Consider the following 57,671-nt stretch of genomic DNA (forward strand, 5'->3'; position numbering starts at 1 on the left):
TTCAAGCTCATGGAGCAAAGTCGTCATCACACGAGCACCGCTTGCTCCAAGCGGGTGGCCAAGAGCTATCGCTCCACCGTTAGGGTTTAGTTTATTTAAGTCCGCCCCTACTTCCTTCGCCCAAATAAGCGGCACGGGAGCGAAGGCTTCATTTACTTCATAAAGGTCCATGTCCTCAATCGTTAAGCCCGCTTTCTTTAATACTTTTTGCGTAGCTGGGATTGGTCCGGTCAGCATAAGTGTTGGATCAGAGCCGACTACGCTCCGTGCTGTAATTTTACAGCGTGGTTTAAGACCTAAAGCCTCTGCTTTTTCACGTGACATGAGTAGAATTGCTGCCGCCCCGTCGCTCATTTGACTTGCATTTCCCGCTGTAATGGTGCCGCCCTCTTCTTTGAACACTGTTTTTAAAGATTGCAATGCTTCAAGTGTTGTATCTGCTCTTGGGCCTTCATCTTTTGTCAGCTCAATAACTGATCCGTCTTCTGCCGTATACTGAATCGGCATCACTTCACGGTCGAAATGGCCAGCTTCCCAAGCACTTACTGCTTTTTTATGACTGTTTAACGAGAACTGATCCAATTCTTCTTTTGTTAATTCCCATTTTTCGACCATCCGTTCACATGATACTCCCTGATGAAGGAGTTCATATTTGTCGCTTAGCTTTTTACTGTAAGAGCTTCCTTGAACATTTGAAAACATTGGAACCCGCGTCATATGCTCAACTCCGGCTGCAACGACGACATCCATATCACCGCTAGCAATCGCTTGCGCAGCAAAATGAACGGCTTGCTGGCTTGAGCCGCATTGACGGTCGATCGTCACACCAGGTACTTCAATCGGATAGCCTGCAATAAGCGCTGCCAGCCGTGCAATATCTGGTGCCTGCTCTCCTACTTGCGACACACAGCCGGCAATTACATCTTCAATTTCTGCCGGATCAATGTTCGTCCGCTCAACAAGCTCTTTTAAAGGCAGCGCCAATAGTTCATCTGCACGGAGGTTTGATAAGGCACCTTTTCTTTTTCCTAGGGGAGTTCTTACTGCTTCTACAATAACTACTTCTCTCATATTGATCGTTCCTTTCTTTTGTTAGGTTGGTTAGCTGGTGATGTGCGAATTCTTGCTCTCTCTTCTGTAAGCATCTCAATCAGCCCTCGTTCATGAATAAGCGGCGAAGACACCGCCTCGTTTATGGTCAGGACTGGGGACAAGCAGCAATCGACTTTCTTAGCAAATTGCGTCCATTCATCTAACGTCCTGCTTTTAAACAGAGCAGTGACTTCACTTGCAATTGAATGCACCTCATCCCGCCGGTCTTGTCCTCTATGTCTCCAGTTCGGCTGGTGAACAGCTGTACAAAAGTTACTCCAAAATTTCTGCTCAAGCGCCCCTATTGCCATATAGCGCCCGTCCTTCGTCTCATAAATGGAATAACATACATACTGACCGTTCAGTTCATCTACTCCGTCAGTACGTCCAGTTTCCCGGTAAATTAACTCATGGGCACCAAGCATTGAAAATAAGGCATCGACAAGACTGATATCTACATATTGCCCGTATCCATTCACACCGCGGCTGACTAGGGCCGCAAGAATTTGCTCAGAAGCATACATTCCGCCCATATAATCGGCAAATTGAATATGGGGATGAACAGGCTTCTCATTTTCATCAGATAACAAAGATAATATCCCGCTCTCTGCCATGTAATTAATATCATGGCTGCCAAACCCGCTTTGATGATCTGTATGCTGCCCGTAGCCAGAGATTGAACAATATATTAAGCCAGGATTCATTTCTTTCAGCCGTTCGAAATGAAGGCCGAATTTCTCCATCACACCAGGCCTGAATGACTCAATTACAACATCCGCATTCTTAATGAGCTGCAGGGCTCTTTCTTGATTTGCGGGGTCCTTTAAATTAAGGTGAATCGATTGTTTATTCCAGTTCGTTGCGGCATAAATAACTCCCACGCTTTCATGCATCGTAGACAGGTGCCGGGCAGGATCACCATGCGGAGGTTCTACTTTAATTACTTGTGCCCCCATGTTTCCAAGCCGTAAAGAGGCAAAAGGACCAGGGAGATAATTTGTGAAATCAATGATTTTTATTGAATCAAGTATTCCTTGTTTAGACAGAACCATCTCTATAACCCCATTTTTTTCGCGATGATCGTTTTCATAATTTCATTCGTCCCTGCATAAATTGCTGACACAGGAATATCTCTAGAACGCCTTGCTACTTCATACTCTTCCATGTATCCATATCCTCCGTGCAGCTGGACACACGTACTGACTGTCTCTTTCGCAAGATCAGTAAGCCACCACTTTGCCATAGACACTTCTTTAACCACATCCTCGCCTCTCATATGCCGCTCTACTAAGGAGTGAAGGAAGGTACGGCCAATTTCCCCTTTTGTTGCTAGTTCAACTAAAGTAAATTGATTATGTTGAAACGATCCGACCGGTTTTCCAAATGCTTTTCTTTCCTTTACATACGTAAGAGTAGAATCAAGCGTCACTTCAGCTGCTGTAACGGCTGCGATCGCTACGATCAGCCTCTCCTGTTGCAGCTGCTCCATTAAGTAGTAGAAACCCTTCCCGGCCTCTCCTAATAGATTTTCCTTTGGTACACGGACATCTTCAAATGTGAGTTCAAGTGTGTCTTGAGATCTGAGTCCGACCTTATCGAGTTTTTTCCCTTTAATGAATCCTTCAGAATTTCCATCTACGACTAAAAGACTGATTCCTGCTCTAGCTGGCTCTGCTTTTGGATCTGTTTTACAAACGACGACAAATAGATCCCCGTGGAGGCCATTTGAGATAAACGTTTTAGAGCCATTTAATACATAGGAATCCCCATCTAATATTGCGGTTGTTTTAATTGCCTGAAGGTCAGAACCTGTCCCTGGTTCTGTCATCGCAACGGCTGTCACTGCCTCCCCTGTAGCACACTTAGGCAGCCAGCGCTTCTTTTGCTCTTCATTACCGTAATGCCATAAATAAGGAACAACCACATCATTATGCAATGGAACTCCTACTAGACTTGAACCAATGCGTTCTAGTTCTTCGATTAGGACAAAGGAGTAGCCAAAATCAGCTCCCATTCCGCCGTACTCTTCAGGAAGCCATGGACATAAAAGTCCTTCTTTACCAAGCTTGTACCAAATATCCCTAGGAATGAGTCCATCCTTCTCCCATTTTTCATAATGAGGTTTGATCTCTTTTTCTAGGAAACTCCGAACCGCTTTACGAAAAATCATATGCTCTTCTTTTAAAAAAGATGCTGTACCCATGCATATCCCCCTTTAAAACGCTTTCATTTCTACTTAACTTACTACCTTATCGCTATTACTTTATGCAACGTTCACCTTTCTCATTAACATAATATTCTTACTACTATACTTTTACATTCGTCTAGTAAACAGGTTTTTCCTGCTTATTCAACAAAAATCCCCCATGAATGATAATTCACTCACGGGGGTATATAGTTTTGAAGTTATACATGTTGAATATACCATTCTATCGTTTCCCTCAAGCCCTTATATACATCTACTTTAGGGTTATACCCTAAAATCTTCTGTGCTTTTGATATATCAGCTTTTGATTGTAAGATATCCCCTTCTCTTGAAGGACCATAGATTGGTTTAATTTCTTTGCCAAGTAGAGAGCTCACATAGAGATATAGTTCATTTATAGAAATATTTGTACCATATGCAATATTAAAACTTTCACCATTAGCTGTATCTGTTGATAAACAAGATAATAAATTTGCTTCTATGACATTATCAATGTAGGTGAAATCTCTAGTTTGTGTTCCATCTCCATTAATTTTAGGAGCTTTATTTTCTAGTAAATATTTAATAAATATAGGGATGACTGCTGCATATGTTGAGTGTGGATCTTGCCTCTTACCAAAGACATTAAAATATCTTAAACCAATTGTCTGAAGACCAAACAAATCAAAATAGTTCTTTGCATAAAGTTCGTTGACTTTCTTTGTGATTGCATAAGGAGAAAGAGGGTTCCCTTCATTTCCTTCAACTTTGGGCAATCTAATATCATCACCGTAAACAGATGAGGAAGATGCATAGACAAACTTATTTATGTTATTTCGTTTTGAAGCCTCTAACATATTTAATGTACCGTGTATATTAATTCGATCATATATTAAAGGTATTTTTATTGACCTTGGTACAGACCCCCAAGCAGCCTGATGTAAGACAAAATCAATATTCTCTGTTGCTTTCAAACACACATTAAAATCCTCAATTGTCCCATTAATAAATTCTATATCAAATTTTGATTTTAGGTAGTCTATATTCTCTATTCTTCCATTTGAATAATCATCTAAAACCCTAACTTCAAAACCATTATTTAAAAGAAATTCTGCAATATTACTTCCAATAAAACCAGCACCACCAGTGACTAAGAAACGCGCACTTTTATTAAACCTTTTAATATCCATCTCTCACTCCAGTTTATATAACGACATATAATGGTTTTTACCCTACAAATAAAGAACCACCTATATCGATAGTTTATGAAAGCAAGAAGATTTAGTGACTATTAATAACCTTTAAAAAAATTTTAGGTCTTTGTATGTAAGACAAATTTTCAGTGATAATCTTTAACGAATATATTTGGCATTTAAAAGATATTGCAATCTCTAAAAAATTTGTTTATTAATCTGTTGCACAAAAATATCAATTAAAGGGATCTAGCATTTTCCTAATCCTAGCAAACTAGCCAAGTACTTATCTTTAGAGGCAGCAATTACCGCTATACTTACATAGTAAACCTTTTTATTATAGATTTATGAGACATTTCAAACGATTTACCTCACTCTTTTTATTGTCCGTTGCCCTAGTCTTTGGTTTTGGTGGAACAGATGCCGAAGCTTCTACCACACACACTGTTTCACAAGGAGATACGATGTGGAAAATTGCTGTTCGCTATCAAGTGGGCGTAACAGAAATCATCCAAGCAAACCCGCAAGTATCTAATCCTAATGTGATCTATCCTGGCCAGCGCCTAACAATCCCTAGCGCATCAAGCTTTGTATCAATGGAAGAAGAAGTGATTCGTCTTGTGAACCAAGAACGTGCAAAACACGGCTTAAATCCACTACAAAGCAACTGGGAATTATCACGTGTTGCTAGATTCAAGTCAGAGGATATGCGTGATAAAAACTACTTCAGCCATACATCACCAACATACGGAAGTCCGCATCAAATGATCCGTAATTTCGGGATTACATACCGCGCTTCAGGTGAAAACATCGCTGCTGGTCAAACTTCTGCACAGGCTGTGTTCAATGCTTGGATGAACAGCACAGGCCACCGTCAGAATATTCTTTCTTCAAACTATACACACATTGGTGTAGGTTATGCAAAAGGAGGTTCGTACGGTCACTATTGGACACAAATGTTCATTGGCCGCTAAAAGCGAGGGGATTCCCCTCGCTTTTTTTGTTGCTTAATCATCTCGCTTCTCATCGAAACTAAAAAAGGCTAAGATCATAGGTAAGGAGTGATTACTATATGATTATGTGGCTTCTTCTATTTACTTGCCTTTTTTGGCTGATCATTTTAATAGATGCAGCGATTGGAATGAGAAAGATTGATCGATTAGAAGATGTAAGTGTGGAAATGTTCGATGACGCTCCCCTTATATCCATTATTATTGCTGCTAGAAATGAAGAAACAGGTATATCTGCTAGTCTCTATTCACAGCTAAAACAAAGCTACCCAGCACTAGAATGGATCGTCGTGAATGACCGTTCTACAGACCTTACCCGCGAGCATATTGAATCTATTCGTAAAACAGATGCGAGAATAACCCCTATCCATATAGAGGAGCTTCCACAAGGCTGGCTTGGTAAAAATCATGCGCTGTATCAGGGGTACAAAAAAGCAAAAGGAGTCTATCTTTTATTTACGGATGCAGATATTATCTATCAGCCTGATACAATTGAAAAGGCGATGAACTACGTGAAGAAAAACGATATCGATCATCTCACGCTTGCACCGAACATGAATGTGAAACGATTTTGGCCTAAGGCGTTTATTTCGTTTTTCTTATTTGGATTTTCCTTCTTTAAAAGACCGTGGATGGCCAATGTTGATTCAAGTAAATCCGCCATCGGGATTGGTGCTTTTAATTTAGTTTCAAAGAAGGCTTACGAATCAATCGGTGGTCATCAAGCAATTAAAGAGCGGCCTGACGATGATTTGATGCTTGGGGTCCTTTTGAAACAAAAAAGATATAAGCAGAGGATGGTCACGGCGCTCAATCACCTCGAAGTAGAATGGTATGCGACTTTAAAAGAGGCATTTGTAGGCCTTGAGAAAAACACATTAGCAGGACTCTATTATCGATATTCCATGGTCGCTCTTGCAGTAAGCGGTGTATTTATCACCCATGTTTTCCCATTATTTACCTTATTTTCAAACTCTGAACTCGTCCGTATGTTATCTATTCTTAGTATCGTGTTGATTGCTAGTGTGTACATGCAGACCGTTCATAAGATGACAAAAGGGGCCCTTAAGTCTCTTCCTGTCCTCCCCGTTACTGCTCTTCTTTTTATTTACTGTATTGCCCGTGCCGCCTTTCTTACTGCCTATCGGGGCGGGATTGTATGGAGAGGAACGTTCTATTCGATCAAAGAGCTTCGTCAAAAAAACTAGCCGTGCAATTAACGCATGGCTAGTTTACTTTACGTCTATAAAACTTTCGATCGACATGCACAATTGGGAATGACGAGGGCAAATCTGACTTTGTGATCTCTTCAAAATGATTCTTCTCATAGAACCGATGTGCCGCCTTAAATTCGTTTGTGGTTCCAAGATAGATTACGTCAAATTCGTTCGCTTTTGCCCATTCAAGTGCATACTCTAAAAGCCTGGCTGCAATGTTGTAACGAGATCCTCTATACTCTTTTTTTACAAACATTTTTCTAAGGGCCAACACCCCGTCTTCTACTTTAAGAAAACTGACCGTCCCTACCACTTCATCTTCAATAGCAGCTGTCCAAAAATTCCCGCCTTCTTTGATGTAATGGCTATAGATATCTAATAAATCTGGCTGGTCAGCCGCGGTAATGGCAACTCCATATTCATCTTGCTGAATCGGTAAAATTAAGTTTAAAATCTGTTCTTTATTCTTTTCTTCGTATCCCTTGATGTCTACACTCATGTTCTATCTGCTCCCCTTACACATTTACTCTTTCTAAATTCTTACATTTTACTATGTAAGCTGCTGTTTTCATAGTCTTTTATAGGATTTTTCTGCTATGTTCGTTATACTAGCAACATATAGCTTTAAAAAAGGAGTCATTAAGATGAACAAAAAAGAGATAGAAGATAAGATTATTGGACAATATCAACAAGAAGAAAGCATGATGATCCTCGTCTTTGCACAGTGGTGTGTCAATCACGACCTAGACCCTGCTGACCTTTATAAGCGTGCTTACCCAAATCAAGGAGATAATCCAGCCCTTAAGCATGCCTTAGAATTAACAGTACCTAAAGAAGAAGCAGGTGAAGTAGATGATCAGACCTTGCTTGGAGTACTCTCTTTATTCGGCAATGATGATTTAGCCTTTGTCGTTACCGAAGAAATGAATAACTTAAAGAAACGCAAATAGACAGCTATTTGCGTTTTTTGTCGAGTGAATGACATGCCTCCATCCTCTTCTTCGGAATATAATAAGGAAGAAAACACCATTACTTCAAGTGAAGGGGACTAAATCCATGAAGCTCAAACGCCTTCTCTATGTAAACATCCTCCTTATCACCTGCTTACTCATCTTTTCCCTGTATCAAATGTATGTCGTAACCTCAGTCAAAGCGGCACTGTACCATGTTCAAAATGAGCTGCAAAACACTCAGTCAGAACTGTCTTATCTGCATTCTGAACTCTTCTCATTAAGCGAAGATACTAATTGGCTGTCATACACGGACTATACAGCAGCCTACCCTGAAACATATGGGCCTCCTGTTACGATTACGATAAGCTGGTCTTTTTCAGAAAATGAATCTGAGTCCTCGGTCTTTTTAAGAAGCAGAGCCGTGGGTGAGTCTGAATGGCACACAGTAGATGCAATCCAATCAGATGAGCTCTTTTATGAAGCAAGCTTTGATGTCCTACCTAACCTAGAATATGAATACCAAGTTGTGTCAAAGGGAGCCATAACCAGAAGTTCTGATATTGACTATGTGCCTGCTGACCTTTACCGACCGCAGCCGTTAACCATGGAGTTTAGCTCTTATACTCATACAAATAATGATATCCTCTCAGCTTACGAGGCAGCGTTTTCTATACCTGCTAATCAGCCAGACTATTTCAAAGCAACCAAAGCCCAGGCCATTGTGACCGATAAAGACGGAGAGATTTCAAAGGTGCCGCTTACTAAGAATAAGAATGGAAGCTTAGAACAATGGACTCTTCAGATTAGCGGACTGCAAATAAGAGAAATTAAATTAGAGGTTACGTACGGAAATAGCAAAAGACATACACGGATGATTTATCCGTATGAAGACTATGAATTTGACCATTTTTATGATTGAAGCATCTCTAATATTTCATAGCGCAATTGTAATTTAATGTTAAAACAGGCGTGGAAGACAAAAATTCTTAGGGGGACGTTTCTTGGAGGAGAAAAAAACAAGGTTATCAGTGACAGGCGCAATCGTTCTATTAAGTATTACGATATTATTTTCTTCATGTAATATATCAAGTGCAATTAGAGACACTCAACCAAACTACACAGGCAATGACACGTATTATTATGAATTAGATTATGAATTAAACAGATTCAATGAGAATTTTGAAGAACTTATAAAAACCCTTCAAGAGAATAATGAGCGTGAATAATAAGCTTTGGGTAAAAGAGATGAGTAAAGGAAAAGCTGGGAAGAAAAACACATCATATTCCTATAGTAGTTATTGATTTACGCTGCAGGTACTCGCTTTCCGCGGGCGGTCCGGAAGCCTCCTCGTCGCTTTGCTCCTGTGGGGTCTTCCCTGGCCACGCACATCCCGCAGGAGTCTCGCACCTTCCGCTCCAATCAACGGAGTGAGGAAATTGATAAGTGGGACCTCTCATTTATACTAGTCTTTAAAACAAAATTACATCCTAAGTTGCAGATAAGAACAATGTTGTTTTGAACTGACTCGTAATTACATCATTCCACTAAATATCTCTACAAAGGAATAATCCAGCGGATGAAATATACGTAGACTTCTGCAGGGACTAGAGCAGGAGTGAGATCCCGGAGGGCAATAGCCCGAGGAAGCTCACTAGCTCCCCGCGAAAAGCGAAGTATATTTCAGGAGCGGAATACTTCAGCGCCTTTGTCATGTTTTACTCCCCACATAATTTTTGTGTCTCGACCTCGTCATAATATGCTTATTGTTCTTAGTAGCGCTCCTAAGCTTTAAAAGAAATCATAAAAGTAAGGTGTTGATTGTGGGATGAGTAGCTCTAGCTGATTTAGCTGTTCGTCTGTTGCATCAAGCAGGCCGGATGCGTTTAACTCAGCCGGACGCTTGTAGCCAAAGCAAAGTGCTGCCAGCGATTGAACCGTTAACGTGACACCCTCTTTAATCGGCTTTTGTGATTTAACGCCTTTTTTATTGAATAGAAATGATTGATTATTCCACTCGGCAAATGAATCAGTTACATGGATAGTAAGCGGTTCTGCTAACTTAGTGTGATCCCACTCATAGTTTGCGATAAATGCTTCCACATCAACAATCCTCACCATAAAGTAAGGCTTCACTTCAGCTTTTACTCTTGGTTCATCTAACGCAAAAAAGAGCGGTTCTCTCTCATGAGTAGTGAGGCTCACTTCCTCTACCATCGAATCATGCTGGCATATATAATTCCATAACCCCGTTCTTGCTTCTGCATTAAGAGCTATAAATTCTTCAACGTCCATCTTTGAGTCCTTCACTGTATAAAGAAGATAACCTTTTGGACTTGTTGCTTTATCGTAATACACAGCGATATTCATATCCTTTACAACCGTTTTCCACCAGTACGACTCTCGGATCAGCATACCTGAGAATTGGCTCGCATAGGTATTGTATACTTCAGTTAGGTCGGGATGCTCTTCCTCTGTGGTGAATCGTTTGATGCTCCCAGCAGTATTGCCGATCCTTTTGAGGTCACTCTTTTTAAGGGTGGTCATTAGACGGTTTGTGAAAAGCTCCCACCCGTATGTTCGATAAAACGGAACTGAAAAAGGATGAAGCATCGAGATCGTCAAGCCTTTTTCTCTCATCTCACAAAGAGAGTGATGCAGCAGTGCCTTCACATGGCCGCTTCTGCGATATTCAGGATATGTTGCAACCCCGGCTACCCCTCCCATCTTCCACTTGTTACCTTGCAAATAGATATGATGCGGAAGAAGATGAAGCTTTGAGGCCAGCTTTTCCTCCTCATTAATTCCATATACAATATGATGATGGTTCATCCTTTGCTTTAATTCCTCTATTCGTTCCTTTGATACTTTATATTGAAAGGCATATTCTGATAAATTAATAGCTTCTATATATTGCTCACTTTGTATAATCTTAATGTTCATTCTTAATCCTCCGCTGGTTAAATTATGCCGTACCCTTACTGATTCGAGATGCAGCCTCTCAATTCCTCTTAGCTTTACCAAGTCCTGCCCTTGCAAGAATAGACAACATTCCGTTATAGTAAACTAGCACAACAGTAAAGTAGCATAATAGTAAAGTAGCATAATAGTAAAGTACGAAAGGATTTTTCATCATGACTGATATAAATAAAGAGTATAAAATGATTGTCCTAGATTTAGATGATACGTTGCTTAGAGATAACCACACGATCTCCAGCCGTACGAAAGAAGCATTAATGCAGGCACAGAAAAACGGCGTAAAAGTCGTACTTGCTTCAGGCAGACCAACATACGGGATGGTTCCTATTGCTAACGAGTTAAAACTTGCTGATTACGGAAGCTTTATTCTATCGTTTAACGGAGCTAAAATCATTAACTCCAAAACGAATGAAGAAATGTACAGTAGCACATTATCTCCCGAACAGCTCCATGAGTTGTATCATGTCAGCCAGCGTGAAAATGTCGGGATCCACACATATATGGAAAATGACATTGTTACGGAAGCTAATAACGAATATACGATGATCGAAGGCGAAATTACAGGAATGCCAGTAATTGAAGTCGAGCGTTTTGTTGATGCGGTTGATGAACCTTGTGTAAAAGCATTAATGGTCGGTCATCCCGATCGTTTAGTAGAGGTAGAAAAGAAGCTTCAAGAAGAGTTTCGCGGCCAGCTTAGCGTGATGCGCTCAAAGCCTTATTTTCTTGAATTTACAGAAGATGGTGTGACAAAAGGAGCGAGCTTGCACAGCTTGATCACAAAGCTTGGAATTAAGCAAGAAGAGGTTATCGCAATGGGCGACAGCTACAATGATCAGACGATGATTGAGTTTGCAGGCCTTGGTGTCGCAATGGGCAATGCCCCTGATGACATTAAAGAGATTGCCGATTATGTAACAGACACGAATATGAATGACGGTGTAGCTAAAGTAGTTGAAGAGTTTGTACTTAATAAGGTTACCAAATAAATAGGTTTATTATAGAGGCTGCCACAATTCATGCGGCCGGCCTCTTTTTCATTTCAATCTAATCAGCGCAATAACTCTCTGAATAGCGACAATTCCGCGTAACACTGACACATAGAATGTTTGAATAGGTGCAATACGTTGGGAGTGACGCAATTAAGTAAGGAACCAGCACGAAAGGACAAGAGATAGGCACAATCCCCTCTGCAACCTACATATAAAACGCTTAAAACCATACAATTGTTTGATAGTTCACTAGACTATTAGCGTTGCCCTGCCTCTTCATTCACATCCTTTCACCTAAAATTAGGCATTCCTTGTTTCCTTCACAAAAGGATGATGTATAATAGAGGACGTATTAAGAAGAAGAAACTTATTTCGGAAAGTGAGTGTTCACGATGGGTCGTAAATGGAACAATATTAAAGAGAAAAAAGCGGCAAAAGATAAAAATACGAGCCGAATCTATGCAAAATTCGGCCGTGAAATTTATGTGGTAGCTAGACAAGGCGAGCCTGACCCGGAATTAAATCAGGCATTGAAATTTGTTCTTGAGCGTGCTAAAACGTACAATGTTCCAAAACATATTATTGAACGCGCGATCGAAAAAGCAAAAGGCGGAACAGAAGAAAACTTTGATGAGCTTCGTTATGAAGGCTTCGGCCCGAGCGGCTCGATGATTATCGTTGACGCCCTGACAAATAATGTAAACCGCACCGTAGCTGAAGTTCGTGCAGCTTTCAGCAAAAACAGCGGAAATATGGGTGTAAGCGGCTCGGTTGCGTATATGTTTGATGAGACAGCTGTTATTGGGTTAGAAGGTAAAACGGCTGATGAAGCTCTTGAACTATTAATGGAAGCAGATGTAGATGTGCGTGATATCATTGAAGAAGACGAGTCAGTCATTACATATGCAGCACCTGATCAATTCCACGCTGTACTTGAAGCCTTCAAACAAGCAGGAGTTGAAGACTTTACTGTCACTGAGATTACGATGCTTGCGCAAAGTGAAGTTGAACTGACTGGTGATGATCTAGTTCAATTTGAAAAGATTATTGACACATTAGAAGATTTAGAAGATGTACAGCATGTCCACCATAATGTGGATCTAGTTGAATAAGGATAAAAAACCACGCAGCTGCGTGGTTTTTCTTATATATTAAGTTCTAAGCCAATTGGACAGTGGTCGCTTCCTAAAACCTCAGCATAGATCGATGCTTCGTTAATCTTTTCTTTTAGCTGATTAGAGACAATGAAATAGTCGATCCGCCAGCCAATATTTCTTGCACGGACATCTCTCATATAAGACCACCATGTAAACGCATCTGTCCGCTCAGGATATAAATAACGGAAACTATCAATAAAACCAGATTCTAAGAGAGTCGTCATTTTTCCCCTCTCTTCTAGAGTAAACCCAGAATTGCCGAGATTTGATCTGGCATTTTTCAAGTCAACCTCGGCATGGGCAACATTTAAGTCTCCGCAGTAGACAACGGGTTTATACCGATCGAGATCTAGAAGATACTCTTTTAATGCATCCTCCCATTCCAGCCTTTCTGACAAACGAGATAAATCACGTTTTGCATTAATCGTATACACATTAACTAAATAAAACGAATCAAACTCCAAAGTGATAATGCGGCCCTCATCCTCTGATTCTAGCTCACCTACTCCGTACCTTACGGAGATCGGCTTTTGTTTCGTGAATACAGCCGTGCCGGAATACCCCTTCTTCAATGCATAATTCCAAAATTGATGATAGCCGTCAAGCTCTAATTCAATCTGTCCCTCCTGAAGCTTCGTCTCTTGCAGGCAGAAGATATCTGCATTCTGCTCATGAAAAAAATCAAGAAATCCTTTTTTCACACAAGCTCGCAGGCCATTTACGTTCCATGAAATCAACTTCATTTCTACTCACAATCTCCCTTTCTATACGATCGATTAAATCTACCTTTTAAATCCTAGCATATTTTAAGACCGAATAGAATGAGAGTGACTTGCTTAAGCTTTTTCTTCTCCGCACCAATCAATGATCGTGTGCACAATCACTTCAGCACAAGAGAAGACCTTTTCAAGTTCAATATATTCGTTAGGGAAATGTGCTTTCTCTGTTACACCTGGACCAAATACAACCGTTGGAATGCTGCCAATTTCAGTTAAGAGGCCTCCATCTGTGCCCCATGGTGAGGCCTCAATCACAGGCGGAGCCCCGATTACTTCTATATATTTATCCCCAAGTAACTGCATAAATGAATGATTTGGATCAAGTGAGCCAGGAAGCCATCTGGCCCCGAACCACTCAAGGGTTACTGGAAACTCTTCGAACCAAGGATCTTTCTCGGCAAGCCTTCGGATCCATTGCTTCATTTCTTCTTTCGCCTCCTCAATCGTCTCCTCAGGCGACACTCCAAATCTGCCTTCCACCGTCACTAGATCAGGTACAGAAGACGGCCAGTCTCCTCCTTGAATTTTGCCTATATTGATTGGAATAGGAATAGGAATCGTTTGATATAACGGGTCCGTAATACGGTCGTTTCGAATCTTCTCCAGCTCTTTTATATGATTAATAACGGTCATGCTTTTTTCAATCGCGCTGACTCCTTCATACCTCGTGCCGCCGTGGGCAGATAAGCCTTTTACATGCAGCTTAAACCACATCGAGCCTTGCTGCTTAGGGAAAAACTTCATATTGGTAGGTTCCGGAATAATCGCTGCATCTGCTTTGTAGCCGCGCAAAAGAGCAGCAAGTGTCCCCGTTCCTCCACTCTCTTCTTCGATGACACTTTGAAAAATGACATCCCCTCTTAAAGAGATATTCGCTTCTTGGATGGCTTGAATGGCTAGCAGGAGGGCAACATTGCCGCCCTTCATATCCGTCACACCACGCCCGTACATCTTCCCGTCTTTCACAACACCGCTGAATGGGTGGTCACTCCATTGCGTGACATCTCCTGCAGGTACAACGTCAATATGTCCATTAAGAATAATGGACCTGCCGCCCCCCGTTCCCTTCAACACCCCGACTACATTCGGGCTGCCTCTGAACTCTGTTCTAGATGACGCAAAATAACGATGGCTTGTAATTTCCTTTGCATCAGGTTCCCACACATCTACTTCAAGTCCCATCTGCTGCAGTGTTTCAATGACGAGACTTTGAGCCCCTCGTTCATTCCCTTGAGTGCTTTCTGCTTGAACAAAAACTCTAAGCAAATGAATGATCTCGTTCTTTTTTGAATCAATACTTTGTTTAATCACTTGAGCCTTATTGATAGATGGCTTCATGAATGTTCCTCCTTCCTCGGGTCAAGGACTTTAACCCTATCAGCGATCGTAAGCTCTGCGCCTGTTGCAGCTATCACTTCTTCTATCGTGTGGGGAGCGATAACCTCTTTTAATAGGAGACCAGAAGACGTCACTTCAATCACTGCCATATCAGTAATAATCAATGATACACATCGCCTTGCGGTAAGCGGGAAGGAGCATTGCTTCACAATTTTCGGCTCACCGTCCTTATTCAAATGATTCATCAACACAACAACTTTTTTTGCTTTTTGCGCAAGCTCCATCGCTCCGCCAATTCCTGGCACTCTTTTTCCAGGAACAATCCAATTGGCAAGGTCTCCGTCTTCGCTGACTTCAAGACCGCCAAGGAAGGTCATATCGAGATAGCCTGAACGAATAATTCCAAAAGCAATCGCGCTGTCAAAATAAGAAGCTCCGCGAACCGTCGTTACCGGATAGCCTGCCGCATTACATAAAGTAGGGTCTTCTTCTCCTTTTCTTGGTGATGGCCCCATCCCAAGCACCCCGTTCTCGGCATGAAATAGAACCTCTACTTCCTTTGAAATATGATTTGGTATGAGCGAAGGGATGCCGATGCCAAGGTTAACGATCATGCCTGATTGTATTTCTTTAGCCGCACGATTGGCCATTTGATTTCTGATATCTACTCCCATACCCACTTCCAATCGACCCCCTCGGTCTTAATAATGAGGTCCACAAAAATACCAGGAGTTGTAATTTCCTCTGGCGCCAGCTCTCCTGGTTCTACAATCTCCTCTACTTCGGCTATTGTAAATGTACCAGCCATTGCGACGAGCGGATTTGTGTTGCGGGCACTCGTTTCATAAATAAGGTTGCCAAATGTATCTGCTTTTTTGGCATATACAATGGAAACATCTGCTGTTAAGGCTGTTTCAAGTAAGTATTCTTTATTATTTAAGGTGACTTTCTCTTTTCCTTCTTCAATCATGCTGCCAAGACCGACATCGGTTAAAAATGCTGGAATGCCGACACCGCCGGCTCTGATCCGTTCAGCTAACGTTCCTTGTGGAGAGAATTCAACTTCTAATTCGCCTTCTGTCATCAACTGACCTGCCACTGGATTGGAGCCAATATGGGAAGCAATCAACTTTTTTGCTTGTTTATTTTTAATAATTTGTCCGATTCCAATATGCGGAAAGGCCGAATCATTCCCTATTAAGGTAAGATCCTTCACGCCTTTTTCTAACATCCCGCGAATAATGGTCGGCGGATTTCCGATTCCTCCGAATCCGCCAAACATCACAGTTGAGCCATCGTGAATCACAGACAGGGCATCTGATAAGGTACCTATTTTATTTAACGACCTTTTGGCCTCCATCTCCACTCCTCCCATCTTATCTCAGCTAGGCATTTCTAGTAGAACCTGCTCTATCGATTGTTTTAACCGGTGAACAATCTCATCTATTTCATCTTTAGTAGTAATTAAAGGAGGAGAAATGATTACAGCATCACCGTCCCCTTTTGACCGTGCTGTGCCAGCCGGGTAGATTAATAATCCATTGTCTTGTGCGGCTTTAACCAGCTTCTGTGTAAACCCTAATTGGCTGTCAAACGGCTTTTTTGACCAACGGTGCTGTACAAATTCAATGCCGACCATCATTCCCGCACCACGTACGTCTCCAATACATGCGAAGTGGTTAAACAGCGACTTTAATTTTGTTTTCAAATATGTCCCATTTTCTTTTGATCTCTCAATCAGACCATGCTTCCTTACATAGCGCAAAACTGCTAAGGCCGTTGCGGCAGATTGCGGATTGGCACTATATGTGTGTCCGCTCATGATGAAATTGGAGCCGTTTTTAATCGGCTCGAGAACCGTCTCCGTACATAAGGCCGCAGCCATCGGGGTGTAGCCAGCACTTAACCCCTTTCCTAATGCAATAATGTCAGGCAATACGTTCCAATGATTGATACCAAGAGGTGTACCGCATCTCGCAATTCCGGTCATCACTTCATCTGCGATAAACAAAATGTCATTCTCCCGGCAAATCTCCATGATCCGCTCGTAATAGCCAGGAGGCGGAACAATCGCTGCCCCAGCCGCTCCGATAATCGGCTCAGCGATAAAAGCTGCGATATGCTCTGCACCATTTTTTTCAATTGCCGTAATAAGATCCTCTGCACATTTTAAATGACAAGCAGGATACGTTTCACCGAATGGACACCTGTAGCACGCGGGAGGGGCGACAACTGGATAATCGGCTAATAAGCTGTGAAACCGCTCGCGCCGCTTTTTATGACCAGACATTGACAGTGCTCCGATCGTAATTCCATGGTAACTGGTCCAGCGGGAGATAATTTTATTTTTTTGAGGCAGCCCCCTCTCTTGAAAATGCTGAATCGCTATTTTCATCGCTGTTTCTGTTGCCTCTGAGCCGCTGTTAACAAAAAACGTATAATAATCCTCGTCTCCACCTGCCCATTCATTCAACTCACGCGCAAGCTCCTCTACAGCATCTGAGGTAAATTGAGACCGGTACACAAAAGAGACTTTCTTTGCCTGCTCATTCATCGCTTCAATAATCTCCGCGTTGCCGTGTCCAATGCTTGCAGTCACAGCACCTGAGGCGGCATCGATATAAGCTTTTCCGTCCTTATCATATAAATAGATGCCCTCACCGTGTGAAATGACTGGATAATTTTCATCTAACAACGGTTTAATGACAAGCGACTGATCTTTTTTCACAAACCTCCCCACCCCTCCGCACACTCGTTGCTGCTGCCATTTTTAAAAACGGAAGTAATTACGTTTTAACAATTTCGGCTCTGCCATAAGTGCTTTATAAGAGATACAGTTCGGTACATTTTTGATATTGATTAATACAAGGTGGTCTTCAAGTTCTTCAATTAATTGATCATCCTGATACATCATCCCGCACTCCGTACACTCAATGGTCGGAGTGTTGGTTATTTCAATCGCCCTTGTGCCGTCTGGAAGCTCCCAATACACACTAGACGTCGTTTCTTTTGCACTCTCCTCCTCGCACCAAACACATCGCATCTGTTACGCCTCCTTCTCTTTACTCTCCTCTTGTTCTGGCTGCTCCTCTTTTGGCGCATTCTTTTTTAATTCTGCTTGGTACTTCTTTTCTTTCAGCTGGTCACGCTTTTCACGTTTATCTTTTAAAGTTGTATGTTCACCGGTTGACTGATATGCCACGCGACGCTCATGACGCTTTAATGATTTCGGTGTTAATGTTGGCTGACTGTCGTTTAAAAGAGAAGCAATGCCTACATCTGTATGCTTTAGAGCCGTATCAGGATAAACGCCGTTAAAGTACTCATCAGCTGTACCTGCTGTATAATTTTCCGGCTCTGGATAGGTCGTAATTACGCCTTCAAAGTTACGAAGCACCACTTTTTCCGGACTTTGTGAGATCATATAATTTGGCTGAAGAGTAATTTTGCCGCCGCCATGCGGAGCATCTACGACAAAGGTCGGTACACTGTATCCGGATGTATGCCCTCTTAAGCCTTCAATAATTTCAAGTCCTTTTGAGACCGGCGCTCTAAAATGCCCGATCCCTTCTGATAAGTCGCATTGATAAATGTAATACGGTCTTACTCTAATTTTCACAAGATCCTGGCATAGCTTTTTCATAATCGGCACACTGTCATTAATGCCAGCAAGAATAACTGCTTGGTTTCCAACAGGCACGCCTGAATTGACAAGCATTTCACAGGCTTTCTTAGACTCTTCAGTAATCTCAATCGACGTATTAAAATGCGTGTTCAGCCAGACTGGATGGTATTTCTTTAAAATATTGCACAAATTTTCAGTTATTCGCTGCGGGAATACAACCGGCGCACGAGTTCCGATGCGAATGATTTCCACATGCGGAATAGCGCGTAAATTCTTCAAAATATATTCAAGGATCGTGTCATTAATTAATAAACCGTCACCGCCAGAAATTAAAACATCACGAACCTCAGGTGTGTTTTTAATATAGTCAATCGCCCCGTCTAATTGCTTTTTCGGAACGCCCATCCCAATCTGCCCGGAGAACCTGCGGCGTGTACAGTAGCGGCAATACATCGAGCATTGATTAGTTACAAGGAATAACACTCGATCTGGATAGCGGTGTGTAAGGCCCGCAACAGGAGAATCCTCATCTTCTTCTAACGGATCTTCCATATCATATTTCGTTTTGTAAATTTCTTCTCCAATCGGCACCGACTGCATTCGAATCGGACATCTCGGGTCATCTGGATTCATTAATGAAGCATAGTAAGGAGTAATATTTAGCGGAATCGTTTTCGTCGAAATCCGCACGCCCTCTTCTTCTTCAGGCGTCAGATTGATTACTTGCTTTAAGTCATCTAACGTACGAATGGTATTAGTGAGCTGCCAAATCCAGTCGTTCCACTGCTCATCTGTGACATCTTTCCATAAAGATATCTCTTTCCAATGACGATCAGGTTTGTATAAATCCATCCACATATGATCTCCCCCTTTTATCTACTCCCTAATAGTAAAAGCAAGGAGCATGCCAATTGTTCATCTCTTACCTAAATTGGGCACCTAAGGCTGGTTTATCAATGTTTTTGGTTATACCGAGACGCAAAAGAAATGGGCTGGGTCTTACTTGAATGAAAACAGTTGCCGATTTTCTGGCACTCTATAAGGAAAACCAACCAAAAAAAGCTGCCTAATAATCAGCACTCGACTAATTATTGGCAGCTCGTTTTCCGCTAGAAAGTATTACGTTTGTGATAAATCCTTTACCCAAATATTCATATCCTCAAGATCCTCGAAAATGTAGCAATTATTCGTCAGCCGGCCTCCATATGAATAGCTGAGTTGGAAGAAGGCATCATTCATTCCAAATGATTTCGCCCGCGCAAGAGAGAAGGCACAGTAAATACTTTTTGTCCTTAGCTCATCTTCTAACTTTAAGAGCAGATGCTTCATCAACCCATGAGCTCTATGTTCTGGCAAGGTTGCACAATCCGTAAGTTCAGCATGATGAAAGGTTTCATTTACATCAGCCGACGCGGCACTGATAATGGTTCCTTCATACTCAGTCACACAGAAAAGACTGCCGCCCGCCATCATTTTGCGGACATACTCTGGCTGATCCATTGGCGTAGGGTATACAGGAAACACCGTTTTATATAGATGGGCCAATGCTTCTGCATCCACTTCTGTCGCTTTTCGCAATTGGTATAATAGTGGAAGATCATTTAGATGGGGCTTTACATATTTCTTTTGAACCGCTTTTAAAATATCTTGCTCTTCTTGCCAAGCTGAACTTGTTCTCCTTGCGTCTGTTGTATAAAAAGTCATCACATGCGCATCGCTTCCATTAAAAAATCCTTCTAGCACACCTTCTAATTCAAACCCCTGCCTGAGAAATGCCTGCCATTGGCTAGCGGCAGATTGAACAATCACCTTTTCATAGTTTCCTGACTTGGCCTCTGTTAAAAGAAAGGCTGCGACATCGTCTACATTGCCTCTAAACGCTTCCACTCTAAGCCGCTTATTAAAATCATCTTTTGTAAGCTCCATTGTAAATGAAGCTTTTTGCACGGTTTCTTTCATGTTCTGCCCTCCTCGTACGTAATGTGTAATTTTTGCAGCTTGTATTGAAGTGTTTGTCTTGGTATCTCAAGCCGTTTGGCTGCTTGCAAGACATTTCCTTTTGCTTCTTGAATCGCTTCTTTAATTAACGTTCGCTCGGTCTCCTCAAGCGTTTTTCGCAATGAACGCTTTCGCTCTGGCTGCTCTCGTTTTACGCTTGAATGCTTCATCAACTCTTGTTTTAGATAAGCTGGGAGATGGTCTAGATGAATCGCATCTCCTTCTGTCATCATCATTGCGTATTCAACAACATGCTCAAGTTCTCGCACATTTCCGGGCCAGTAGTACCTGCTAGAAAGCTCTAATACATCCTCGTCAATATGAGTAACAAGCTTTTGAAACGTATAATTATATTTCTTTCTAAAATGCTCCATTAACAAGGGTATATCAGCTTTTCTCTCGCGTAAAGGCGGGATCTCAAGCAAGCATACATTCAGTCTGTAATAAAGATCTCGTCTTAGGATCCCTTTTTCCATACATACATGAGGATGCTCATTCAGCGCTACAACAAAGCGTACGTCCGTTTGATAGCTTTGTGAGCCTCCGAGTCTTCTAATTACGCCATCTTCTAATACACGCAATAATTTACTTTGAAAATCAAGCGGCATCGTATTTAATTCATCTAGAAATAAGGTTCCCCCATGTGCCAGTTCAATTAAACCCGCCCGGTCCACTGCTCCTGTGTAAGACCCCTTCTTCGTTCCAAATAACATACTCTCTAACAACGTGGATGGCAGGGAGGCACAGTTTTGCGCGATCAGTGTTTCCTTTGCTCTTTTTGAAGATTGATGAATGGATTGGACAACCAGCTCTTTCCCTGTCCCTGTTTCGCCATAGACCATAATAGGTGAAGAAGTGGCTGCCGCTTTTTTGGCTCGCTCAATCACTTTCAACATCTGCGCATCTTGTGTAATGAGATCATCCCATGTATAGGTGGCACCTGTGGTCAGACTTGGTTTTTGCTGACTCACCACACTTGACTGCAGGTCGATTAATTTTTGTGAGAGCTGTTTGACTGTAGAAAGGTCTTTGGCAATCTCGACCGCACCAATTAATTTTGTTCCAGAATAGATCGGAACCGTTGTATTCACGGTATCTATAAGCTTCCCCCGTATGTTTGTGAACGATTGATGCTGCTGGTAGATAGGCTGGCCGCTTTCAATGACCTTGAGTAAGGTGCTGTTTTCTTTATTTAACGATGGAAAAATATCAAGCACATGTTTTCCGAGGGCATCATGTATGGAGATTCCATCATTCTGGGCTGCCCTGTCATTATAAAAAATCGTGATCCCACTTGCATCTACCACATGAATGGCTTCATCAATACTATGAATAATGGCTTCTAATAATTCTGGTCGTTTTATGGTTTCAATAAACATGAGCATCACCACTTTTAGGTTGTTTTCTTATGTATCTACTATATTCACGAGTGATGACAAAAAAACCTCTTCTACAGGGCTGGTCTTTATTGGAAACAATAGATTCTAGTTCTTTTTCATTCGAGAAAGCCCTTTCCCACCTGCATTCATCATAAATATATTAGTATACTCATAATATAGGAATCTTTTATCTACTTATCCCGAACTTTTGAATCAAGCCTTGATAGATAACCTCACACTAATAGTTCTATCCTCCCTAATATTTCGATCCCCAAAACAGTCTTTCTTCCTTATTCACAGATTATTCACTTTTCTTTATTATTAAAATATAGTTATTTTTAGTAAGTTACCCATATTTCTTTAGAGGAGGAAAATGAATGAAAAAGATCACAAAGACAATGCTAGCATTATCCTTATCAGGTGTTATGACGTTTGGTGCACTGACAACGGCAGGCCTTCCTGTTGGAGCGGTGGGAAATGGTCCAAACTATAATGGGAATGAATCCATTCAAACTTCCATCCTTACTACATATGAAGAATTAGTTGATTACTTAGAGAAGCAAGAACAAAGACAACAAGCAATGGAGCTTGAAGTTATTGGTGAAACAGTTAAAGGCCGTGACATTTATATGGCCAAATATATTTCAAATGAAGAAAATCCTACCATCCTATTTTTAACCCAGCAGCATGGAAATGAGCAGTTAACAACTGAAGGTGCAATGGAGTTTATCAAACATTTAGGAACAGGCAAGACGAGTTCTGTTTTAGATAACGTAAACATTTTAATCATTCCAATGTTGAATGCCGACGGGGCTATGGGTGATGTAAACTTCTCTACGGATAATTACATTGCAAGCGGAGATCGCCACCTAACACGTACGAATGCAAATAATATTGATTTAAACCGTGAGCATAACAAGCCAATCGATGAAATGGAGCCAGAAGCTCGTGCCCTCTATGAAAACGTATTTGAAAAATATGAAATCGATTACTTAATTGACCTTCACCACCAAGGCACTCAAAGCGAGCGTGATGGAAAGCTTGTATCAGGTTCTATTCTTTACCCTACAAATCCAAATGTAGATCCTGCTATTGTTGAGGATTCTAAGAAACTAGGCGCGGTTGTCTTCCATGAAATTGAATCAAAAGGCTGGGGACATCTTGGCAAGTATAATGGTGGCAGCGGCGACAATATCGGCCGTAACGGAATCGCATTGCGTTATGACATCGCTACACTATTATTTGAAATGCGCGGGATGAGTGATCATACGAATCCGACAGCGGTTCTTGGTCAAAAAAGTAACGGCTACTTAATCAGACAAACGGTTAATACACTAGATTCAACAGTAAAAGCCATTGCTGATGGTTCGATTGATACAGTCGACACTAGCTTCTGGGAAACACTCCCTTTCCAAACGACTAGACCATCTAATGAAGAATAATTAATCCAAAACAAAAGAAGCTGCCCCTCGGGACAGCTTCTTTTTTTAACTATACTTCTTCTTCTTACTCATTTCCTCTTTTAATACGTGAAGCAATGTCAATTGTACGTTTTGCTTGGTATTTTACTGCTTCTTCTACGTCTTCTTTCATGTTTCCATCTTGGTCAACAGTTACACTTGTACCGTATGGATTCCCGCCTGATGCGAATGTTACTGGATCTGAGTAACCTGGTGATGCCACAATCGTTCCCCAGTGATGCATCGTAGTATAAAGTGCTAAGATCGTAGCCTCTTGTCCACCATGTGCATTTTGAGCCGAACTCATTGCACTTGCTACTTTATTAACAAGCTTCCCGTTAAACCAAAGTCCGCCAGTTGTATCAAGGAATTGTTTTACTTGGCCAGGAATGTTACCGAAGCGTGTAGGTACGCTGAAGATAAATGCATCTGCCCACTCTAGATCATCAAGCGTTACTTCAGGTACGTCCTTTGTTTCCTCTACATGAGCTTTCCACGCTGGATTTGAATCGATCGCTGCTTGGGGAGCAAGCTCAGGAATCTTAACTAGTTTCACTTCTGCTCCTTGTGCTTTTGCTCCCTCTTCTGCCCACTTCGCCATCTTGTAGTTAGTACCTGTTGAACTGTAATAAATGATTGCTACTTTTACGTTTGACATCGTTTCATTCTCCTTTTGGGTTGGTTTCCCGAATAATTTTTCTAAAAATCCCATCCATCTCACCTCAGCATATTTTATTTATGTGATCAGTCGGTAAACTGAGATAAGCAACCTTTACTTGCTTTACTGTTACCATTTTCCATCCATCTTACACACTATCTTAAATTCAAGATATTATTCTAAAATAAAATATCTTAAGACAAAGTGTTTTGAATTTAAGATATTAGTTGAATAATTAACCGATTTTGTCTGTCGGTGCGATTGTCTTGAATTTAAGATAATCTTACTCGCTATTGTATTCGCTGTCAACACTTTTGTGAGAAAAACCGTGCGATTATTTACGCACGGCTTCCAATATGGTTTATTTCCAGTTCAGTGATACAGGAAAAACTTCTTGAATACTTGCTTCATGTTTTTCTTTTTGAGCTCGATTCATCCAAATATGCACAGCTCCCTTGTCTTCACTGCTGCGAATCAAACGACCGATCCCTTGACGAAGCCTTAACAGCATATACGGTGCATCTACTTCTTCAACAGGATCTAGCGCATGCATTCGCTTCGCTTTAAATACTGGGTCTTGTGGCGGGAATGGCAGGGATGAGATCAATACTTGTGTTAGTGACTGTCCAGGAACATCAAGTCCCTCCCATAAATGATACGAACATAAGACAGTTGTTTCATTGAATTGAAACTCTTTCACCGCTTCACTTATTTCCCCGTCACCTTCATAGATCATTTGAAACGACCAGTTTTGTTGTTCTGTAAAGCTCCTAAATCGGTTCATTTCTTCTACAGAAGAAAATAGGATGAGCGAGCGGCCGCCATTTTCAACAAGCTTACTGCCGATCTCTTCCCATTTTTTTTCTTCATCTTGATCAATATGGCCATAGATATTCATCTGTTCATCATAATCAAATGGTGATTCGACAGAGAACGAAAGAGACTCGTCAATTCCTAGACTGTTAGACATATATGAAAAATCTTTATTACGCGATAATGTCGCAGAAGAAAAAACGAACGGTATGTTTTGAGTAAAGACTTCTTTTTTTAAGATATCTTCAACCAGCCGCGGCATGATAACAAAGGAGGTCTCTGTTGCGTTCTCTTCAAGCCAGAAAATCCCCTCGTCTTCTTTTAACAAGATCGATAACCCGTAAGAGAAGAACTCTAAGTACTCTTCAATCATTTTAATATGATAATCTTCAAGCACAAATAACTCAGAATCAAAAACAAGCTGCTCTAAAATAATCTGCACCTGCTTATCCATTTTAGAAGCTAGAGCTTGCATTTCTTTTGTACGAGGCACCTCACGTCTTTGTGAGCCCTCTACCTGCTTAGCCGTTTCTCTCAGCACATCAAACCATTCATCATGAAGAGCAAGAAGCTCCTCAATCGCAAATAATGATTCCTCGCGTACATCCTGGCTCATATAGCCGGTAAGGACAGTCGTTAACGTCTCAGAGTGGAAGCGGTACGTTAGTGCTTTTTGAGCCGCAAATTCTAATAAATGACCTTCATCAAACACGACACAGCTCGCCTCAGGCAATAGCGGCAGCTGTCCTTCACGTTTTCTTGACTCCTTCGTCCACACATGTTCCATATAAAAATCATGTGAACAAATGATCAAATCACCAGCATGACGGTAATATTCACGGTTTAACGTCTGCCCGCAGCGATGACGCCAATCACAGGTGGAACATTGCTGCAACGGATCCCATGCAATCTGCTCCCATTTATCGTTTGGCACCCATGGATACTCTTTACGGTCACCATAGCTTCTAAATGCATTCATTGAGGTTGACTGATCATACACAAAGTTAGGAATCTCATCATGCACACGCAAAATATCCTCATCATCTGTTTGGTTAGAAAGCGGGTCGAGCTTCTTCATACAGACATATTGTTCACGCGCTTTTGCAAGACGAACATCGACGTTAAGTCCTAATGCTTTTTGAAGCTTTTCGATGTCTCCGCCTTCTTTCACTAACTGCTCGATCAACGTCTCATCTGCACAGGAAATAATTGCAGGCTTACGCATATAGCGTGCGTAACAAATCGCATAAAGGAGGTAAACAAATGTCTTTCCAGTCCCTACTCCAGCCTCTGCAAAGATCGTTTTCTTCTGTTTAAACGCCTGCTCCACTTGAAAAGCCATAAATATCTGCTCATCACGCAGCTCATAGCCCTTTTCAGGCAAGATGTCATAAAAGACATCTCCGACATAATCACCTAATTGATCAAAGAAATTTTCTGTTTTTGATATTGTAAATGGTAATGGTTTAATCAAATCATAATCTCCTTACTATACAGTCTATCAGCCTTATCTAGTATGCTTTCTGTAAAAGTCCACTCCTTATCATAGCAGAACATACCTTCTGATGCGATATGTAATGTGAACTTTTACATAATAAAGAGACTACAGCTGCAGCCTCTCTCGTTCATCTCTAGAATAACTCTCTAACAAGCTCAAATAATGATTCGACGTCCGCCCCTTTATTTCCTCCGCCTTGAGCAAAATGTTGATTTCCACCGCCTCTTCCATCTATATAAGGCAGTACCTTTTTCATCATCATATTCGCTTGAACAGAATTTACCGCCTTTCCGACAGCCATAACAAGTTGAGTTTTTTCAGCTGTTTCCGATACAAAAAAGACCACAGCCTGATCATTTTCTTCGACAACATCTTTCGCAAGCTGCTGCAGTTCCTTGATTGAACGGTCTTCGAAGTGTTTAAATAATCGTGATTGATTGCTCACCACTTCACAGCTATCCAGTAATTCGATTGCTTCATATTTAAATAATTCACCCTTTAACTGCTCCAGCTCTTTATCCAATTCTTTTTGTTTCACAATAAGGCTTGTTGCTTTTTCGGGCAGTTTAATGGACGGCGCATTTAGTGTTTGGGACAGTTTCTGTAGAATTTGATTTTGCTCGGTGAATTGCCTAAACACACGATTCCCGCACAAAAAACTGACGCGAATATGATTTCGCTGCTTTTCCCAGCCCGTAATAGACAGCCCCTGCACCTCAAGCGTCTGTTTTGGATGGGTGCCGCCGCAGCCGTTGTAATCAAAATCAGGAATAATCACAAGCCTGATATCCCCTTTAACTGAGAGTTCTTTGCGAAGCGGATAACGATTTGCTTCTTCCTCACTCACCCACCTTGCCTCGATCGCTCGGTTTTCTTGGATCATTTCATTTGCATAGTGGACCGCTTTCTCCGCCTCGTCTGTTGTCAGTTGAGAAACTTCTATATCAACGGTTACTTCTTCTGAGCCTAAATGAAACCCCACTGTTTGATAGCCAAACAGTTCAGCAAAAGCGGCTGATAAGATATGCTGGCCTGCATGCTGCTGCATATGGTCAAATCTCCTATTCCAATCTATTTGACCATGAACTTTTTGACCAGACTTAAAAACAGAATTCTCTATATAATGTCTTATTTCCTCTTCTATTTCTTCTACCTGGTTAACGTTCACATCATCTAGCAGTCCCTTATCACAAGACTGTCCACCTCCAGTCGGGTAAAAGGCGGTTTGATTTAATACGATGTAATCCCCCTGTTCGTCTGTATCCTTCTTTATAACACTAGCTTCAAAATGTGTTAAGTAGGCTGATTCATAATAGAGTTTTGTTGTCATGATAGACTCCTTCCATTCCCCTATTTCCATGGGGAAAATGTAAATTTCCCGGGTAAGCGCATATTTCGACGGATGCTGACGTCATCTGCATTCGGTTTGTCAAATCATGTTATATACGTCTAAAAATCTAGTATTCGTAGGCTATTCATAGAATCGTAACGCCTGTTTTTATTTGTACTAGTCTGAAAACTATACCAACTTTATCTTAGATCATAGAGTATAGTATCCCTTTTAAAAAGGGAAATTAATTTTAGGAGGAAATATAAATGGGTAGATTTAATTCTTTAGATTCAAATTACCACGGCTGTGGATGTGGATCTGGATCACCTGAAACACATCATCACCACCATAAACCGAAGAAAGATAAGCAAAAATGTGAGGGGTGCTTCTGTAACGAATTCAAAGGCGAAACAAATGTTGCATTAGCAAAGTTAGTAGTAGACGATAGAAACTTTGTTTTAGATGAAAGAGATCCGTTTTTCAGTAGTCCCCCTTTGAACATCTGTCGAATTACACTCGTTAGAATAAAGGATTGCTGTGCTACTTTTAGGATTGTTTCTCGTCCGGGTGGAAGCCCTTGTGAAGGAGACAACCCTAATATTCAGAATTATACTTTTACAACTGACTGTAAAAATATAGTGTTATATGAAGAGCTATAAAGTTAAAAAATCTGCCGGTTATACTGGCAGATTTTTTAACTTTAATTTAATTTCTTTGTCTTTTATTGAGGTACACACCACTTCAACAACAAACATCATTTAATTTAGGTAACATATAGTGAATAGTTTCTTGCTCATGGTACATAAAGCAGCATCTCTATAGAACTTACCATCTTCGTTAAAAAGAGTATCAGCTCATATATATCTTTATATGTAATCTTACTATTTCTGAAAGGTGAGTAATTTTAAGATACAGGATTTACTGTTGATTGTCTGAAATCTAGTAAAAACAGACAAATCACCGCTGCATCTTGCCTGTTTTTACATTTACTAGCCACAAACCTATACCATTTCACCTCCAAAACATAGAGTATAGTAACCTTAGTGAAAAGGATTTAAACTATATTAGGAGGAAATAATATGAATAAATTCAATTCCATTAAACCTAAACAATACGGATGTGGTTGCGGATCTAGAAATCAAGATGGGCACCCTCAGAATAAATCTAAGAAGAAAAAAGAAAAGAGATCGTGTGCCTGCTTATGTAACCAATTTGCTAAAGAAACTCCTGTTTACTTTACTTCTTTAGTAATCAATGGAGCGATTTTCAGAGTTGGTCAAGGTGATCCTGTAGCAGGAGCGGGTACAATTGCTGAGATCATCTTAACAAATATAAACAAAAAAAATTGTTGTACTACTGTTAGAATCATATATGCAACTGAAATTTCTACATCTAGAACATACAGAGATATTCCCTGTGACCAACTAGGACCATATATTCTTCCATAATAACTTTGGGTATTTAGCCTAAACTGTTTTTTTAATTTGTTACATCATTAACTGAGTATTCTTTGAAGATTAATCCTTACCTTCTTAAAGACCTGTGCTTTGCACGGGTCTTTATTCCGTTCTGTCATGTGTCTGCATAGAATAGAGCAGTATGTAAAAAGGAGGCAGCTATATGCGTATTTTATATTTACAATCAGGATATGGACGGATCTATCAATCTTTTGATAAATCTATTGTTAAAGCATGTAAGGCCTTAAACTACCCTACAATCTTCGACTCCTATCAAAATGCACTTGCTACGATAATGAAAAACAAATTGAACCATCAAGATATCATGATCACAATGCTTGGGTTTAAAATCCCTCCACACATATTAAAAGAATGTAAAAAAAGAGGGATTCAAACCGCTGTGTGGTTAACTGAAGACCCATATTATATTGATCGAACCCTAAAACAAATCTTCCATTATGATTATATATTTTCAATAGATACAGCAGCAGTTAGTACGTATAAGAAAGCTGGACATCAAAATGTTCACTACCTCCCGCTAGGCTCTGATCCAGACATTTATAAGCCTGTTCATCAGACTGAATCACTAACTGATCTATCATTGGTAGGCTACCCTTACCCCGACCGTGTTGAACTGATAAACTTCTTACTCACCCATACTCCTTATTCCATCCAGTTAGTTGGTGGTAAGTGGAAAGAATATATCAATGACTTAAATATGTATAAAACTCTTTCTATCCACCCGCATTGGGTAACACCCAGAAAAGCTAATAAATACTTCAATCAAGCAAAAATCAACCTAAACACACATCGGCCTTTTAATCTTGCCCAAAATGAAAACACACTGCAAATTCTAAATGAAAGTGTGAACAATCGAACGTTTGATATTGCTACAGCACAGGGCTTTCAACTTATTGACAACAAAACAGACGTAGGAAAACATTTTGAAGAAGGAAAAGAAATCATCTCTTTTTCAACTAAAGAAGACTTAGTAAGGAAAATCGATCATTTTCTAACTCATAATGAAGAACGAAAACAAATTGCTAAAGCAAGCTATGAAAAAGCGATGAATAAACATACGTTTACTCATCGCTTAAAGGAAATGGTCACTAACATCATTTTAGCTGAAATGAAATAGACCTAACTGATGTCATCATTGTGGAAATCCGACCCTTCAGTCATGATTAAATTAGGATTTACAGACGTTTCTTTATGATTTCTTTTTTGTTCAACTTATAGCTAAGCATAAATCAAATAACATGAACATACCCATAATCTGGCTCAAAACGATAATACACTGAAAATTGTAATAATGCTATACTTCCCATATCACAGCTTCAAGGGGGGCAACTTATGAAGTGTGGTAGAATTGACAATATTGTGAGTAATTTATCAAGTTGAACGCTTTACTACGTTAAAACATTCATGGTTCCTTAAATTCATATTGAGCAAGTTAATATAGCCGTCTTTTACTTCTTTAGTAACAAAATTAAAACTTAATTGGTCTCTCTTGCTATAATTTTTCACATGCAACCACCAATCATTCATAATGTTTATAACCCCTTGTTCATTATGCCTTCTGATCAGTACGCCACATTCGACTAATCCATTATTTAGAGGGTAATTCTTAGACTTGTAAAACTCCATTTGTTTGTGAATTATCCTTGGTTCATCTTTTTTTAGCTTTATACAAACCTCGGCTTCTTTGAATATACACTTTCTCACAGGGTGGGAAAACAATGTTATAGGAGCTTTTTTTATACTATTTAAACAAAAAGGTCTTGGGTCTGTTAAAATTTTGATATTAGCATCTACATACATACTTATTTCATATTCCCTTAAATATAAATGAGGTAAAATTTTATATCTTCTTGATTCTCTTGCATTGTCTAATTTAAGCGTCTCTACTAACACTACTTTCCAAATGGAAGAAGTTAGATATTTATCATCAGTAAAACAAATATAATCAATATTTTCATCAATGAAAGCAGGATTAAGTAAAGCGTCGTACTTTCCAATAATAACTGTATAAATTGCAATTTTTTTAACCTCATTAGCTTCTCTCATGTTAGAAACCTCCACGCAATGAAAATATTTATATACTCCAAAAGTTATGGATCTAAGATGCAACCCTTTTATAACACAATAGTCACTCTAGTGTGTCCATCCACGTCACTCCACCAATACATGAATAAAATCAGCTATAAATTCCATTTCCGTCCCCGTTCCATTTATATTATCCATACATAGTATATTAACGGAACTAGAATTAACATTAGGAGAGGAGAACTGCTAGAATGAGCGACGTAGAGAGTAATATAGAGTCAAGAGAGGATAAAATAGGTATTGTTGGCCTCGGATATGTCGGGCTGCCGCTTGCCTTATTATTTTCAGATAAAAAGTACACAGTATATGGCATTGATAAGGATATAAATAAAATAAACAGTTTATTAGCAAATAAAAGTTATCTAAATGAAATAAGCGATGAAGAAATCCTAACCTCTTTCGCTAATAATTCGAGACTTGTGAGTAATGAATATGATGTAGTGAAAGATTTGGATGTGATCATCATTTGTGTGCCTACTCCTTTAACAAAGGAAAATGAACCTGATTTAACTTATTTAAGAAATGCAGCTCATTCTTTAGTGCCACATTTACAGAAAAACCAATTAATCATACTTGAAAGCTCCACATACCCCGGGACAACACGAGAAGAGTTAAAACCAATTATAGAGAAAAGCGGTTTAAAGGTGGGTATTGATATCTTTTTAGCATATTCCTCTGAAAGAATAGACCCTGGAAATATTCATTTTAAATTAGAAGACATACCTAAAGTTATTAGTGGAGTGACGGATACGTGTTTACAGAAAGTTGAAGATTTATATTCTTCTGTTTTTAAAGAAACAGTAAAGGTAACCTCTCCAGAAATCGCCGAAATGTCTAAGGTAGTAGAAAATAGTTACCGCTTCATTAATATATCGTTTATAAATGAGGTTAGTCAGATTTGTGAGAAACTTAATATAAATGTATGGGAAGTAATAGAAGCTGCTAGAACCAAGCCATTTGGATTCTCTCCATTCTTCCCTGGACCTGGTATAGGTGGTCACTGTATTCCGATTGATCCTATGTATCTCCAATGGAAAGCAAATCAAGTAGGTCATGAATCAAAATTTATAGAGTTAGCAAATCAGATAAATGATGAAATTCCATCACACATTATCAATAAATTAAAAGAGGCGATGAATGGCTCTTTAGAAAATAAAAACATATTGATTTACGGTGTCGCATACAAAAAAGATGTAAATGATGTCAGAAGCTCCCCTGCTCTTCCTATTATAAAAGCCTTATTAAACAATAAAGCCTTAGTTTCTTATCACGATCCATTTATTGATTCATTTTCAATTGAAGGTACTGTTCTAAAAAACAGCCCACTAACAAACAGCGTACTAAATGAAAGCGATTGTGTATTAATTTTGACTGACCATTCTAAGATCCCTATAGAACAAATTATAGATCAAGCAAAATTAATTTATGACACAAAAAACATCTTAGGAGAGTATAAAGAAGGTGGTAATATCATTCAATTAGGAGATGGAATAAATAAATAGTTTTTGGAGGGATAATTATGCGAAAGCATTTACTCATCTATGATAGGATATGGTGGATACAAGGGCAAAGAGCTCTTATTTTACAGAAATATCATGAATCATTAGATATTATGTCTTACCACGATTTAATAAACTTAATCAAAAAAATAGGGGCACACAAAATTAATGAAGCATACGAAGTTATTTCAACGCTGAGCTTATGGAGTGCTAATGCACTTCTTAAACACAATATTAGAATAGACTCTTCAATTGCAGGTTCTTATAGCCACTTCATCAACAATCAAAACGACTTTCGTGAATGGTGTGACCATGTAGAACCGAATGAGCTTTTTGTTAATGAAGTATTAAAAAAAATAAAAAAGGTTGGAGCTGTTAATCCAAAGTTATCTCAGACTATAAAAATGATTAGCCCTGAAACAAATGTCAAATATGTAAAGTCTTTTGTAGATAGCGAAAAATTCAAACCATTATTGTTAAAAAAGACTAATACCAATCCTATTTTTACTATAGGTTGGGTTGGTAATTACAGTAAACTATCCAAAAACTATTATACTTTGTATCACGAAGTTAAAAAGGCCTTTGAGAATAATAAAAATGTTAAATTCGTAGAAGCTACTAAAGCATCACGAATCCCTCATGAGAACATGCCTGATTTCTATAGATCTCTAGATCTTCTTCTTGTTACAGCTTCTAACGAAGGTCTACCAAACCCTGCCATGGAAGCCTATTCTACAGGCGTTCCAGTCCTAGCAACAAATATAGGAATTATAAAAGAATGGGCGACTCCGAAAGCAAAATCATTAATTTTAGACACGGATAGCCCAAAGGAATTTGTTACAAAAATAAAAGATCTCTTGAATAATAGAGAGGTACTAAACGGATTAAAGAATGAATTAAGAATGAATATCTTAACTCATTGGCAAATTCAACCTAACGTACAAGAATGGTTATCCACCCTATTTGAAATTAATAAAAAATAAAAAAATCGGTTTATTAGAAATTTCGTTTAAAACAATAAGTTTTTTGAATGCTACTTACTAAGCCCCTATTCCATAATCTAACACCAATCAATACTAATACTCCTTTCATTCGAATGCTATCAAACATTTCATAAATAAAACAGTTTATTGAAGTTTACGCTTAAAGTACAAATACCGTGGCCATCTTTATACTTATAGCATATATTGTAAAATTAATTTAAAAATTTTAACAATTCACGTTAGAATTATTACTTACTAAATTGATAGAAAGTAATTGAAATAAGGAGTGATAATAGTGAAAAAAATTCTATTACTTGCTGACCACCCAGGATGGGCATGGGAGCATCGTGCTCGTGATTTAATGTCATTACAATTTAAAGATTTGACTTTCCAATTAGAGTTCTATAATCAATTACAAGTTTCAAAGATAAGTCAATACGATACTATTTATGCACCATCTATTTCAATGGCTAAACAATTAACAAAAAAAGGAATTAACCCTAACAAAATTGCCTCAGGATTAAGTTCAATTAGGAGTGCAAATAAATTTATTAATGGAGATGGAACAATAAAAAAATCGTTTATAGAATTTTCTGAGACACTTCAAGGAATCAATACGGGTTCATCTGAAATTTATAATCTTTTTAATCAATCATGTTCCATCTATAAAACAAGAACTGGTATTTTTGAAGATATTTTCAAACCTATTAATACTCCCCTCCAAAATAAAAAAGTTAAGATTGGTTGGGTCGGTCGTATCGATACTGAAACTCATCGTTCTCACAAAGGAATTGATCTTGTTTACGAAGCTTTGAAAAGTCTAGATGTGGAATTAGAGCTACGAACATTTAATGAAAAAAAAGTAACTCGTAATGAAATGGTTCAATTTTACCAATCTCTAGATATGTTTATTTGTTCAAGCATTTCAGAACAGCATCCTATGCCAGTTTTAGAGGCGGCAGCATGTGGAGTGCCTATAATTGCGACTAATGTTGGAATTGTACCAGAATTAATTCAACATGGAGAGAATGGTTTAATAGTAGATAGAAATTCTGAAGCAATAAAGAAAGCCGTGCTTATATTATTAAATAACAAAAAAACTTGTGAGAAATTCAGGGAGAATATTCGTGAAACAATTGTTAATAAATGGACTTGGGAATTGTGTAAAAAAGATTGGGAATTGTTCTTTAAAAACAACTAGTTCTGAGAATATTTAATGCGAATCTTCTACTAAGAAAGAGTGAAAATTATGAATATACTTTATATAGTTGATCGTCCGCCTAACCTTGCCGGAATACAAGTAACTACTAGTAATAGAATAAAGGCGCTAAGGAAGAATAAAATTAATGCAGAAGTAATTTTTTTTGAACGGGGTAATGCCGAATATTTATTTAATGACATTCCTCATTATTTTATTGAAAATAAAAATCAATTTTATAATCACCTTTCAAAAAAAAGCTATGACATTATTTCCTATATATATTCACTTAAATATATAGATACTATCCCTAAAAAGTTTAAAGGAAAAATAGTTTTTGAAATTCGTGGCTGGAGTTCAAGCGTCACAAATGTACTAGAACAAATAAAAAAATCTAATAGAGTAAATGCAATAATTTGTATCGCAAATTATATTAAACCATTAGTTGAAAAAAGAGTTAAGAATATACCTGTATATGTAGATCTAAATTTCGTCCCAGATAAATTCTCTTCTAATAATAATGAAACAAATGACAATATCCCCATACCCAAAAAAGGTTATAAAGTAATTGGGTATGTAGGCAGAGTAATGAGCACTAAAAATTGGAAAGAGTGGGTTGATATTTGTGGGTTGCTTAATAAAGACCAGAACATAGAATTATGGGTGATTAGTAATGTAGCAACATGTGAAGTATATAATCGTATTGACCTTTTACAAAATCGATGTAAAGAATTGGGTATAAAAAAAGAAAATATTAAAATTATACCCCAAATACCAAATGACCTAATGCCCAGTCTTTATTTGACAATTGGTAAATCAGGTGGGTGCATATTATCCACATCTCCAAGTGAAGGACTTGGCAATCATGTTTTAGAACCAATGGCTTGCAGCTGTCCTGTAGTTAGTTCAAATAGACCAGGTAAAAACGAAATTATTAATCATTCTTTTAATGGTTTATTGTATAAACTTGGTGATATTGATGGTGCTGTGGAGCAATTATCAAACTTACTTACTAACGATAGTTTCAGAAAAAAAATTATTAAAAATGCTTTAAAAGAAATCGAAGAAAAATATCGGTCAGAAAGTTACGTAAAAAGATTTCTTGAAATCATATCTAATATTAGAAGCTGAACTTTCTTAAAGGGGAGAAAAAAATGATCTATGCATATGAAGATAACCGTAATTGGGGAGAATTGTTGTTTCATGCAGGAAAGACAAAAGGGGTTAACGTTAATATTTTTAAATATTCACATGAAATCCCAAATAACAGTAACAATACAGTCTTTGTACACATGAACCACCATCCAAAATTTAGAGAACAAAATAAAAAAATGATGAAACAATTATCAAAAAAAGATGTTAAGCTAATTCCTACCCTATTAGAAGCTCAATTATATGATGATAAAGTTGCACAGTATCAATTATTATATGAGCACATGCCAAAAAGTTACTATTTACAGTCTGAAGCGAAAGCAAAAGAAATAATCGAAAAAATTGATTATCCATTTATCTCTAAGGCAAAAGAAGGAGCCGGTTCAAGTAACATCCGATTAATAAATAATAAGCAAGAAGCAATAAATGAAATTAAACTCGCTTTCAGTACTGGAATCCCTTTACATTTTGATCAAAATCAAAAGAACTATTTATTTTGGCAACATTTTTGTAAAGATAATAAAGGGGATTGGAGAGTTCATGTTATAGCAAATAAATATGTGTGTGTGTTAAGAAGATACAACAAAAATAATGTGCCTTTTGCATCTGGTTCAAATAATGTTGAAACGGTTAATGCCCTTGACCCTTTTACGACAGAATTAATTGAGACTGCCTTTTCAATAGCAAAAAAGTATAATTTTAACTTATGTGCTATGGACTTTGTTACTGAAAATGGAAAACCTATTTTATTAGAAACTTCAGTTGGTTGGCCGATTAAACATTTTCAAAACCGAACTTTCTTTCATAAAGAAAATAATGTGTGGACTCCCTCAAAATATGTTAGTGATAATTTTTTTGAACTGATTATTGATTCAATAATGAATAATGATTTCACTTAACGATCCAAAATATTGGCTTCATACTAATAAAAGTGCAGAACTCAAATAATTGAGTTCTGCACTTTTATTTTACTATAAGCTAATAATAAAAACAAATAGTTATTGCTAATCATAGCATTGTCTATTTTAATTTTAGTTATCATTTTTAAATAAACTTATCATGTCTTTATTAATGGAATCTCGTCACCCAATCAAACCCAATTTCTTTATCATCCCATGGTATTCGCTTTTCATCTGGATTTGTTGGATCGTATGACTCTGTTGTGAAATAAATAATCGTTGCTGGTTTGTTTCCTAATACACGGTATCCATGCGCTACCCCTTTTGGTATCACTAGAATGATTGGATTGTTCTCACCCATATAATAAACATCCGTATGTTGATAGGTTTCTGAATCCTCTCTTAAGTCATAGAGCACGACTTGGGCGTTTCCTGATGGAAAAAACCATACATCATCTTGTTTTTCATGGTAATGAAAGGCTTTGATTACACCAGGATAGCTCATTGACATAGATGCTTGCCCAAATCGTTCTAACAAGTCTTCGTCATCCCGCACAAGTTCGGTAAAGAAACCCCTGTCATCGCAATGTCTTTTTAACTGCTTTACTTTCACACCTTTAATCATCAACCCACTCCTCCTTTTCGATGAATTCTTTTACCGCATCCAGCCAGTACTGAGGCTTTTGTATGCCACAAGCTTCAAGTCGATCCATGCTTAATACTGAATAAACAGGTCTTGGTGCTAGCGCTCCGTACTCTTCAGCGGTTGTTGGTTTGACTAATTCAGGGTCAGCCCCGCTTAGAAGATAGATCGTTTTAGCAAATTCATACCATGAACAGCTGCCGCTATTACTTATATGATAGATTCCATATGGTTTACCGATCAGTTGAAGGAGAACCTTCGTTAAATCTTCTACATAGGTCGGTGAACCGGTTTGATCATTCACAACTTGTATTTCTTTGTTCGTTAGTCCAAGCCTCCTCATTGTTTTCACAAAGTTCTTCCCGCCATGGCCATATAACCAAGACGTGCGGACAATATAATAGGTTGATAAGCTTGCTTGAACAACCCTCTCTCCTATCCACTTGCTTAATCCATAAACACTTTTCGGATTCGGCTCGCTCACTTCTGTGTAAGCCGTCTGACTTTCCCCGTCGAACACGTAATCTGAACTCATATAAAATAGACAAGCACCATACTTGCTAGATTCCTTGGCTACATTTAAAGTACCAACCGTGTTAATGTCATACGCTTTTTTGATTTTTTTTTCACATTCATCAACTGCTGTGTAGGCTGCTGCGTGGTATACGTAATCTGGCATTGCTTCCTGAAATGCTCGCCTCACATCTTCCATATTCGTAATATCTAATTCGCTCTTTGAATAACTATATACATTTGCATTGGCCTCTTGTAATACTTTAGCTAAAGACTTACCAAGCTGTCCCCCGCCACCAGTAATTAATACGTTCATAGTTGCTTATCCTTTTTCAAAACATCACGCACCCACAACTCGTTGTTTACATACCAATCAATCGTTTTCTTTAATCCTTCATCAAAAGTCGTCTCTGGCTGCCAGCCAAGCTGTTGTTGGATTTTACTAGAATTAATAGCATAACGGCGATCATGACCTAATCGATCTTCTACAAATGTAATCAGCGAGCGGTCTTTTTTTAGATAATCTAGAATTGTTTTTACGACTTCAAGATTTGTTTTTTCGTGATTGCCGCCAATATTGTACACTTCGCCAGCTTTCCCCTTCTCGGCAACGTTCCATATAGCACGGCAATGGTCTTCAACAAAAAGCCAATCACGAATATTTAACCCATCCCCATATAAAGGGATTGGTTCTTCCTTTAAGGCTTTTCTTATGATAGTGGGGATTAATTTCTCTGGATGCTGATAAGGACCGTAATTATTTGAGCATCTTGTAATCATAACTGGCACTTGATACGTATGATGGAATGCCTGAACAAAGAGGTCGGAGCTGGCCTTGCTGGCTGCATAAGGATTATTAGGGGCAATCGGAGTGCTTTCTGTAAATGCTTCATCCCCTACGTTCAGGGAACCATACACTTCATCGGTGGAAACATGAATCATTTTTGAGGCTTTCCCTTCGAGTACTTTTTTAAGCAACTGATGGGTTCCGAGAATATTGGTATTAATGAAGCTCCCGGCATCCAGTATGCTTCTATCTACATGGGACTCTGCTGCAAAATGAATGATGAGATCATATGGTTCTGAAAAAGCAGCCTCTACTTCCTCTTCATTTACTAGATTCACTTTTATAAATTGATATCTAAGGTGGTCTGCTAGATCAGACAAACTACTCTCATTTCCAGCGTAGGTGAGAGCATCAATATTAGTAATTTGTGCATCAGAATGGTTAAGGGCATATCGTATAAAGTTCGAGCCAATAAATCCGGCACCACCAGTAACGAGAATTTTTTGCATTTACTCCTCTCCTCCCTGATAAATCAACGTATTTGCCTTAAATAAAGATTCATGGGTTCCAGCATCGATCCACCACCCGCTAAGGACATCATAGGTAAGTTGACTTCTCATCATGTATTGTTTATTAATATCAGTGACCTCAAGCTCCCCCCTATCTGATGGAGAAATAATAGTAAGCAGATCAAAATAACTTGAATCATACATGTAAATGCCAACCACACAATAATTCGAACGTGGTTCTGAAGGTTTCTCTACAATTGATTTGATCTTTTTATTCTCTTGGTCTACCTCTGCTATTCCATATCTATGTGGATCTTGCACCTCTTTAAGCAACACCTTTGCACCGCTATCTTGTTGTTCAAACGCACGAATATAAGGTGTTAATGACCTTTCGAATAAATTATCACCAAGAACGACAATAAAACGGTCATCCCCTACAAATTCCTTAGCTAACCCAATTCCTGCTGCTATTCCTGTTGCGGAAGATTGAACTATATAACTAAGTCTTACCCCAAGTGACTCCCCCTTACCTAGCAGTGCTTTAAACATCGGCATACTTTCCTTTGTTGTGACAATAAGTTGATTTTCGATACCTGCTTCTTTCAATTTCATAACAGACCAATAAATCATCGGATATTGTCCTACGGGTAATAAATGCTTGTTAATGATTTTAGTTATAGGTGCTAACCTGGTACCTGTTCCTCCAGCTAAGATGATACCTTTCAAACCAAACACCTTCTTTAATCTATATATTGTAAATCTATACATCTCTTTTCTTTATATGCTGCCTTAAATGAATCAGTTCGCTCCCCCCCTAGATTGATGAACAAGATTAGTAAATGTTATACATAGTTAGATTAATAGACTGTTCCCAATCTAGCTCGTTAGCCTACACCGAAAGGATGTTTTGGAAATAGAATATAAGAGTTACATTGAAAGGAGGTTTTCCTAATGTTTAATAAATGTTTTATTCATGAAGATCGTATAAAGTCCTATAACCCTGTTGAAGAAGTAGATAAAAAAAGCTTTTGTTGTAAATGCTGGCTTTGCTGCAGCTGTAAAGAGGAACCAAAGAAGTGTAAAAAGAAGAATCATAAATGTAAGAAGAAAAAAGACAAATGCAAGAAAAAGCATACATGCTGTAAAGAGCAGCATAAAAAACACAATAAAAAACACAAAAAGAAGAAGAAAGATAAAGGTTGCAACTGTTACAAATAACGACAAAGAGGTCAAGTTCGTATGTTGAACTTGACCTTTATTCATTTTATATTTGTACGACCTCAACAGGATAAACTTCCTTGCCCTTGAACCGATAACATTTTAATACCGGTTTGCCCTTTAAAAAAGAAATAATCAAATAACCCTTTTCTGGATAAGGGTTGTAAATAATATCTTCATGAGACGGATAAGCTTTGGCGGTTGGGTGCGAATGGAAAATTCCAAGAAATTCTTCATTTAATTTTTCCATTTCTTCAAAAACCCTAAGCATATCTGAATTGCTCATTGCAAAAGAAGTGGGGCTTCTTTGAATATTTGTCACCGGCCAACACGATGTAATCACACCCTCCGAGCCAGACAACAAACCACACCCTTCATACGGAAGCTCGCTTTGACAATGATTAATTACTTCTTGATATATGCTCGCTTTAATGAACAAGGTCCTCCTAAGCTTATTTTTCTTCTTATGGTAAGTTTCGCTTAAAGCAGCAGCCGCCTCTTTTTGCTTTTTGTTGTTGGAGACTGGGCGCAGGTTTTAGTGTTGGTTTTGCTGTTGGTTTTGGTGTTGGTTTTGCCCTTCTACCGGCTCCTTGTGTTGAGTTACTCATCTTACTTTCAACTAATTTTTTAAAGTTATCAAATCCCATTTTAATCATCACTCCTATTCATCAACATATAGTATGTATATGAATACTGTGTAGATTTTGGAACAGCATCGATGATGATCTTACATTAAATAGGAGGGATGAATGTTGAACGTAAACATTACTAATAACGGAAGAAAAGTTAGCTCCATTTCACCAGATTCATTAGCAGCTTTTTATTATTTCTTAAATGAATCAGGCTTTGAAACACAGCTCGATCATGAACATCACACCCTTGAACTTAAACCTGGCTTACATGAAAAGCACATTACCTTATCGCCCGTTATGCATTCACACCTGAATTCCTTTAGAAGAAACCAAGTCGAACAACAAATCTTACTACAAATTAAAAAGTATTTAGAACACAGCGGAGCTAAAGTAACCATTCTTGCCGAGGAGAAACCTTCAATCCTTGCAGACTTTCATTTAAGGCTGGCCATAACTGAATTGGTCAAATTGCAAGAGCCCGTCATTGAATTATCCTATAATGCGAAGCCAAACAATCGAAAATGGTTATCTATCTTACGTAATGAAATTAGAAAGTACGGGGCATCCTTTCAATCTAATGAAACCATAAATGATTTGACGCCTTATCTTACGATTCAGGCAAACCACCCTGAAATTAAAAATGAAACGTTTTGGAATGATTACGGACAGAATTACGCGATTATGATTGCAATGAGCATTTTAGCTAGATTTAGGTCGGATATGCCGCTTAGCTTACTTTCTTATTTACCATTGGAGTTCTTAAATCAACCAATTTCCAAAACAAATAAGTCGAAAAAAACACAAAACGAACTTCACAAGGAAAACTCAAATCAAGTCAAAAAAATATCCCTAGACACCTCAAAAAAAATCGTCCGGGAAACTGCAGAAACTTTTTTTGATTATCAAACCATCCTTGACTCAGAAAAAAGAAAAGTGAAGCTTCTTGTTACATTCACAATAAAAAACACCGGAACTACTCAACTTACAAACCCATTAATTTGTCTAAAAACAGGTCCTGACAACGAAATTAAAATTTCAGGACAGATCGTACCTCCAAATGTTGCACAAAGCATGGGAATAATGAACGATAGTGGAGCAAGCGGGTGGAAGTATCATGCAAATGATTGGCATGAGCACTTAAGAGAAAAGGGAGAAATATGGATTAGTCCAATACAAGACCTAACTATCCAACCTAATACTCAGCACTCTTTAAATAATGTTCAAATTTCTTTGCCCTCAAATGAAAAAACAGCTAAAGTACAAATTGAGGGATTTGTATTTTTTAACGAACAAAAGCTCGAGGTTCAATCAAATAATCGAATCCTTGTCTCCTATTAAAAAGATACCAGTTATATATAACTGGTATCATTATGAACTTATTTGAGGGGGATAATACAATAGGTGTAATAATATTTCACTAAACTTGCTTTCTTCTCCCACAGCAGCCTTTTTTAGGTGCAGACTTCCCTTTAGCAGCAGGAGTAGAAGATACCCGTTTCGACTGAGTGGGCCTCTTATAACTATCACTGTTAATTCTCTTTTCAACGATATGTTTAAATTGTTCAAAGTTCACAAGCAGCTCTCCTTTCTGGCATACATTATTTATATGAGAAGCTCTGCCAATTGGTAACAGTATTCACTAAAAATAGGTAATAGGTATACGAAAAGAACAGTTAAATTATCGATTGGAGTCTAGGCAATCAGCTACCGTTACATTTGATGAGACTACTTGAATCGTTGCTAATGGAGTCGTATCTAACAGCCTAATGTCTGTCTGAATCGTATTAAGTGATTGATTGAGAACGAGCGTAAAAATTGCATTTGTTGCTAATTGTCCAGCTTGTGAAAAGACCCCTGTTCCATTTACAGTTAAACTCTGATTTGTACAAGAAATTGAACTAAAACCATTTGCAAGAAAGGTGAAGCTTTGATCTATTTAATCTTCAGGAGTAGGACTGGTTGGATTCTGCCCCGGGAAGTCAATAAAAGAAGCACTGAATTGGCTTCCCTGGATGGAACACTGATTACAGATCACTGTACTCAAAGTCAACGCTCCTTGACGCGTGATAAGCCGTTACCTCCATTTACTAGAATGGTTTCAGTTGAATTAATGACTTCAGCATCTCCTTGGCATTCGCAAGTGTCAGATGGGAAAAACTCTCGACACTGACTAGGGAATGTCGGAAATGCACACGCTGAATAATCAGCAGATAATTCAATCGGATCTCTAGGACCGCAGAACTTTCCTTCAAGCTCTAGAATAGCCTCGCCTTCCACTACCATTTCTTTACACATTGTAACATCGAGAAGTACAAAATCTCCTAAGATTTCATTTGATAAAACCTGACAATACACTTCATAAATCGAACATTTAATTTCAGTGCCTTCAGGGTGACATAGAATCACATCATCTATAAAAGTAATGGGCACTTTAAAATGACAATCTTTTTGGCATTCACAATCTGCTCTAGTGCATGTTACAGAAATACTAATTTCACTAGAAAATAGAAGCGTGACGATTTTTGCACTCGCCACACCGATATTGATTTGTTTCTCTTCAAGAATCTTGCACGTTCGTGTCTTTTTTATTTCTTGACATACGATGTTTAATTGTCCATCACATCCATGACATTTCTTGATCAGCGCTAAACATTTTTTCGGAATAGGCACCTTATTTCGATCTCTATTCGTTAAAATAACCCAATCATATAGTTTAGTCGTCTTGATACATTCCACTCCAACAGAATTAGGGACTTGCCTGCCGCTTATTGCTAACCCTTTAACGTTCATGTTTCTATCTTCCCCTTTCACACTTGCTTACTAGGAAAAACAGTGACGTTATTATGACATTGGAATTTCTCTGGACTGCCTACATGATCTTATCGTATTAGCGACGGTAAGCTCTAAATGGATCAATAGCCTTCAAGTGCTCATATCGTTGGTAAATACCCATCGGATCTGTTTCTTTTGAATCACTTTTAGCTTTATGTTGTGCAGGAGACGTATTTTGCTGCTTCATTGATTTTAATGTTTTCTCATAACGTTTCAACTGCTCCTTATACTGATTCTCTTTTGATTGATTGTTTTTTAAAGCAGCTTTCAATTCTTCGATATACTTCTTATTTTGTTCATCATAATCTTTATACTTCATCACTATCTCATTTAACGCTGAAATTTCTTTTTTGGCTCTCTCCTCTTTATCTTGCAAAGTACGTATCGCATCATACATTTTATCTATTTCCAGCTTAATTTGAGATTCCTTATCCTTTACATTTGATAATTCACTGCTCAGTTGCCCTAAGCTTTCGCGATCATTCTTCTGATACGTTTCTAACGTTTCGTGAACATCTAAGAAGATTTTCTTAATTTCTGAGATATCTTCCGTTAAATGATTAATCGTTTTACGTAATTGTTCATTTTGAGTTTTATAGTGATTTAATTCGTCTTCGCTTGACGTATTCCAAAACATAGCATACCACTTCCCCTTTTTATCAGTCGTACTTTCATTTGCTGAGTCTTCCTTTGCCCACATATTCTTATCTATCCTATGAAATTGTCTCTTAATACGTTCAGCATGGGAGTTTAAATTTTGGTAACATACGGTTTTCGTTTTATGATCCCCTACTTCTTTCACAAGACTTGGTGACCCCTTTTGACGGTGTCTATCGCTCCAAGGTAAAGCATCTGTGGCCGTTTGGGTTGACTTATCTGCTATAGCTGCCTCTTCTATCGTTAATTGCTTTGTTTCAAGCTCCATAGATCCAGCAAGCTCATTTACAGCCAGCATGAGCTCATCTTCAATTACCTTGCACTGTTTTAATTTTTCCTTATACGAGTTCAGTGAGGCTTGATGCCTCGCTACCTTTTTGTCATAGTCCTCAAGATCATCAAGTTCCTTAAACACCTCTCTTAGCAGGTTTTTGATCATCAAGCCCCACCACCCTTTTATGTGATATGTAAAATTGATATATGTATATGTAGGTAAATGCGGATTGGTGAAAAAGGAATGTAATTGAAATGAATATGTTTTGAGGAATAATTCTTATTTTTTGTAAACATGCATATATTTTAGGAGAGGACGTATAAGGGGGTTAGAGAAATGAAAATGGACCCTAAAGAGAAGATGAGTTATCACAAGAAAACAAACACACAGCTGCAACATATTATTATCCACTTAAAATCCGAATTAAAGGCGAGTCAAGTGAAACTAAAAGAATATGAGGAAAACTACCATTACAGCCAGCTTAAACAGTTAAAAATCGAGAATAAAGAACTAAATCATGAGTTGTCTCTTCTAATAGAAGAGATTGAAAATTTGAAGAATTTAGCAAAAGATGCCGAGAGCCAGATAACCCTTGAGAAAGACTTGAATAAGCAGCTTAATGAACAGTTAAGCTTAAAAGATGATCAAGTGGATGAATTGGCTGTTAGAATAGATGAATTAAACATGTCTAATCTTCAGCTTCAAACCAAGCAGAAAGAATCGGAGAAAATAGTTGATGAACTCAAAAAGCAGATAACCTCCCTTACGGCTGTAAATAATGAATTACAAAACCAAGTCCAAAACGCAGCCACACAGCTTGATAAAAAAAATACTCAAGAACGAGCCCTTCAAGCCAACATGTTAAAACTCAAAAATGAACTAAAAAAAGCCGCCACACTTGAAGAGAGAAGCCGTGAACAAACCAGTCATTTAAAAGAAGTATTTCAACAGCTACAAGAGAAAAACAACCTCCTTGAACACGAAAGGAACAATTTAGAAACAGAATTAAAGGAAAGTAAAAAACGAACTGAGATCCAACAGCGCTCTAAAATAAAGTGGCAGCAAAAATCAAAAAAATCTGAAGAAGTAACCGGAAACCTTAAACGAGAGATTTCTAAATATGTACAAAGGATCCATAACCTAGAAAAGCAACTTGAAACAATTCAGGCAAGTCATCAAAATGAAAAAAATCAGCTACTCTCACAGCAAATGACTTTATCTAAAAAAATGAACCATTCGTATTTAAACAACTTAAGAGAACGATTAGCTTATTACGAAGGACAGCTGAAAGAAAGTCAACTATTGGCCGAAAAAATGGAGAGCGAATTTCAGGTGTTAAAGCAAGAACTAAGCGAACTTAGAAGAAAGGACCGGCTAAAATAAAAGAACGGGAAAAGAAAGTCTCTTCCCGTTGTGTAACATCATACTAGTCATCAAATCTTACGCAGTTTCTTACTGTTACATCAGCTTCATCAACATCAATTACCGCTAATGTTCCGCCGCCTTGTGCTGTAATGGTCAATTCAACAGACTCGTCTGAATCATCTAGGATTAATGTGAAGTTCGCATTTTGTGGTAATTGACCTGCTAGTGTGAACGTACCAACACCTGTTACTGTGAGGGTATCATCATCACATGTAGGATAGTCAAATTGAGTAGCAATAAAGCTGAAGCTTTGATCTATAATGTCTTCAGGTGAAGGATCTACTTGTGGGAAGTCAACAAAACTAGCTGTTAATGTGCTTCCTGCTAACGTACATTGATCACAAATTGTAGTGTTTAACGTTAGGTTACCTGTAACTGGCGATAACGTTCCGCTAGCATTAACAAAAATAGTCTCCTCAGAATTAAATAATGAAGCCCCGCCTTGACACTCACAGTTTTCTGGAGGGAAGAACTCTGGACATTGCTGCGGGAATGTTGGGAATGGACATTCAATCGGTACATCTGGAACTGGGATTGGACGACGAGGTCCGCAGAATTTCGCTTCTACTTCAAGCTTTACTTCTGCTTCAACTTGAACGTCTTTACACATAATGACATCAAGCATAACCATGTTGCCGAACATATAGTCCATGACAACATTACATTGCACATCAAAAATGTCACAGTTGATCTCTGTTCCATCAGGGTAACATAAGATCACATCGTCTACGAAGCTAACTGGAACAGTGAAACTGCAAAGCTCGTCATCGTCACAGAAGAATGTAACTTGAATTTGAGCGTGGAAGCCAAGAGTTACTATTTGAGCACTTGGGATACCCTCGATATTTGCATCTTGGCTGCTAATGACATTGCAAGAAGTAGAATCTTCTACTAGTTCACACTCAGCTGATACGATCGAACCTGCAGCACGGCAAGCTTCAATCTCTGCAAAACAATCTTCAGGAATCGGCACCTTGTTACGATCGCGGTTCGTTAAGATAACCCAGTCGTATACTTTAATTGTGCGAATACATTCTGGCTGCACGTCATTAGGAAGTTGTCTGCCTTGGATAGGCTTTATGTTTTGTTTGGTTCTATTTTTTTTACTCATCCAAACATCCTACCTTTCATTTTTTATTGGGTATTTCATTGACATTCTATGTTAAATACCACCTAAAGGTACGCCTACATTTGGATATTTGGAAAATTAGGGTATGGTCCAATAAATACTGTCACTTCACTAGTTGATTTACAAGAAAAATGGTAAACAGCTAGTTTTTATATTGTTTTATATGTCTAGGAACGGAAATAATCGTCAGGATTTATCCTCTATATGTAAATAATCTATTCATGTTCTAGTTAACAAGAGCATCTGCTCTTATAAAGCCGTATATGTAACCTTACCATTCCTCACGTTTTTCACAATCTGCGATAGAATGCGACAGTACATATAATGAAGCCTTACACGAGTTGAATCAAATGAATAATTCCTTTAGCATTATTACTTGTGAGATTAATTAATCAGCTTTTTTAAGCGAATATGACCAGATTTAAGCTTTATCAACTAACAACAGAATTAAATGGTTAACAGCCAAAAACGAAATGTGGAGATGATACTACGTGATACAACAGAATGTTGCTTTTATTGGTGCAGGATCGATGGCAGAAGCGATCTTTGCAGGATTGATTAAACAAAAAATGGTCCGAGCGGAGAATATCTATGTGACAAACCGCTCAAATCTTGACCGCCTGAACCATTTAAAGGAAACGTATGGTGTACAAACGAGTACGAATAAAGAAGAAATTTTAAAGAAAGCAGATGTTGTTATTCTTGCGATGAAACCTGTTGGTGTGAAGGATTCAATAGAAGAAATTCGTTCATTCACTTCAGAAAACCAACTATTCTTATCGGTTCTTGCAGGTATAACAACTGAATATATTTCAGAATTGCTTGGTCACGATGCGCCTGTGATTCGAATTATGCCAAACACGTCAGCTGCTGTTGGTTCATCTGCAACAATGATTGCAGCGGGCGATGGTGTAACAAAGGATCAGCTGACTATTGCAGAGGAACTATTTAAATCAGTCGGTATGGTTAAAACAGTGCCTGAACATGATATTGACAGCCTTACTGCGATCGCAGGCAGCGGTCCTGCTTATATGTACTATCTTGTTGAAGGGATGCAGCAATCTCTTGAGGAGCTTAACCTTGATCAAGATCTAGGAGAAGAAGTCATTTTACAGATGATGCAAGGGGCAATTGATTTAATGAAATCAACAGATAAGTCTCCTCGTGAACTATATCAAAATGTAAAAAGTCCAGGCGGTACAACAGAAGCTGGATTAAATGTTCTTGAAGACAATGATTATCAAGACATTATTATTGAATGTATTAAAGGAGCAGCAAAGCGCTCTCGCGATATTACGAAAGAATTATCAACTGTACGTGAGAAAACACTTAGCTAATTTTATAGATATACTGGAGTGAAGAAATTGACAGACAAAAAACGTATCGTAGTAAAAATTGGAAGCAGTTCATTGACTAGCCGTAACGGTGAGATCAGCCTACGTAAACTTGACCGTTTAGTCGATGAGATCGCACTTATTAAAGAAGAGGGTCATGAGGTCGTATTAGTTTCTTCAGGAGCTGTTGCAGCAGGTTACAGGAAGCTTGGCTTAATTGAGCGCCCTACTAAACTTGCAGAAAAACAAGCAGCCGCTTCAATCGGACAATGTCTATTAATGGAGGCATACTCTGAGCGCTTCATTTCTCACGGGTATATTGCCTCGCAAATTTTAATTACGCGCAGTGATTTCTCTGATCAAATGCGTTACATGAACGCACGTAACACGATTCAAGTCTTGCTTGAACGCGGCGTCGTTCCAATTGTTAATGAAAATGATACGATTACAATTAAACAGCTGAAATTCGGCGATAACGATACCTTGTCAGCAAAAGTAGCCGGCCTTGTCGAGGCTGATGAATTAATCATTCTTTCTGATATTGACGGGTTATATGATGACAATCCTAAAACGAATCCTGAAGCTACCCTATTAGAAGAAGTACGTGAAATCACTCCTGAAATTGAGGCTGCCGCCGGAGATTCTAACAGTGATGTAGGTACAGGTGGAATGAGCTCTAAGATCGATGCGGTGAAAATCTCTTTAGCTGCAGGCATTGAAACGTTTATCGGGGATGCGAACAAGTCGAATATTCTCTCAGATGCTGTGCATCATTCAGCTAGAGGAACATATTTCAAACCGGATGAAAAAGAAGACGGTCTTGATGTCACTCAGCACTGGATTGCATTTAACTCTGGCTCTAAAGGAGAAGTCATCATTGATGATGGCGCCAGAGTTGCGATCACAGAAGAACAAAGCCACCTCCTCCCTCAAGGCGTACGTGAAGTAAATGGAGACTTTGACTGCGGGGATGTTGTAGTTATACGCCACCTGAATGGCGAGGAAGTTGGCCGCGGCGTTATTAACTATTCGGCTGAACAACTGCGTAAAATTAAACGTCTGAAACTTAATGATATACCTGCTGATATAAAAGTGACGAAAAGTGAAGCAATTCGTCAAGATGAATTTGTTTGTGTTCCAAGTGTAACTATGTCCTAAAACCGATATAAGGAGAGGATCGAATTGACTACCATCACAAAACCGACTGTTAATGTAGGAGAACAAGCACAAAAGGCTCAAAAAGCGAGCAAATCACTCGCTGCCCTTTCAACAAAGCAAAAAGATGAAGCACTTTTAATTATTGCCGATGAACTTGAAGCCAATCATTCGTCTATCTTAGAAGAGAACGAGAAAGATTTAGAGCTTGGACGCGAAAAAGGTTATGAGCAAGCATTTATGGATCGCCTGCTCTTAACAAAAGAAAGAATTGAAGATTTCGCAAACGGCCTACGCGAGCTAGTTAAACTTAAAGATCCTGTAGGTGAAACCGTTTCTGAATGGACGCTTGAGAACGGGCTGAATGTTAAAAATGAGCGTGTTCCGCTAGGTGTGATCGGAATGATCTATGAAGCTCGTCCAAATGTAACGGTTGATGCAACAGGGCTTGCTCTAAAATCAGGAAATGCGATCGTGTTAAAAGGCGGTTCATCTGCCTTGAATTCTAATAAAGGAATTATCTCCGTTATCCATCGAGCACTTGAAAAAACAAGCATACCAGTTGATGCTGTTCAATTTATCGCGAGCACAGACCGCGAGGCAACCGAGCAGTTATTTACGATGAAAGAACATATTGATGTGCTTATTCCTCGTGGCGGCGGTTCATTAATTGATACGGTTGTACGTAAGGCAACGATTCCGGTGCTTGAGACAGGTGTTGGAAACGTGCATGTGTATGTCGATAAACAAGCAGACCTAAAAAAAGCGCTTGATATCATGATCAATGCGAAAACAGACCGCCCTGCTGTGTGTAACGCGCTTGAAACAGTAATTATTCACCGTGAGTTTTTCACAGCTCACAAAGAAACATTCATTTCAACATTTAAAGAATACAGTATTACGGTTCATGGTGAGCAAGAGGTCGTCAATACGATCCCTGGCGCTGTCCTTGCGAAAGAATGGATTGGGCTGAAGAATATTTAAGCCTTGATATTGCTCTGAAAATTGTCGATGACATTACAGAAGCCGTCAATCATATTGAGCAATATGGAACGAAACATTCTGAGGCTGTTGTAACAGAGGACCAAGCTGCAGCCGATCTATTCCTAAATCAAGTGGATGCAGCAGCAGTTTACCATAATGCTTCTACACGCTTTACTGACGGAAGTGCCCTAGGATACGGTGCAGAAATTGGGATCTCAACTCAAAAGCTTCACGCACGCGGACCTATGGGGCTCCCTGCTCTAACGACAACAAAGCTTAAAATTTCAGGTTCAGGACAAGTGAGATAAATATAGTTAAATGAGATAGAAGCAATTTTCAGCTTCTATCTCTTTATTTAGGTTTAGAACAATATAAATCAGGTTAATTAAGCAATCAAAGGCTCATTCTTTCATTGCTTTTTGTTATGAAATGAATTCACCCTTATAAAGTAAAGGGTTCTTAACCATACTAAGTTGCACATACTAAAGTAAGGAGCTGAAATAAATGAACACAAATGTCGACCAATTTACGCAATGGCTTGATGAACATAACGGTCAAACTCTTTCTATTCAAAAAGGTGAACATGAGACAGGAAGCAAAGATGTATTAGATATTGATTTAATTTCACTTGAATTACAATCAGTTGAGGTTCGTTCAGCAAATCAGAACACTCAAGATGATTACCTGCCTAGCGAAGAAGTCATTTTATACGGTGAAGGCTACATACATGGAGATGAAACTCGCACCCCGCTCCCTGATAATTACTTTGAAATTCCTCTTGATGAATCATTCAAATTTCATTCAGATGGAAACGAGATTAAAATAGAGACAGAAAAAGCACTTTATCGGATAAGCACTAATTAATAGGAAATTAATGATAGGAAAATAAAAAATTGAGGCATGTCAGCCTCAACTTTTTCCTGCTTCTCTTCTTTTAATTAGTCCTCTTCTGTTTCTGCGGCGCCTTGTTGGCAATTGATGCAGTCATTAAAACATTGGTTAAACTGAAACGGATAAAGCGTCCTGCACACGTTAGAACAGAAGTTTGAGCAGCTGCCAGAGCTCCCTTCTGCCGGCGGCTGATATAGTGGAATTAAAGGCAGGCTTGCTACAACTCTTAATGCTTTGCGTAACTTTCTTCTGCTGATTGACATCTTTACACCCCCTTTACTTCCACCATATGTTCGAAATTTGTTAGTGCAAAGACTCTTGTCCTCCTTCTATTTAAAGGGGCGTAAAAATGGTTTTTTTCACATCATAAAAAAGCATAGAGCCCCACGATCACTGTGGCCTCTATGCTTGCGTACTAATTATATAAAACTATCTCCCTACCCTCTTCAACACTTCCTCTAAATCATCCGGCCTCAAAAATTCTACTGGCGAAACGCCTTTTTCAAACGTAAATGAATCTCCTTCTATGACAATCACGTATTTACCGTTTACTTTAGCAATATGCAGACATTCACCGAAATCTGATAGCATGGCACGCACATCGATATGGTCTAGCTTTAGCTTCAATTCAATCTCTGGTTGATGCTCAATGATCGGTGCAGAAGCTTCTACCACCTGATCGGGCGTCCATTTCTCCTGCATTTCACGTACAGGCGTATTGGACCATGCTTCAATAAACTCTTCTTCCTGCTCTCTTTCTGGACTTGCTTCTTGATACGTGTCGGCTATATGCTGCTGCGCCATTTCGATCATTTGATGCTTTACAAGTTCAGGCATTGATTTATTGTATTCCACAAATTTCAAGAAGTCTTCAAAATATCTTGCATGGGAGGATTGATGAACCTTCAGCTCCCACTCCTCGACCATTCCTTCTTCTGGCATATAAGGGTATTGAATGGATTTCATATTCTTTGTTGTAATCGCACGATTGACATGATGAATCAACGTTTTCTCATCCGTAATACTTGCTACCTTCTGTTCAAAATCACATTTTAAAACAAAGACAAAAGGGTCATCCATGTATTTATTCAATTTAGCTCTAATGACAAGCAAAGCACCGCCGCGGATCGCACTCGTATCCATATAAGCATGAACGAGCTGCTCACTATGGCGTTTAAAATCCTCAGATGTCTCGGCTAAACGAATCCGATTAAATTGGTTGTAATTAGGATTAGTATCTAGATCATAACCCGGTTCTACGACAAAGCGTCCAATTTTAGTCGGCACCTGCTCTGATTTCGGATTTTGTTCTACTTTTCGCTTCGCCACTTTCATTAATTCCCCATCTAAGAAATCTTTTAACGCATGGTTTTCATAAGACGTATGATCGAGTGTCTGATAATGCTTATATGTCTTATTAGCTTGCTCTCCTTGTCCTTCCACATTGATCACAAAAAATGATAAGTACTGTATCGTAAAATCCATTTGATAAACTCCTTCACGTCAACTGACCAAGTATTCTTCCGTATTATAACAAACCATTTTAGACAATGTCATACTAAATCTGGTCATTTAAAAAAGGACGGATCCTATGTGTTGAACTCATCTAATAAGGGAATAAGGGGAACTATACACAGTATAGAAATGAGGGATGGAAATGTATAACAAAGCGATGCTGATCTATAACGGCTCTGCCGGAAGCAATGATATTAAAGCCTCCCTAGCTGAAGCAGTCGAAGGACTTGAGTCTTATATCAATGAATTAACCTTAATGAAAACACTAAAAAAAGGAGATGCGGAAACCTTTTGTTTAGAGCGTGCATCTCAATTTGATCTTATTATCATTATGGGCGGTGACGGGACAGTACACGAATGTGTAAATGGATTAATCAAGCTTAAGGAATCGCCCCCTATTTTTATTCTTCCAACAGGCACATGCAATGACTTTGCTAGATCCTTGAACATTCCACTTAAAATAGATGCAGCATGTGAAGCTTTTGAAGAGGCAAAAATGATCCAATCAGACATAGGTACAGTAAATGGCCGAGCCTTCTCCAATTTCTTTGGGGTAGGACTTATCACAAAAGCATCTGAAGGGACAAATGATGATCTTAAACAAAGCATAGGGAAGTTCAGCTATTTTGTCAGCGCACTGCAGTCGATGCAACAGGCCGCTCCCTTTTCCTATACTCTCAAAACAAAGGAAGGTGTAGAAAATGATGAAGCTGTAATGATCCTCGCCATGAACGGTCATTCCCTAGGTACCACCAGTTTATATCACGAAAAATCCAGCCTGACAGATGGCTTGTTAGATATTTATCTAATAAGAGAAGCGGGATTATCTTTGTTAAAAAATTTGTTTAATAAGGCTACTTCCCCAACATTCCCTGATGAAATGGAAGGAATCGACTTTATCCAGACAAGCTCGTTCGAATTAGAAATTGAGCAAAAAGAAGAAGTTGATATAGACGGGGAAATCTATTTAGAAACGCCAGCTAGCGTTCATTTAGATCAGAAGTCATTACCGTTTCTATCTTTCTCAATAAACCAATAAGAATTTTATTGGAAGGCTGCTACACTAGTTATTGATTTCCACTGCAGGTACTTGCTTTCCGCGAGCGGACCGGGAGCCTCCACGGGCCTTCGCCCTGTGGGGTCACCCTGGTCACACACATCCCCACTGAATTTTCGCACCTTCCGCTCCAATCAACGGAGAAAAGATGTTGTATAGTGCTCCCATATTAGCAGCTGTTCAGTGATTTAAGCAAACGCAGGCTTGGGTTTAACATTTTAACTGAGCCATAAATACATCACTCCACGTAATAAGTACAAAATGCAAGTAACCAAGCGGATGAAATATGTGAAGACTTCTGTGGGGCCTAGAGGAGGCCACTGATAAACCCATGGTTTTTTTAGTGGCCTGAGGAAATGATCAAAAAAATAAAAAATAAGGGCAGTTTCTTCTCCGGCCGTGGAGAAGAAACTGCCCTTTCTCTTGATTATTACGACTCTTTTTGGTTCTTGAGTCTCAATATTCTTTTTAAATTGACGGCGAATATGGTGGTGGCCGCTTGTATTTGCATACCAAATAGACCCGAGTAATTCGCTTTTTTATACCCGTGCCGGTTTTTTAATTCGCTGTTCTTCGCTTCTATTTTATACCGAGACTTTGATAGTTCTTTGAATCTCTCTGTTTCTTGAAACGCTTCTTGCTCGGTGTGTTCAGTTGATTTAACTGTTACGTAGTACGACTTTGTTTTAGCCCCTTCTTTGTAACATCCCTCTTTCAGAGGGCAAACCTTACATTTTTCTACGTCGAAGAAATAACGGTATCTAGGATTTTTATTGTGCTTGGTACAGCCATCATATTTCTTTTGAATGGCTAGGTGTCCTGCCTTACACATATATGTACCAGCATCTTTATTAAACTCAAACTCATCATTCTTACGTGATCCATTAGTAACTAGAGGGTGAAGTTTTGAGACAAGCTCCATTTTGTGTTCGTTTGTGAAACGGATATTTTCTCTTTCGGAGTAAGCTGTATCAGCGATAATGGTATCTACGTTTACACCTGCATTTTTTGTTTTGTCCACGAGTTCTCTTAGGTATTTCCCGTCATTTTTTCACCTGATGTAATGACCGCAGCGGTAATAATTCGTTCTTCATTTGTCATGGCAAGGTGAGATTTATATCCAAAGAAAGAAGTGTCTTGAGATTTAAATCCTGTTCGTGCGTCAGGGTCCTCCGATTGAATCATGTTTTCTTCATAATCCTCGACAACTTCTTTTAAGACATTAAGCCTTTCTTTCACAGCGGGTACTTCGACACTTTTTGAGCTTTCTACAGTAGAGATGACCTGTCGGCAGTACTCTAATTCCTCTTGAAGGTCATTAGATGTAGGTTTGTCAGGGAACTTCCCTTGCATCGACTCATCTACACGATAGACTGCTTTCCGAACATTTTTAGACTTTTCTTGTAGAAATTCTTTCGGTGATTTTTATTAAAACAAGCTCTCGTATGAGTCGCATCAAGGATAATAGTGGGGTCTTTAAGGATATTATGTTCTATAGCGATCTCAACGCTCTTCCCAACCAGCATATCTAATAAACCCTCATCTGGAAGACGGAGTTTACGGAATTTCGTTAGGGAACTGGGGTCAATGACACCAGCTTCTGGAGCCAAGTCTAAAAAGAATTTAAATGACATGTCGTACTTGGAGCGTTCCACTACATCAACATCTGACAAATCAAAAATAGTCTTTAATAAAAGGTATTTAAACATGCGGATCGGAGAGATCGCATTACGACCATTCGTCAAACAATACTTGTCTTGGAGTTCGTCCATAATGAAAGAAAAATCCACGAGTTCATTCATTTGACGAAGCATATTGTCTTTAGGTACCACGAGATCATAGAGTCCCATATATGGGCTAAGAGGGATCGAGTCTTGTCCTTTAATCATTTCAACATCACCTATACCGTTATTAGTACCTTAATTATATAGGAAAAAGAGAGTGGTTGGGCGAATAAATTCGGCCAACCACTCTCTAAAAAACAAAAGAACTTTTTCAGTGGCCTCGCCTAGAGCAGGAGTGAGATCCCACAGGGCTTAGCTGTACTGCACCCCTATTGTTGGACACCTCAATCAACAATAGGAGGTGCCTTCATCAATGACCACGTTCACCAAGGAATATAAACTTCAAGCGGCTAAACGTTATCTAAATGAAATCATCAGTTATCGAGAACTTGCAAATCAAGTGGGCGTAGATGATTCGACGCTGCGATATTGGGTGATGTTAGTTCGCTATCATGGGGATCAAGCTTTTACCTTTCCCTATACAAACTATTCAGCTGCCTTTAAACTGAAAGTAATTCAATTTATGACCGAAGAGAATTACTCCATTCGAGAGGCATCAGCCATTTTTCATATTCCCGTTCCATGTATGCTTCGCAGATGGAAGAAAAAGTGGGAAACAGCTGGAGAAGATGCCCTTGAACCAAGAGAAAAGGGCTTTCTACAATGACTTCTAATCAGAATAAAAACAAGGGCAACAGCGACTCTTCAACCCAATCGATAGAAGGAGATGAAAAGAGAACTGGAACACCTGCGTATGGAGAATGCGTATTTAAAAAAGCTGAAAGCCTTAGTTCAGGAAAAACAATCACCAACAAAATCAAAGCGAAAGTAGTATATGAACTAAGGAACGAATTCCCGGTGATTCGAATGTTAAAGATAGCCAAGATGCCTAGAAGCACTTACTATAACCTTGTAAAAAATGGAGCGAACCAGATCCTGATCGAAAATGGAAAAGAAGAATTGCATTCATTTACCATAAGCACTTTGGTCGATATGGCTATCGTCGTATTACAGACCTCCTTCAGGAAAAGGGATATGCGATTAACAAAAAGAAAGTGCTTCGAATGATGAGAGACCTAGGGCTTAAATGCCTTGTACGAATGAAAAATACAAATCATATAAAGGAGAAGTTGGAAAAGCAGCTCCAAACATCCTAAACCGTAACTTTAGAGCCGAGAAGCCTAATCAAAAGTGGGTGACAGACATTACGGAATTTAAATTGTTTGGACAGAAGCTCTATCTGTCTCCACTATTTGACCTGTTTAACGGCGAACTGATAACCTATACGCTCCAATCAAGACCAACGTATGATTTGGTCGATACGATGTTGGACCAAGGGTTAAAGCACCTAAATAAAGGCGATGATCTCTTGATTCATTCTGAT

54 protein-coding genes and 3 pseudogenes (2 of these 57 cut by a window edge) are annotated in these 57,671 nt (G+C 38.9%); 24 read left to right on the forward strand and 33 right to left on the reverse strand.

The features are described 5' to 3' along the window. From PQ478_RS12355 to PQ478_RS12370, 4 genes are all read right to left on the reverse strand, one after another. On the reverse strand, nt 1-1,071 hold the 5' portion of the coding sequence (locus PQ478_RS12355; RefSeq protein ID WP_289234450.1) for a thiolase family protein. Its footprint begins 84 nt before the window's first position; 1,071 of the gene's 1,155 nt are visible here — the first part of the coding sequence; its start codon is at nt 1,069-1,071; its stop codon lies beyond the left edge, outside the window. After that, entirely contained in the window at nt 1,068-2,144 is a 1,077-nt protein-coding gene (locus PQ478_RS12360) for a CaiB/BaiF CoA transferase family protein (protein ID WP_289234451.1), read from the reverse strand. Before PQ478_RS12360 ends, PQ478_RS12355 begins: the two co-directional genes overlap by 4 nt. Before the next feature lie 2 nt (nt 2,145-2,146). Further along, nucleotides 2,147-3,295 (reverse strand): acyl-CoA dehydrogenase family protein, encoded by a 1,149-nt coding sequence (locus PQ478_RS12365; RefSeq protein ID WP_289234452.1) that lies wholly within the window; start codon nt 3,293-3,295, stop codon nt 2,147-2,149. A 203-nt stretch (nt 3,296-3,498) separates the two neighbouring features. Next, on the reverse strand, nt 3,499-4,467 hold the full coding sequence (locus PQ478_RS12370; RefSeq protein ID WP_289234453.1) for an SDR family oxidoreductase: 969 nt from the start codon (nt 4,465-4,467) through the stop codon (nt 3,499-3,501). Nucleotides 4,468-4,817: 350 nt separating this feature from the next. Between PQ478_RS12370 and safA the strand changes: the two genes are divergently transcribed. After that, nucleotides 4,818-5,444 carry a SafA/ExsA family spore coat assembly protein gene (safA, locus tag PQ478_RS12375; protein WP_081457657.1) on the forward strand — a complete coding sequence of 209 codons (627 nt, stop codon included), beginning with the start codon at nt 4,818-4,820 and terminating at the stop codon, nt 5,442-5,444. 98 nt (nt 5,445-5,542) lie between these two features. Next, nucleotides 5,543-6,688 (forward strand): glycosyltransferase family 2 protein, encoded by a 1,146-nt coding sequence (locus PQ478_RS12380; protein ID WP_289234454.1) that lies wholly within the window; start codon nt 5,543-5,545, stop codon nt 6,686-6,688. A 19-nt stretch (nt 6,689-6,707) separates the two neighbouring features. Here PQ478_RS12380 and PQ478_RS12385 read toward each other — a convergent pair whose 3' ends face one another. Further along, a complete protein-coding gene (locus PQ478_RS12385; protein WP_289234455.1) occupies nt 6,708-7,196 on the reverse strand; it encodes a GNAT family N-acetyltransferase in 489 nt (162 codons plus the stop codon). A 145-nt stretch (nt 7,197-7,341) separates the two neighbouring features. Between PQ478_RS12385 and yxiS the strand changes: the two genes are divergently transcribed. The 3 genes from yxiS to PQ478_RS12400 all read left to right on the forward strand — a co-directional run bounded on the left by yxiS (nt 7,342) and on the right by PQ478_RS12400 (nt 8,876). Then, nucleotides 7,342-7,647 carry a protein YxiS gene (gene yxiS / locus PQ478_RS12390; RefSeq protein WP_289234456.1) on the forward strand — a complete coding sequence of 102 codons (306 nt, stop codon included), beginning with the start codon at nt 7,342-7,344 and terminating at the stop codon, nt 7,645-7,647. Nucleotides 7,648-7,753: 106 nt separating this feature from the next. Then, on the forward strand, nt 7,754-8,569 hold the full coding sequence (locus tag PQ478_RS12395; protein ID WP_289234457.1) for a hypothetical protein: 816 nt from the start codon (nt 7,754-7,756) through the stop codon (nt 8,567-8,569). Between the two features lie 82 nt (nt 8,570-8,651). After that, entirely contained in the window at nt 8,652-8,876 is a 225-nt protein-coding gene (locus PQ478_RS12400) for a hypothetical protein (protein WP_289234458.1), read from the forward strand. A 563-nt stretch (nt 8,877-9,439) separates the two neighbouring features. Here the strand turns inward: PQ478_RS12400 and PQ478_RS12405 are convergent. After that, nucleotides 9,440-10,591 (reverse strand): GNAT family N-acetyltransferase, encoded by a 1,152-nt coding sequence (locus PQ478_RS12405; protein WP_289234459.1) that lies wholly within the window; start codon nt 10,589-10,591, stop codon nt 9,440-9,442. Between the two features lie 191 nt (nt 10,592-10,782). Here PQ478_RS12405 and PQ478_RS12410 point away from each other — a divergent pair, with 191 nt between their 5' ends. Together PQ478_RS12410 and PQ478_RS12415 are read left to right on the forward strand one after the other, a co-directional pair. Further along, nucleotides 10,783-11,616, forward strand: a complete 834-nt coding sequence (locus PQ478_RS12410; RefSeq protein ID WP_289234460.1) for a Cof-type HAD-IIB family hydrolase — start codon at nt 10,783-10,785, stop codon at nt 11,614-11,616. Between the two features lie 395 nt (nt 11,617-12,011). Then, nucleotides 12,012-12,731: a YebC/PmpR family DNA-binding transcriptional regulator gene (locus tag PQ478_RS12415; protein ID WP_289234461.1), complete on the forward strand. Its 720-nt coding sequence runs from the start codon at nt 12,012-12,014 to the stop codon at nt 12,729-12,731. A 32-nt stretch (nt 12,732-12,763) separates the two neighbouring features. On the opposite strand, the gene PQ478_RS12420 is transcribed toward PQ478_RS12415, so the two are convergent. From PQ478_RS12420 to PQ478_RS12460, 9 genes are all read right to left on the reverse strand, one after another. Further along, entirely contained in the window at nt 12,764-13,519 is a 756-nt protein-coding gene (locus PQ478_RS12420) for an exodeoxyribonuclease III (RefSeq protein ID WP_289234462.1), read from the reverse strand. 93 nt (nt 13,520-13,612) lie between these two features. Next, nucleotides 13,613-14,893 (reverse strand): peptidase, encoded by a 1,281-nt coding sequence (locus PQ478_RS12425; RefSeq protein ID WP_289234463.1) that lies wholly within the window; start codon nt 14,891-14,893, stop codon nt 13,613-13,615. Further along, entirely contained in the window at nt 14,890-15,573 is a 684-nt protein-coding gene (locus PQ478_RS12430; RefSeq protein WP_289236978.1) for a 3-oxoacid CoA-transferase subunit B, read from the reverse strand. The genes PQ478_RS12425 and PQ478_RS12430 overlap by 4 nt, the downstream gene beginning before the upstream one ends. Then, a complete protein-coding gene (locus PQ478_RS12435; RefSeq protein ID WP_012959123.1) occupies nt 15,558-16,253 on the reverse strand; it encodes a CoA transferase subunit A in 696 nt (231 codons plus the stop codon). The genes PQ478_RS12430 and PQ478_RS12435 overlap by 16 nt, the downstream gene beginning before the upstream one ends. A 21-nt stretch (nt 16,254-16,274) precedes the next feature. Further along, a complete protein-coding gene (locus PQ478_RS12440) occupies nt 16,275-17,621 on the reverse strand; it encodes an aspartate aminotransferase family protein (protein WP_289234464.1) in 1,347 nt (448 codons plus the stop codon). Nucleotides 17,622-17,663: 42 nt separating this feature from the next. Continuing rightward, nucleotides 17,664-17,936 carry a YokU family protein gene (locus tag PQ478_RS12445; RefSeq protein WP_289234465.1) on the reverse strand — a complete coding sequence of 91 codons (273 nt, stop codon included), beginning with the start codon at nt 17,934-17,936 and terminating at the stop codon, nt 17,664-17,666. Nucleotides 17,937-17,939: 3 nt separating this feature from the next. Then, nucleotides 17,940-19,376, reverse strand: coding sequence for a lysine 2,3-aminomutase (gene kamA, locus PQ478_RS12450; protein ID WP_289234466.1), 1,437 nt, complete (start codon nt 19,374-19,376; stop codon nt 17,940-17,942). A gap of 261 nt (nt 19,377-19,637) precedes the next feature. Further along, a complete protein-coding gene (ablB, locus tag PQ478_RS12455; protein WP_289234467.1) occupies nt 19,638-20,477 on the reverse strand; it encodes a putative beta-lysine N-acetyltransferase in 840 nt (279 codons plus the stop codon). Beyond that, a complete protein-coding gene (locus tag PQ478_RS12460; RefSeq protein ID WP_289234468.1) occupies nt 20,474-21,895 on the reverse strand; it encodes a sigma-54 interaction domain-containing protein in 1,422 nt (473 codons plus the stop codon). Before PQ478_RS12460 ends, ablB begins: the two co-directional genes overlap by 4 nt. Before the next feature lie 377 nt (nt 21,896-22,272). Between PQ478_RS12460 and PQ478_RS12465 the strand changes: the two genes are divergently transcribed. After that, nucleotides 22,273-23,337 carry a M14 family zinc carboxypeptidase gene (locus PQ478_RS12465; protein ID WP_289234469.1) on the forward strand — a complete coding sequence of 355 codons (1,065 nt, stop codon included), beginning with the start codon at nt 22,273-22,275 and terminating at the stop codon, nt 23,335-23,337. A 64-nt stretch (nt 23,338-23,401) separates the two neighbouring features. Here PQ478_RS12465 and wrbA read toward each other — a convergent pair whose 3' ends face one another. From wrbA to PQ478_RS12480, 3 genes are all read right to left on the reverse strand, one after another. After that, the gene (wrbA, locus tag PQ478_RS12470; protein ID WP_022627892.1) at nt 23,402-24,067 is read right to left on the reverse strand and encodes an NAD(P)H:quinone oxidoreductase; all 666 of its coding nucleotides are present in this window, start codon (nt 24,065-24,067) and stop codon (nt 23,402-23,404) included. A 307-nt stretch (nt 24,068-24,374) separates the two neighbouring features. Then, complete coding sequence (locus PQ478_RS12475; protein ID WP_289234470.1) at nt 24,375-26,300, reverse strand: ATP-dependent DNA helicase; 1,926 nt, start codon at nt 26,298-26,300, stop codon at nt 24,375-24,377. Nucleotides 26,301-26,457: 157 nt separating this feature from the next. After that, a complete protein-coding gene (locus PQ478_RS12480; RefSeq protein WP_289234471.1) occupies nt 26,458-27,654 on the reverse strand; it encodes an alanyl-tRNA editing protein in 1,197 nt (398 codons plus the stop codon). 266 nt (nt 27,655-27,920) lie between these two features. Between PQ478_RS12480 and PQ478_RS12485 the strand changes: the two genes are divergently transcribed. The 3 genes from PQ478_RS12485 to PQ478_RS12495 all read left to right on the forward strand — a co-directional run bounded on the left by PQ478_RS12485 (nt 27,921) and on the right by PQ478_RS12495 (nt 30,249). Next, nucleotides 27,921-28,313 carry a hypothetical protein gene (locus tag PQ478_RS12485; protein ID WP_289234472.1) on the forward strand — a complete coding sequence of 131 codons (393 nt, stop codon included), beginning with the start codon at nt 27,921-27,923 and terminating at the stop codon, nt 28,311-28,313. A gap of 420 nt (nt 28,314-28,733) precedes the next feature. Next, complete coding sequence (locus tag PQ478_RS12490) at nt 28,734-29,102, forward strand: hypothetical protein (RefSeq protein WP_289234473.1); 369 nt, start codon at nt 28,734-28,736, stop codon at nt 29,100-29,102. Nucleotides 29,103-29,274: 172 nt separating this feature from the next. Continuing rightward, a complete protein-coding gene (locus tag PQ478_RS12495; protein ID WP_289234474.1) occupies nt 29,275-30,249 on the forward strand; it encodes a CgeB family protein in 975 nt (324 codons plus the stop codon). Between the two features lie 254 nt (nt 30,250-30,503). Here the strand turns inward: PQ478_RS12495 and PQ478_RS12500 are convergent, their stop codons facing one another. Beyond that, nucleotides 30,504-31,178, reverse strand: a complete 675-nt coding sequence (locus tag PQ478_RS12500; RefSeq protein ID WP_289234475.1) for a glycosyltransferase domain-containing protein — start codon at nt 31,176-31,178, stop codon at nt 30,504-30,506. Nucleotides 31,179-31,408: 230 nt separating this feature from the next. Between PQ478_RS12500 and PQ478_RS12505 the strand changes: the two genes are divergently transcribed. The 5 genes from PQ478_RS12505 to PQ478_RS12525 all read left to right on the forward strand — a co-directional run bounded on the left by PQ478_RS12505 (nt 31,409) and on the right by PQ478_RS12525 (nt 36,948). Then, nucleotides 31,409-32,719 carry a nucleotide sugar dehydrogenase gene (locus PQ478_RS12505; protein WP_289234476.1) on the forward strand — a complete coding sequence of 437 codons (1,311 nt, stop codon included), beginning with the start codon at nt 31,409-31,411 and terminating at the stop codon, nt 32,717-32,719. Between the two features lie 17 nt (nt 32,720-32,736). Beyond that, nucleotides 32,737-33,699, forward strand: coding sequence for a glycosyltransferase family 4 protein (locus tag PQ478_RS12510; protein WP_289234477.1), 963 nt, complete (start codon nt 32,737-32,739; stop codon nt 33,697-33,699). Nucleotides 33,700-33,994: 295 nt separating this feature from the next. After that, nucleotides 33,995-34,900, forward strand: coding sequence for a glycosyltransferase family 4 protein (locus PQ478_RS12515; protein WP_289234478.1), 906 nt, complete (start codon nt 33,995-33,997; stop codon nt 34,898-34,900). Nucleotides 34,901-34,948: 48 nt separating this feature from the next. Further along, nucleotides 34,949-36,028: a glycosyltransferase family 4 protein gene (locus PQ478_RS12520; protein WP_289234479.1), complete on the forward strand. Its 1,080-nt coding sequence runs from the start codon at nt 34,949-34,951 to the stop codon at nt 36,026-36,028. Between the two features lie 23 nt (nt 36,029-36,051). Further along, a complete protein-coding gene (locus PQ478_RS12525; RefSeq protein ID WP_289234480.1) occupies nt 36,052-36,948 on the forward strand; it encodes an ATP-grasp domain-containing protein in 897 nt (298 codons plus the stop codon). A 169-nt stretch (nt 36,949-37,117) separates the two neighbouring features. Here the strand turns inward: PQ478_RS12525 and PQ478_RS12530 are convergent, their stop codons facing one another. The 7 genes from PQ478_RS12530 to PQ478_RS12560 all read right to left on the reverse strand — a co-directional run bounded on the left by PQ478_RS12530 (nt 37,118) and on the right by PQ478_RS12560 (nt 41,265). After that, nucleotides 37,118-37,573: a dTDP-4-dehydrorhamnose 3,5-epimerase family protein gene (locus PQ478_RS12530; RefSeq protein ID WP_289234481.1), complete on the reverse strand. Its 456-nt coding sequence runs from the start codon at nt 37,571-37,573 to the stop codon at nt 37,118-37,120. Next, nucleotides 37,566-38,420 (reverse strand): dTDP-4-dehydrorhamnose reductase, encoded by an 855-nt coding sequence (rfbD, locus tag PQ478_RS12535; protein ID WP_289234482.1) that lies wholly within the window; start codon nt 38,418-38,420, stop codon nt 37,566-37,568. The genes PQ478_RS12530 and rfbD overlap by 8 nt, the downstream gene beginning before the upstream one ends. Next, a complete protein-coding gene (rfbB, locus tag PQ478_RS12540; RefSeq protein WP_289234483.1) occupies nt 38,417-39,400 on the reverse strand; it encodes a dTDP-glucose 4,6-dehydratase in 984 nt (327 codons plus the stop codon). The genes rfbD and rfbB overlap by 4 nt, the downstream gene beginning before the upstream one ends. Next, entirely contained in the window at nt 39,401-40,126 is a 726-nt protein-coding gene (locus PQ478_RS12545) for a sugar phosphate nucleotidyltransferase (protein WP_289234484.1), read from the reverse strand. A gap of 222 nt (nt 40,127-40,348) precedes the next feature. Next, nucleotides 40,349-40,663, reverse strand: a complete 315-nt coding sequence (locus PQ478_RS12550) for a hypothetical protein (protein WP_289234485.1) — start codon at nt 40,661-40,663, stop codon at nt 40,349-40,351. Between the two features lies 1 nt (nt 40,664). Further along, the gene (locus PQ478_RS12555) at nt 40,665-41,057 is read right to left on the reverse strand and encodes a M67 family metallopeptidase (RefSeq protein WP_289234486.1); all 393 of its coding nucleotides are present in this window, start codon (nt 41,055-41,057) and stop codon (nt 40,665-40,667) included. Between the two features lie 25 nt (nt 41,058-41,082). After that, nucleotides 41,083-41,265 carry a hypothetical protein gene (locus PQ478_RS12560; RefSeq protein ID WP_289234487.1) on the reverse strand — a complete coding sequence of 61 codons (183 nt, stop codon included), beginning with the start codon at nt 41,263-41,265 and terminating at the stop codon, nt 41,083-41,085. Nucleotides 41,266-41,367: 102 nt separating this feature from the next. Between PQ478_RS12560 and PQ478_RS12565 the strand changes: the two genes are divergently transcribed. Further along, complete coding sequence (locus tag PQ478_RS12565; RefSeq protein WP_289234488.1) at nt 41,368-42,588, forward strand: hypothetical protein; 1,221 nt, start codon at nt 41,368-41,370, stop codon at nt 42,586-42,588. Nucleotides 42,589-42,667: 79 nt separating this feature from the next. On the opposite strand, the gene PQ478_RS12570 is transcribed toward PQ478_RS12565, so the two are convergent. The 3 genes from PQ478_RS12570 to PQ478_RS12580 form a co-directional block, all read right to left on the reverse strand. Further along, nucleotides 42,668-42,823, reverse strand: a complete 156-nt coding sequence (locus PQ478_RS12570) for a hypothetical protein (protein WP_289234489.1) — start codon at nt 42,821-42,823, stop codon at nt 42,668-42,670. A 473-nt stretch (nt 42,824-43,296) separates the two neighbouring features. Continuing rightward, nucleotides 43,297-44,040, reverse strand: a complete 744-nt coding sequence (locus PQ478_RS12575) for a BMQ_0737 family morphogenetic spore coat protein (RefSeq protein WP_289234490.1) — start codon at nt 44,038-44,040, stop codon at nt 43,297-43,299. A 97-nt stretch (nt 44,041-44,137) separates the two neighbouring features. Next, nucleotides 44,138-45,178, reverse strand: coding sequence for a hypothetical protein (locus PQ478_RS12580; protein ID WP_289234491.1), 1,041 nt, complete (start codon nt 45,176-45,178; stop codon nt 44,138-44,140). 171 nt (nt 45,179-45,349) lie between these two features. On the opposite strand from PQ478_RS12580, the gene PQ478_RS12585 reads away from it, so the two are divergent. After that, nucleotides 45,350-46,396: a coiled-coil domain-containing protein gene (locus PQ478_RS12585; RefSeq protein ID WP_289234492.1), complete on the forward strand. Its 1,047-nt coding sequence runs from the start codon at nt 45,350-45,352 to the stop codon at nt 46,394-46,396. 43 nt (nt 46,397-46,439) lie between these two features. On the opposite strand, the gene PQ478_RS12590 is transcribed toward PQ478_RS12585, so the two are convergent. Further along, nucleotides 46,440-47,549, reverse strand: a complete 1,110-nt coding sequence (locus tag PQ478_RS12590; protein WP_289234493.1) for a BMQ_0737 family morphogenetic spore coat protein — start codon at nt 47,547-47,549, stop codon at nt 46,440-46,442. A 509-nt stretch (nt 47,550-48,058) separates the two neighbouring features. Here PQ478_RS12590 and proC point away from each other — a divergent pair. The 4 genes and pseudogenes from proC (at nt 48,059) to ymzB (ending at nt 51,904) form a co-directional block, all read left to right on the forward strand. Continuing rightward, nucleotides 48,059-48,904, forward strand: coding sequence for a pyrroline-5-carboxylate reductase (proC, locus tag PQ478_RS12595; protein WP_012959136.1), 846 nt, complete (start codon nt 48,059-48,061; stop codon nt 48,902-48,904). A 27-nt stretch (nt 48,905-48,931) separates the two neighbouring features. Continuing rightward, nucleotides 48,932-50,059 (forward strand): glutamate 5-kinase, encoded by a 1,128-nt coding sequence (proB, locus tag PQ478_RS12600; protein WP_083633470.1) that lies wholly within the window; start codon nt 48,932-48,934, stop codon nt 50,057-50,059. Between the two features lie 24 nt (nt 50,060-50,083). Beyond that, nucleotides 50,084-51,348 (forward strand): annotated as a pseudogene (locus tag PQ478_RS12605) (glutamate-5-semialdehyde dehydrogenase). 196 nt (nt 51,349-51,544) lie between these two features. Further along, nucleotides 51,545-51,904, forward strand: coding sequence for a protein YmzB (ymzB, locus tag PQ478_RS12610; protein WP_012959138.1), 360 nt, complete (start codon nt 51,545-51,547; stop codon nt 51,902-51,904). A gap of 74 nt (nt 51,905-51,978) precedes the next feature. Here the strand turns inward: ymzB and PQ478_RS12615 are convergent, their stop codons facing one another. Then, nucleotides 51,979-52,194, reverse strand: coding sequence for a hypothetical protein (locus PQ478_RS12615; RefSeq protein ID WP_012959139.1), 216 nt, complete (start codon nt 52,192-52,194; stop codon nt 51,979-51,981). A 166-nt stretch (nt 52,195-52,360) separates the two neighbouring features. Beyond that, nucleotides 52,361-53,416 (reverse strand): DUF3900 domain-containing protein, encoded by a 1,056-nt coding sequence (locus PQ478_RS12620; RefSeq protein ID WP_289234494.1) that lies wholly within the window; start codon nt 53,414-53,416, stop codon nt 52,361-52,363. A gap of 172 nt (nt 53,417-53,588) precedes the next feature. Here PQ478_RS12620 and PQ478_RS12625 point away from each other — a divergent pair, with 172 nt between their 5' ends. After that, complete coding sequence (locus PQ478_RS12625) at nt 53,589-54,485, forward strand: diacylglycerol/lipid kinase family protein (protein ID WP_289234495.1); 897 nt, start codon at nt 53,589-53,591, stop codon at nt 54,483-54,485. Nucleotides 54,486-54,933: 448 nt separating this feature from the next. Here the strand turns inward: PQ478_RS12625 and PQ478_RS12630 are convergent. Further along, nucleotides 54,934-56,392: pseudogene (locus PQ478_RS12630) on the reverse strand (IS1182 family transposase). A 208-nt stretch (nt 56,393-56,600) separates the two neighbouring features. On the opposite strand from PQ478_RS12630, the pseudogene PQ478_RS12635 reads away from it, so the two are divergent. Continuing rightward, nucleotides 56,601-57,671: pseudogene (locus tag PQ478_RS12635) on the forward strand (IS3 family transposase); it runs 285 nt beyond the window's last position.

The sequence above is a fragment of the Alkalihalophilus pseudofirmus genome (assembly GCF_029094545.1).
Lineage (GTDB): Bacteria > Bacillota > Bacilli > Bacillales > Bacillaceae_D > Alkalihalophilus > Alkalihalophilus pseudofirmus.

Bases quoted from the DNA above. Each gene is read 5' to 3' on its own strand.
- PQ478_RS12360 (WP_289234451.1), bottom strand. From the start codon at position 2,144: ATGGTTCTGTCTAAACAAGGAATACTTGATTCAATAAAAATCATTGAT.
- PQ478_RS12365 (WP_289234452.1), bottom strand. From the start codon at position 3,295: ATGGGTACAGCATCTTTTTTAAAAGAAGAGCATATGATTTTTCGTAAA.
- PQ478_RS12370 (WP_289234453.1), bottom strand. From the start codon at position 4,467: ATGGATATTAAAAGGTTTAATAAAAGTGCGCGTTTCTTAGTCACTGGT.
- safA (WP_081457657.1), top strand. From the start codon at position 4,818: ATGAGACATTTCAAACGATTTACCTCACTCTTTTTATTGTCCGTTGCC.
- PQ478_RS12380 (WP_289234454.1), top strand. From the start codon at position 5,543: ATGATTATGTGGCTTCTTCTATTTACTTGCCTTTTTTGGCTGATCATT.
- PQ478_RS12385 (WP_289234455.1), bottom strand. From the start codon at position 7,196: ATGAGTGTAGACATCAAGGGATACGAAGAAAAGAATAAAGAACAGATT.
- yxiS (WP_289234456.1), top strand. From the start codon at position 7,342: ATGAACAAAAAAGAGATAGAAGATAAGATTATTGGACAATATCAACAA.
- PQ478_RS12395 (WP_289234457.1), top strand. From the start codon at position 7,754: ATGAAGCTCAAACGCCTTCTCTATGTAAACATCCTCCTTATCACCTGC.
- PQ478_RS12405 (WP_289234459.1), bottom strand. From the start codon at position 10,591: ATGAACATTAAGATTATACAAAGTGAGCAATATATAGAAGCTATTAAT.
- PQ478_RS12410 (WP_289234460.1), top strand. From the start codon at position 10,783: ATGACTGATATAAATAAAGAGTATAAAATGATTGTCCTAGATTTAGAT.
- PQ478_RS12415 (WP_289234461.1), top strand. From the start codon at position 12,012: ATGGGTCGTAAATGGAACAATATTAAAGAGAAAAAAGCGGCAAAAGAT.
- PQ478_RS12420 (WP_289234462.1), bottom strand. From the start codon at position 13,519: ATGAAGTTGATTTCATGGAACGTAAATGGCCTGCGAGCTTGTGTGAAA.
- PQ478_RS12425 (WP_289234463.1), bottom strand. From the start codon at position 14,893: ATGAAGCCATCTATCAATAAGGCTCAAGTGATTAAACAAAGTATTGAT.
- PQ478_RS12435 (WP_012959123.1), bottom strand. From the start codon at position 16,253: ATGGAGGCCAAAAGGTCGTTAAATAAAATAGGTACCTTATCAGATGCC.
- PQ478_RS12445 (WP_289234465.1), bottom strand. From the start codon at position 17,936: ATGCGATGTGTTTGGTGCGAGGAGGAGAGTGCAAAAGAAACGACGTCT.
- kamA (WP_289234466.1), bottom strand. From the start codon at position 19,376: ATGTGGATGGATTTATACAAACCTGATCGTCATTGGAAAGAGATATCT.
- ablB (WP_289234467.1), bottom strand. From the start codon at position 20,477: ATGAAAGAAACCGTGCAAAAAGCTTCATTTACAATGGAGCTTACAAAA.
- PQ478_RS12460 (WP_289234468.1), bottom strand. From the start codon at position 21,895: ATGTTTATTGAAACCATAAAACGACCAGAATTATTAGAAGCCATTATT.
- PQ478_RS12465 (WP_289234469.1), top strand. From the start codon at position 22,273: ATGAAAAAGATCACAAAGACAATGCTAGCATTATCCTTATCAGGTGTT.
- wrbA (WP_022627892.1), bottom strand. From the start codon at position 24,067: ATGGGATTTTTAGAAAAATTATTCGGGAAACCAACCCAAAAGGAGAAT.
- PQ478_RS12480 (WP_289234471.1), bottom strand. From the start codon at position 27,654: ATGACAACAAAACTCTATTATGAATCAGCCTACTTAACACATTTTGAA.
- PQ478_RS12485 (WP_289234472.1), top strand. From the start codon at position 27,921: ATGGGTAGATTTAATTCTTTAGATTCAAATTACCACGGCTGTGGATGT.
- PQ478_RS12490 (WP_289234473.1), top strand. From the start codon at position 28,734: ATGAATAAATTCAATTCCATTAAACCTAAACAATACGGATGTGGTTGC.
- PQ478_RS12495 (WP_289234474.1), top strand. From the start codon at position 29,275: ATGCGTATTTTATATTTACAATCAGGATATGGACGGATCTATCAATCT.
- PQ478_RS12500 (WP_289234475.1), bottom strand. From the start codon at position 31,178: ATGAGAGAAGCTAATGAGGTTAAAAAAATTGCAATTTATACAGTTATT.
- PQ478_RS12505 (WP_289234476.1), top strand. From the start codon at position 31,409: ATGAGCGACGTAGAGAGTAATATAGAGTCAAGAGAGGATAAAATAGGT.
- PQ478_RS12510 (WP_289234477.1), top strand. From the start codon at position 32,737: ATGCGAAAGCATTTACTCATCTATGATAGGATATGGTGGATACAAGGG.
- PQ478_RS12520 (WP_289234479.1), top strand. From the start codon at position 34,949: ATGAATATACTTTATATAGTTGATCGTCCGCCTAACCTTGCCGGAATA.
- PQ478_RS12525 (WP_289234480.1), top strand. From the start codon at position 36,052: ATGATCTATGCATATGAAGATAACCGTAATTGGGGAGAATTGTTGTTT.
- PQ478_RS12530 (WP_289234481.1), bottom strand. From the start codon at position 37,573: ATGATTAAAGGTGTGAAAGTAAAGCAGTTAAAAAGACATTGCGATGAC.
- rfbD (WP_289234482.1), bottom strand. From the start codon at position 38,420: ATGAACGTATTAATTACTGGTGGCGGGGGACAGCTTGGTAAGTCTTTA.
- rfbB (WP_289234483.1), bottom strand. From the start codon at position 39,400: ATGCAAAAAATTCTCGTTACTGGTGGTGCCGGATTTATTGGCTCGAAC.
- PQ478_RS12550 (WP_289234485.1), bottom strand. From the start codon at position 40,663: ATGAATAAAGGTCAAGTTCAACATACGAACTTGACCTCTTTGTCGTTA.
- PQ478_RS12560 (WP_289234487.1), bottom strand. From the start codon at position 41,265: ATGGGATTTGATAACTTTAAAAAATTAGTTGAAAGTAAGATGAGTAAC.
- PQ478_RS12565 (WP_289234488.1), top strand. From the start codon at position 41,368: ATGTTGAACGTAAACATTACTAATAACGGAAGAAAAGTTAGCTCCATT.
- PQ478_RS12575 (WP_289234490.1), bottom strand. From the start codon at position 44,040: ATGAACGTTAAAGGGTTAGCAATAAGCGGCAGGCAAGTCCCTAATTCT.
- PQ478_RS12580 (WP_289234491.1), bottom strand. From the start codon at position 45,178: ATGATCAAAAACCTGCTAAGAGAGGTGTTTAAGGAACTTGATGATCTT.
- PQ478_RS12585 (WP_289234492.1), top strand. From the start codon at position 45,350: ATGAAAATGGACCCTAAAGAGAAGATGAGTTATCACAAGAAAACAAAC.
- PQ478_RS12590 (WP_289234493.1), bottom strand. From the start codon at position 47,549: ATGAGTAAAAAAAATAGAACCAAACAAAACATAAAGCCTATCCAAGGC.
- ymzB (WP_012959138.1), top strand. From the start codon at position 51,545: ATGAACACAAATGTCGACCAATTTACGCAATGGCTTGATGAACATAAC.
- PQ478_RS12615 (WP_012959139.1), bottom strand. From the start codon at position 52,194: ATGTCAATCAGCAGAAGAAAGTTACGCAAAGCATTAAGAGTTGTAGCA.
- PQ478_RS12620 (WP_289234494.1), bottom strand. From the start codon at position 53,416: ATGGATTTTACGATACAGTACTTATCATTTTTTGTGATCAATGTGGAA.
- PQ478_RS12625 (WP_289234495.1), top strand. From the start codon at position 53,589: ATGTATAACAAAGCGATGCTGATCTATAACGGCTCTGCCGGAAGCAAT.